The organism is Bradyrhizobium sp. HKCCYLRH3059 (assembly GCF_051168035.1).
Taxonomy (GTDB): Bacteria; Pseudomonadota; Alphaproteobacteria; order Rhizobiales; family Xanthobacteraceae; genus Bradyrhizobium.
Window position 1 is genome coordinate 110797 of the sequence record NZ_JBNPUF010000012.1, and the last position, 55225, is coordinate 166021.

Annotated in this window: 52 protein-coding genes, 2 tRNA genes and 1 pseudogene (1 of these 55 cut by a window edge); 23 read left to right on the top strand and 32 right to left on the bottom strand. The window is 65.2% G+C overall.

The window, feature by feature from the left end:
- Positions 1-86: 86 nt before the first annotated feature.
- The gene (locus ACQR13_RS29635) at positions 87-1190 is read right to left on the bottom strand and encodes an NAD(P)/FAD-dependent oxidoreductase (protein WP_434841615.1); all 1104 of its coding nucleotides are present in this window, start codon (positions 1188-1190) and stop codon (positions 87-89) included.
- Between the two features lie 211 nt (positions 1191-1401).
- Here ACQR13_RS29635 and ACQR13_RS29640 point away from each other — a divergent pair, with 211 nt between their 5' ends.
- The 5 genes from ACQR13_RS29640 (at position 1402) to ACQR13_RS29660 (ending at position 8919) form a co-directional block, all read left to right on the top strand.
- The gene (locus ACQR13_RS29640; protein WP_316202639.1) at positions 1402-4107 is read left to right on the top strand and encodes a sensor domain-containing protein; all 2706 of its coding nucleotides are present in this window, start codon (positions 1402-1404) and stop codon (positions 4105-4107) included.
- A gap of 130 nt (positions 4108-4237) precedes the next feature.
- Positions 4238-5800, top strand: a complete 1563-nt coding sequence (locus ACQR13_RS29645) for a glycerol-3-phosphate dehydrogenase (protein WP_434841616.1) — start codon at positions 4238-4240, stop codon at positions 5798-5800.
- Between the two features lie 51 nt (positions 5801-5851).
- Positions 5852-7024, top strand: a complete 1173-nt coding sequence (locus tag ACQR13_RS29650; RefSeq protein ID WP_434841617.1) for an ABC transporter ATP-binding protein — start codon at positions 5852-5854, stop codon at positions 7022-7024.
- Complete coding sequence (locus ACQR13_RS29655) at positions 7021-7935, top strand: ABC transporter permease (RefSeq protein ID WP_434863493.1); 915 nt, start codon at positions 7021-7023, stop codon at positions 7933-7935. The genes ACQR13_RS29650 and ACQR13_RS29655 overlap by 4 nt, the downstream gene beginning before the upstream one ends.
- Before the next feature lie 171 nt (positions 7936-8106).
- Complete coding sequence (locus ACQR13_RS29660) at positions 8107-8919, top strand: ABC transporter permease (protein ID WP_315753898.1); 813 nt, start codon at positions 8107-8109, stop codon at positions 8917-8919.
- 100 nt (positions 8920-9019) lie between these two features.
- Here the strand turns inward: ACQR13_RS29660 and ACQR13_RS29665 are convergent, their stop codons facing one another.
- The 5 genes from ACQR13_RS29665 to ACQR13_RS29685 form a co-directional block, all read right to left on the bottom strand.
- Entirely contained in the window at positions 9020-10006 is a 987-nt protein-coding gene (locus ACQR13_RS29665) for an alpha/beta hydrolase family protein (protein ID WP_434841619.1), read from the bottom strand.
- 7 nt (positions 10007-10013) lie between these two features.
- Complete coding sequence (locus ACQR13_RS29670) at positions 10014-10865, bottom strand: carbohydrate ABC transporter permease (RefSeq protein ID WP_315717543.1); 852 nt, start codon at positions 10863-10865, stop codon at positions 10014-10016.
- Positions 10862-11737: a carbohydrate ABC transporter permease gene (locus tag ACQR13_RS29675; RefSeq protein ID WP_315754983.1), complete on the bottom strand. Its 876-nt coding sequence runs from the start codon at positions 11735-11737 to the stop codon at positions 10862-10864. The genes ACQR13_RS29670 and ACQR13_RS29675 overlap by 4 nt, the downstream gene beginning before the upstream one ends.
- Before the next feature lie 116 nt (positions 11738-11853).
- Complete coding sequence (locus tag ACQR13_RS29680; RefSeq protein ID WP_315717541.1) at positions 11854-13236, bottom strand: ABC transporter substrate-binding protein; 1383 nt, start codon at positions 13234-13236, stop codon at positions 11854-11856.
- 142 nt (positions 13237-13378) lie between these two features.
- The gene (locus tag ACQR13_RS29685) at positions 13379-15328 is read right to left on the bottom strand and encodes an AsmA family protein (RefSeq protein WP_315755006.1); all 1950 of its coding nucleotides are present in this window, start codon (positions 15326-15328) and stop codon (positions 13379-13381) included.
- 310 nt (positions 15329-15638) lie between these two features.
- Between ACQR13_RS29685 and ACQR13_RS29690 the strand changes: the two genes are divergently transcribed.
- Both ACQR13_RS29690 and ACQR13_RS29695 read left to right on the top strand, forming a co-directional pair.
- The gene (locus ACQR13_RS29690) at positions 15639-16367 is read left to right on the top strand and encodes a CoA transferase subunit A (protein ID WP_315717540.1); all 729 of its coding nucleotides are present in this window, start codon (positions 15639-15641) and stop codon (positions 16365-16367) included.
- The gene (locus ACQR13_RS29695) at positions 16367-17017 is read left to right on the top strand and encodes a 3-oxoacid CoA-transferase subunit B (RefSeq protein WP_315717539.1); all 651 of its coding nucleotides are present in this window, start codon (positions 16367-16369) and stop codon (positions 17015-17017) included. The genes ACQR13_RS29690 and ACQR13_RS29695 overlap by 1 nt, the downstream gene beginning before the upstream one ends.
- Before the next feature lie 8 nt (positions 17018-17025).
- On the opposite strand, the gene ACQR13_RS29700 is transcribed toward ACQR13_RS29695, so the two are convergent.
- The 4 genes from ACQR13_RS29700 to ACQR13_RS29715 all read right to left on the bottom strand — a co-directional run bounded on the left by ACQR13_RS29700 (position 17026) and on the right by ACQR13_RS29715 (position 21501).
- Entirely contained in the window at positions 17026-18747 is a 1722-nt protein-coding gene (locus ACQR13_RS29700) for a hypothetical protein (RefSeq protein WP_316186050.1), read from the bottom strand.
- 178 nt (positions 18748-18925) lie between these two features.
- Positions 18926-19807 (bottom strand): formylglycine-generating enzyme family protein, encoded by an 882-nt coding sequence (locus ACQR13_RS29705; protein ID WP_315754989.1) that lies wholly within the window; start codon positions 19805-19807, stop codon positions 18926-18928.
- Positions 19808-19858: 51 nt separating this feature from the next.
- Entirely contained in the window at positions 19859-20953 is a 1095-nt protein-coding gene (nirK, locus tag ACQR13_RS29710) for a copper-containing nitrite reductase (RefSeq protein WP_315754991.1), read from the bottom strand.
- Between the two features lie 347 nt (positions 20954-21300).
- Complete coding sequence (locus tag ACQR13_RS29715; RefSeq protein WP_316193565.1) at positions 21301-21501, bottom strand: hypothetical protein; 201 nt, start codon at positions 21499-21501, stop codon at positions 21301-21303.
- A gap of 220 nt (positions 21502-21721) precedes the next feature.
- On the opposite strand from ACQR13_RS29715, the gene hemN reads away from it, so the two are divergent.
- Together hemN and ACQR13_RS29725 are read left to right on the top strand one after the other, a co-directional pair.
- Positions 21722-23074 (top strand): oxygen-independent coproporphyrinogen III oxidase, encoded by a 1353-nt coding sequence (hemN, locus tag ACQR13_RS29720; RefSeq protein WP_434863494.1) that lies wholly within the window; start codon positions 21722-21724, stop codon positions 23072-23074.
- Positions 23075-23158: 84 nt separating this feature from the next.
- The gene (locus ACQR13_RS29725; RefSeq protein WP_434863502.1) at positions 23159-23350 is read left to right on the top strand and encodes a DUF1858 domain-containing protein; all 192 of its coding nucleotides are present in this window, start codon (positions 23159-23161) and stop codon (positions 23348-23350) included.
- Here ACQR13_RS29725 and ACQR13_RS29730 read toward each other — a convergent pair whose 3' ends face one another.
- Positions 23351-24070 (bottom strand): Crp/Fnr family transcriptional regulator, encoded by a 720-nt coding sequence (locus tag ACQR13_RS29730; RefSeq protein WP_316186052.1) that lies wholly within the window; start codon positions 24068-24070, stop codon positions 23351-23353.
- Between the two features lie 170 nt (positions 24071-24240).
- Between ACQR13_RS29730 and ACQR13_RS29735 the strand changes: the two genes are divergently transcribed.
- The gene (locus ACQR13_RS29735; RefSeq protein ID WP_315826716.1) at positions 24241-25452 is read left to right on the top strand and encodes an NnrS family protein; all 1212 of its coding nucleotides are present in this window, start codon (positions 24241-24243) and stop codon (positions 25450-25452) included.
- On the opposite strand, the gene ACQR13_RS29740 is transcribed toward ACQR13_RS29735, so the two are convergent.
- Entirely contained in the window at positions 25437-28778 is a 3342-nt protein-coding gene (locus ACQR13_RS29740) for a sensor histidine kinase (protein ID WP_316226780.1), read from the bottom strand. The two genes, ACQR13_RS29735 and ACQR13_RS29740, sit on opposite strands and share 16 nt — an antisense overlap.
- A gap of 316 nt (positions 28779-29094) precedes the next feature.
- On the opposite strand from ACQR13_RS29740, the gene ACQR13_RS29745 reads away from it, so the two are divergent.
- From ACQR13_RS29745 to ACQR13_RS29765, 5 genes are all read left to right on the top strand, one after another.
- Positions 29095-29475, top strand: a complete 381-nt coding sequence (locus ACQR13_RS29745; protein WP_316226781.1) for a phasin — start codon at positions 29095-29097, stop codon at positions 29473-29475.
- A gap of 205 nt (positions 29476-29680) precedes the next feature.
- Positions 29681-30115, top strand: a complete 435-nt coding sequence (locus ACQR13_RS29750; RefSeq protein ID WP_315755004.1) for a phasin — start codon at positions 29681-29683, stop codon at positions 30113-30115.
- Between the two features lie 262 nt (positions 30116-30377).
- A tRNA-His gene (locus ACQR13_RS29755) sits at positions 30378-30454 on the top strand.
- Between the two features lie 296 nt (positions 30455-30750).
- Positions 30751-31104 carry a hypothetical protein gene (locus ACQR13_RS29760; RefSeq protein ID WP_316171507.1) on the top strand — a complete coding sequence of 118 codons (354 nt, stop codon included), beginning with the start codon at positions 30751-30753 and terminating at the stop codon, positions 31102-31104.
- Between the two features lie 261 nt (positions 31105-31365).
- On the top strand, positions 31366-32043 hold the full coding sequence (locus tag ACQR13_RS29765) for a ParA family protein (RefSeq protein WP_231327589.1): 678 nt from the start codon (positions 31366-31368) through the stop codon (positions 32041-32043).
- A gap of 111 nt (positions 32044-32154) precedes the next feature.
- On the opposite strand, the gene ACQR13_RS29770 is transcribed toward ACQR13_RS29765, so the two are convergent.
- The 4 genes from ACQR13_RS29770 to trxB form a co-directional block, all read right to left on the bottom strand.
- Entirely contained in the window at positions 32155-32325 is a 171-nt protein-coding gene (locus ACQR13_RS29770; RefSeq protein WP_315717524.1) for a hypothetical protein, read from the bottom strand.
- Positions 32326-32494: 169 nt separating this feature from the next.
- Positions 32495-33418: a 4-hydroxy-tetrahydrodipicolinate synthase gene (gene dapA / locus ACQR13_RS29775; protein WP_434863495.1), complete on the bottom strand. Its 924-nt coding sequence runs from the start codon at positions 33416-33418 to the stop codon at positions 32495-32497.
- Positions 33419-33866: 448 nt separating this feature from the next.
- Positions 33867-34790: a LysR family transcriptional regulator gene (locus ACQR13_RS29780; RefSeq protein ID WP_315717522.1), complete on the bottom strand. Its 924-nt coding sequence runs from the start codon at positions 34788-34790 to the stop codon at positions 33867-33869.
- A 7-nt stretch (positions 34791-34797) separates the two neighbouring features.
- Positions 34798-35763 carry a thioredoxin-disulfide reductase gene (trxB, locus tag ACQR13_RS29785; protein ID WP_315717521.1) on the bottom strand — a complete coding sequence of 322 codons (966 nt, stop codon included), beginning with the start codon at positions 35761-35763 and terminating at the stop codon, positions 34798-34800.
- Between the two features lie 289 nt (positions 35764-36052).
- Here trxB and ACQR13_RS29790 point away from each other — a divergent pair, with 289 nt between their 5' ends.
- The gene (locus tag ACQR13_RS29790) at positions 36053-36532 is read left to right on the top strand and encodes an Lrp/AsnC family transcriptional regulator (RefSeq protein WP_015664493.1); all 480 of its coding nucleotides are present in this window, start codon (positions 36053-36055) and stop codon (positions 36530-36532) included.
- A 61-nt stretch (positions 36533-36593) separates the two neighbouring features.
- Here the strand turns inward: ACQR13_RS29790 and ACQR13_RS29795 are convergent, their stop codons facing one another.
- The 5 genes from ACQR13_RS29795 to ACQR13_RS29815 all read right to left on the bottom strand — a co-directional run bounded on the left by ACQR13_RS29795 (position 36594) and on the right by ACQR13_RS29815 (position 42526).
- Complete coding sequence (locus ACQR13_RS29795; RefSeq protein ID WP_315717520.1) at positions 36594-36998, bottom strand: DoxX family protein; 405 nt, start codon at positions 36996-36998, stop codon at positions 36594-36596.
- A 255-nt stretch (positions 36999-37253) separates the two neighbouring features.
- Positions 37254-37730, bottom strand: coding sequence for a transcription elongation factor GreA (gene greA, locus ACQR13_RS29800; protein ID WP_315717519.1), 477 nt, complete (start codon positions 37728-37730; stop codon positions 37254-37256).
- 207 nt (positions 37731-37937) lie between these two features.
- Positions 37938-41402: a carbamoyl-phosphate synthase large subunit gene (gene carB / locus ACQR13_RS29805; RefSeq protein ID WP_315717518.1), complete on the bottom strand. Its 3465-nt coding sequence runs from the start codon at positions 41400-41402 to the stop codon at positions 37938-37940.
- A gap of 235 nt (positions 41403-41637) precedes the next feature.
- Positions 41638-41714: transfer RNA gene (locus ACQR13_RS29810), tRNA-OTHER, on the bottom strand.
- A gap of 107 nt (positions 41715-41821) precedes the next feature.
- Positions 41822-42526: a class I SAM-dependent methyltransferase gene (locus ACQR13_RS29815; RefSeq protein WP_315754623.1), complete on the bottom strand. Its 705-nt coding sequence runs from the start codon at positions 42524-42526 to the stop codon at positions 41822-41824.
- Positions 42527-42634: 108 nt separating this feature from the next.
- Between ACQR13_RS29815 and ACQR13_RS29820 the strand changes: the two genes are divergently transcribed.
- Complete coding sequence (locus ACQR13_RS29820) at positions 42635-43162, top strand: Dps family protein (protein ID WP_315717516.1); 528 nt, start codon at positions 42635-42637, stop codon at positions 43160-43162.
- A gap of 95 nt (positions 43163-43257) precedes the next feature.
- Here the strand turns inward: ACQR13_RS29820 and ACQR13_RS29825 are convergent, their stop codons facing one another.
- The 4 genes from ACQR13_RS29825 to ACQR13_RS29840 form a co-directional block, all read right to left on the bottom strand.
- Positions 43258-44052 carry a sulfite exporter TauE/SafE family protein gene (locus tag ACQR13_RS29825; RefSeq protein ID WP_315754621.1) on the bottom strand — a complete coding sequence of 265 codons (795 nt, stop codon included), beginning with the start codon at positions 44050-44052 and terminating at the stop codon, positions 43258-43260.
- Positions 44053-44156: 104 nt separating this feature from the next.
- Positions 44157-45050 (bottom strand): MBL fold metallo-hydrolase, encoded by an 894-nt coding sequence (locus ACQR13_RS29830; protein WP_315754619.1) that lies wholly within the window; start codon positions 45048-45050, stop codon positions 44157-44159.
- A gap of 11 nt (positions 45051-45061) precedes the next feature.
- Entirely contained in the window at positions 45062-45514 is a 453-nt protein-coding gene (locus ACQR13_RS29835) for a DUF6691 family protein (protein WP_315754617.1), read from the bottom strand.
- A 6-nt stretch (positions 45515-45520) separates the two neighbouring features.
- Positions 45521-46144, bottom strand: a complete 624-nt coding sequence (locus ACQR13_RS29840) for a YeeE/YedE family protein (protein ID WP_316202646.1) — start codon at positions 46142-46144, stop codon at positions 45521-45523.
- On the opposite strand from ACQR13_RS29840, the gene ACQR13_RS29845 reads away from it, so the two are divergent.
- Complete coding sequence (locus ACQR13_RS29845) at positions 46032-46358, top strand: ArsR/SmtB family transcription factor (RefSeq protein ID WP_315717511.1); 327 nt, start codon at positions 46032-46034, stop codon at positions 46356-46358. The two genes, ACQR13_RS29840 and ACQR13_RS29845, sit on opposite strands and share 113 nt — an antisense overlap.
- Here the strand turns inward: ACQR13_RS29845 and ACQR13_RS29850 are convergent, their stop codons facing one another.
- The 3 genes and pseudogenes from ACQR13_RS29850 to carA form a co-directional block, all read right to left on the bottom strand.
- A complete protein-coding gene (locus ACQR13_RS29850) occupies positions 46359-46901 on the bottom strand; it encodes a cupin domain-containing protein (protein WP_315826723.1) in 543 nt (180 codons plus the stop codon).
- Between the two features lie 66 nt (positions 46902-46967).
- Positions 46968-47458 (bottom strand): annotated as a pseudogene (locus tag ACQR13_RS29855) (PaaI family thioesterase).
- Between the two features lie 147 nt (positions 47459-47605).
- Positions 47606-48802: a glutamine-hydrolyzing carbamoyl-phosphate synthase small subunit gene (carA, locus tag ACQR13_RS29860; RefSeq protein WP_315754612.1), complete on the bottom strand. Its 1197-nt coding sequence runs from the start codon at positions 48800-48802 to the stop codon at positions 47606-47608.
- 181 nt (positions 48803-48983) lie between these two features.
- On the opposite strand from carA, the gene ACQR13_RS29865 reads away from it, so the two are divergent.
- From ACQR13_RS29865 to ACQR13_RS29880, 4 genes are all read left to right on the top strand, one after another.
- Complete coding sequence (locus ACQR13_RS29865) at positions 48984-49439, top strand: GatB/YqeY domain-containing protein (RefSeq protein WP_315717508.1); 456 nt, start codon at positions 48984-48986, stop codon at positions 49437-49439.
- A gap of 176 nt (positions 49440-49615) precedes the next feature.
- Entirely contained in the window at positions 49616-51223 is a 1608-nt protein-coding gene (locus tag ACQR13_RS29870) for an acyl-CoA synthetase (protein ID WP_315717507.1), read from the top strand.
- Between the two features lie 208 nt (positions 51224-51431).
- Complete coding sequence (locus ACQR13_RS29875; protein ID WP_315717506.1) at positions 51432-52208, top strand: DUF2189 domain-containing protein; 777 nt, start codon at positions 51432-51434, stop codon at positions 52206-52208.
- A 112-nt stretch (positions 52209-52320) separates the two neighbouring features.
- The gene (locus tag ACQR13_RS29880; RefSeq protein WP_315826724.1) at positions 52321-52743 is read left to right on the top strand and encodes a hypothetical protein; all 423 of its coding nucleotides are present in this window, start codon (positions 52321-52323) and stop codon (positions 52741-52743) included.
- A 13-nt stretch (positions 52744-52756) separates the two neighbouring features.
- Here ACQR13_RS29880 and ACQR13_RS29885 read toward each other — a convergent pair whose 3' ends face one another.
- From ACQR13_RS29885 to ACQR13_RS29895, 3 genes are read right to left on the bottom strand one after another with little or no spacing between them, the layout of a single operon-like run.
- Entirely contained in the window at positions 52757-53269 is a 513-nt protein-coding gene (locus ACQR13_RS29885) for an SRPBCC family protein (protein ID WP_315717504.1), read from the bottom strand.
- A 3-nt stretch (positions 53270-53272) separates the two neighbouring features.
- Complete coding sequence (locus ACQR13_RS29890; RefSeq protein ID WP_316171518.1) at positions 53273-53734, bottom strand: SRPBCC family protein; 462 nt, start codon at positions 53732-53734, stop codon at positions 53273-53275.
- Positions 53727-54041 carry an ArsR/SmtB family transcription factor gene (locus ACQR13_RS29895; RefSeq protein ID WP_315754598.1) on the bottom strand — a complete coding sequence of 105 codons (315 nt, stop codon included), beginning with the start codon at positions 54039-54041 and terminating at the stop codon, positions 53727-53729. The genes ACQR13_RS29890 and ACQR13_RS29895 overlap by 8 nt, the downstream gene beginning before the upstream one ends.
- A 131-nt stretch (positions 54042-54172) precedes the next feature.
- Between ACQR13_RS29895 and ACQR13_RS29900 the strand changes: the two genes are divergently transcribed.
- The gene (locus ACQR13_RS29900; protein WP_316171520.1) at positions 54173-54793 is read left to right on the top strand and encodes a LysE family translocator; all 621 of its coding nucleotides are present in this window, start codon (positions 54173-54175) and stop codon (positions 54791-54793) included.
- 45 nt (positions 54794-54838) lie between these two features.
- On the opposite strand, the gene ACQR13_RS29905 is transcribed toward ACQR13_RS29900, so the two are convergent.
- A protein-coding gene (locus ACQR13_RS29905; RefSeq protein ID WP_316171522.1) for a PhzF family phenazine biosynthesis protein crosses the window boundary here: on the bottom strand, positions 54839-55225 show its 3' portion. Its footprint extends 450 nt past the window's final position; the window shows 387 of its 837 coding nt (coding positions 451-837); its start codon lies beyond the right edge, outside the window; its stop codon occupies positions 54839-54841.

The following is a 55225-nucleotide window of genomic DNA, read 5'->3' on the forward strand; positions in this document are numbered from 1 at the left end:
GATATTCGATGAGGCGGACGCATCTGCCTGCGTCGTCTCCCGGCGTATCTATCGCGACACGCCGTTCATCGCGATATCTGGGGTCTTCAGCTCGAGGCGAGATCGCAGACGTGAGCCGCAATCGCGAGCGATGACGTCAATCCAGGCGATTCAATTCCGAACAGATTGATGAGTCCGTGCACCCCGTGATCGCGCGGCCCCTGAATGACGAAATCCTGCGACGCCACGGCCGGCGGTACGATCTTCGGCCTGATACCGGAATAGCTCGGCATCAGCGCCCCATCCGGCAGCGACGGCCAGTACTTGCGGATCGCCGGGTAGAAGCGCTCGGCGCGCGCCGGATCGACCGTATAGTCGATCCGGTCGATCCACTCGACGTCGGGGCCGAATCTGGCCTGGCCTGCCATGTCGAGCGTGAGGTGCACGCCGAGGCCGCCTGGTTCCGGCACCGGGTAGATGAGCCGGCTGAACGGTGCCCGGGCGCTGCAGCTGAAATAGTTGCCCTTGGCGAGATAGGCCGTCGGCACCAGCGACGACGGCATGCCGTCGATCAGCCGCGCCAGCTCGGGCGCGTCGAGGCCGGCGGCGTTCACCAGCAGCCGGCAGCTCAGCGTCATCGGTTGCGCGCCGCCCGCATCGACCTCGATCGATCCCCCGGTCGCCTTGGCCCGCAGCAACGGCGTGTGGAAGGCGAAGGCACCGCCGGCGTCCTCGATCTCGCCGCGCAGCGACAGCATGAAGGCATGGCTGTCGAGGATGCCGGTGGACGGCGACAGCAGCGCAGCCTGACAGGCCAGGGCCGGCTCCAGCGCCAGCGCTTCGGTTCCGGATAGCAGCCGCATACCTTCGACACCATTGGCTTCGGCGTGCGCGCGGATGCCCTGCAGCTTCTCGGTCTCGGCCGGATTGGTCGCAACGATCAGCTTCCCGCAATTGCGGTAGGGCACGCCATGGTCGTCGCAATAGCGGTAAAGTATGCGCTTGCCGGCCACGCAGAAGCGGGCCATCAGGCTCCCGGCCTTGTAGTAGATGCCGGCGTGGATCACTTCGCTGTTGCGAGACGAAGTGACGGTTCCGATGCCCTCGGCCGCCTCGAGAACGATGACCTCGCGTCCGGCCCGCGCCAATTGACGTGCGACGGCAAGTCCGACGACGCCGGCGCCAACGACGACGCAATCCACTCTATCCATGCATAGTCCTGAGACGATTGGGAGAAGTCATGCCTCGCTGCAATCCCTGGTGGGCGGAACCTCGGTCCGGAGTGCGAGGGCCCTTAGCAAACCATTCATCATAAGGCGCCATTGACCAAATTTGCTTCGTCTTTTTCGAAGTTTGCAGAACCCGTTTACCCGATCCCAATAGGTGAAGCCAGATACTGTCGCCGAATACCGCGGGTGATTGATGGCTGGCAAGAATTGGCAGGCGAGCGACCGAAACGCGTTCTCTGCGCGTGTCGTTGCGGCCTCGGTGGCCGCCATGGCAGCGTGGGCGGCTGCGCCGACCCGAGCCTGGGCCGCTTCCTCCGATTTCTCGCCCTCCGGCTACCTGGCCACCATCGAGCCGGACGTGCTCTGGAAGGTGTTGATCGCCGGCGTTGTCGTCTGCGCCTTCCTCGCGTCGGTCGTGATCTGGATCCATTCGGCCTTGCGGCGCGCCAAGCGAGCACAACTGCGGCGCAATGTTTTCATCAGCTCCGCGCTCAACAATCTGAGCCAGGGGCTGATGCTGACGGACGCCGCCAACCGCGTCGTCTTCTACAACCATCGCTTTCTCGAGATCTACGGCATGAGCCGGGCCGACATTCCGCCCGGTTGCACCGGCCGGGATCTGGTCGAGTTGCGGCGGCAGCGTGGCCTGCTCAATCTGACGGTCGAGGACTATGCTCGCCAGGCGCGGGCACCGGATGGGTGCCTGACCGAACTGCCCGACGGACGTGTGGTGCGTGCCCAGATTTTCCGTCTTCCCACCGGAGGATCGATCGGCATCCATGAAGACTGTACGGTGCAGCACCGGCTGGAGCGCGAACTCGCCTCGACCAAGCAGTTCCTGGAATCGGTGGTCGATCAGGTTCCCGTCTGCGTCGCCGCCAAGAACATCGAGGACGGTCGCTACATCTTCGCCAACCGGGCGTTCGAGCAGTTCGCGCAGGTGCCGCGGGATCAGATCATCGGACGGTGCCCGAGCGACCTGTTCGGCGAGGAGACCGCGGCCGCCATCGCGGCTGCCGATCGCGAAGCGATGCTGGCGCCCGGCACCACCTATTGCAGCGAACTCGTGGTTCAACGCGGTGACGAGAAGCGCATCCTGGACGCCCACCGGGTCGTTGCACGCAACGACAAGAACGAACCGCAATTCCTCATCGCGCTGTTCGACGATGCCACGGAGCGGCGATCGCTGAGCCGCGAGCTGGAGAACAGCAAGAAGTTCCTGGAACTGGTTGTCGACAACATTCCGGTTTCGCTCATCGTCGAGAGCGTCAGCGACGGCCGTTATCTGCTCGCCAACCGTAGCGCCGAGATCATCCTCAACCGCAAGCGCGAGGACGCCACGGGCCTGACCACCGCCGACATCTTCAATCCGCGCGAGGCCAGACTGATCACGGCGCGCGACGAAGCCGCCATCAAGAAGCGCGGCCTTCTGACCGAGGAACATCCGATCTCGACCAAGGACGGCCTGCGGCTGTTCCTGACCCGGCGGGCAACCGTGCTGGGCGAGACCGGCGAGCCGCAATATCTGATCAAGACCTATGAGGACGTCACCGACCGGCGCCAGACCGAATCGCGGATGGCGCACATGGCCTATCACGACGGCCTGACCGATCTGCCGAACCGCGCCGCGTTCCTGCAGGCCCTGAGCCAGATGATCGAGGCCTGTGCGGATACGGACGAGGAGTTCGCGGTCCTGAACGTCGATCTCAAGGGCCTGAAGGACGTCAACGACGTCTTCGGCCACGCCATCGGCGACAAGCTGTTGATCGAGGTCGCCCGCCGCGTCCACGCCGTTGCCCGCGGCGGGGTGGTTGCGCGTCTCTCCGGCGATGAGTTCGGGCTGATCATCGACGGCAAGCAGCCGGAAACGGGCAGGGCGCTGGCCGAGCAATTGGCGAAAGCGATCGCGGTGGACTTCCAGATCGACGGCAAATCGATCCGCACCGCGCTGACGACGGGCATCTCGGTGTTCCCGCACAATGGTTCGGATCCGGCGTCGCTGCTCGCCAATGCGGGTGCCGCTCTGTTCCGCGCCAAGGCCAAATCGCGCGGCAGCATCACCTTCTACGAGCCTGAAATGGATCAGCAGATTCGCGACCGCCGCGTTCTGCATCAGGAGCTGTCTGTCGCGATCAAGCATGGCGAACTGTCGCTGTACTTCCAGCCGCAGGCCGTCTCGGGCCGCACGGTCGACGCCAGCGAGATCATCGGCTTCGAGGCGCTGGCGCGCTGGCAGCACCCGGTCCGGGGTTTCGTGCCGCCGAGCGACTTCATTCCGCTCGCGGAAGAGAGCGGCCTCATCGTCGAGATGGGCGAGTGGATCCTGCGCGAGGCCTGCCGCGAGGCGGCGTCGTGGCCGAAGCCGCTGCAGGTCGCGGTCAACCTGTCCCCGGCCCAGTTCGTCCATGGCGACCTCGTTGCGCTGGTCCACTCGATCCTGATCGAGACGGGGCTCGCGCCCGGCAGGCTCGAGCTCGAGATCACCGAGGGTGTGCTGATCGAGGATTTCGATCGCGGTGTCGCGCTGCTGCGCCGGCTGAAGGCGCTCGGCGTTCGCGTCTCAATGGACGATTTCGGCAGCGGCTACTCGTCGCTGAGCTACCTGCAGGCGTTCCCGTTCGACAAGATCAAGATCGACCGCGCCTTCGTCATGAATATCGGTCGCAATCCGCAATCGGCGGCGATCATTCGTGCGGTCATCGGTCTGGGTCACGGCATGAACATGTCGATCGTGGCGGAAGGCGTCGAGACGCCCGAGCAACTCGGCTTCCTCGCCGAGCAGGGCTGCGACTCGGTTCAGGGCTATCTGCTCGGCAAGCCCCTGCCGATCAACAAATACGACGGCATTGTCGGTCGCGCTCACGACGACGACGCCGCGTCCGTTCGCAAGACGGGCTGACCAGGCACTCCGGTCAGAGGCTGTTGCGCAACAGCGCGAATTTATCCGCGCGCGCGACAGCTCGGCCGCTACGAGAATCATTTCCGCCGGTCTACGATCGTTCGCCCTGGCACGCTCGAAGACCTTGCGTATGGCAGACTACGATCTTGCGATCATCGGCGGCGGTCTGAACGGCGTCAGCCTGGCACGCGATGCGGCCGGCCGCGGCTTGCGCGTGATCCTGGTCGAGCAGGGCGATCTCGGCGGCGCCGCCTCGTCGGCCACGTCGCGGCTGGTGCATGGGGACCTCGCGGCGCTGGAGCGCCGCGGCTTTCTGCGCGTGCGCCACGCGCTCGCCGAGCGCGACGTCTGGCTCACGGTCGCGCCGCATCTGGTGCGGCCGATCCGCTTTGCGATTCCGGCTCACGCCAATGAGCGGCCGCCATGGCAGTTGCGCGCAGGGCTCTGGCTCTACGACCGCCTCGCCGCGCGCAACCGGCTGCCGGCCGCGTCGACGCTCGACGTCACGCATCATCCGATCGGCGATGCCCTGAAGCGTCCGATCGGGACGGCGTTCGACTATTCCGACTGCGTGGTCGACGATTCCCGCCTGGTGGTCCTGACCGCGATGGATGCCGCCGAGCGCGGCGCCGAGATCCGCACCGGCGCCCGCTGTGTGCGAGCCGACCGCGACCATCTATGGCGGCTCGCCATCATCGACCGCGGCCATCGCCGCATCGTCACCTCGCGCGCGCTCGCCAACGCAACCGGCGCGTGGAGCGTCTCGACGGCGGAAACCGTGCTGCGTCAGCCGCCGCCGCGGGTCACCGCGCGGCAGGTCAGCCAGATCATCGTGCCGCGGCTGTTCGATGTCGAAGCCGTCTACGTGTTTCAGAATTCGGATGGAAGGCTGATCTTTGCCCAGCCCTACGAGCAAGATTTCACCCTGATCGGCACGGTGGCCCACGGCTTCAAGGGCGACCCAGCCGTGGTGGCGGTGCCGGCGGCAGACGTGGCCTATCTCTGCAAGGCGGCGAACCGCTATTTCCGCTCGGACGTCCAGCCCGCGGATGTGGTCCGGAGCGTGTCCGGCGCCAACATGATGGTGCTGCGTGCTGCCGACAGCGGGGGATTGGAAACGATCGTGAGCCTTGATGCCGGCCGCGCCATGGAGCCCGCCAAGGCGCCGCTCCTGACCATGTGCGGCGGCGATGTCACGACAGCCCGGTACCGGGCCGAGCGGGCGGTCTCGCGGCTTGCGCGCTTCTACCCGATGTCGCCGCGCTGGACTGCGAGCGCGCCGCTTCCGGGTGGCGATTTCGCCTGGGACCGGTTCGAGGATCTCGTCGACGACGCACGGGAGCGCTGGCGCTTTCTCGGCGAAGCCGAGGCCCGGCGGCTGGTCGGCGCCTATGGCACCCGGCTGGCGGAGATCCTCGGCGGGGCGAGATGCCGGGCCGATCTCGGACAGGCGTTCGGGCCGAAGCTGACCGAGGCAGAGGTCCGCTACCTCATGACGCGCGAGTGGGCGCGGTTTCCCGACGACGTGCTGTGGCGGCGGACCAAGCTGGGCCTGACGCTTCCCGCTGCCGAACGCGATGCGCTCGCCGCGTTCATGGCGACGGTCGCCTGTGGCCGGGGCTCGCCGCAGGCCGCTGACGCGAGCGGGGATAGTCGGGCCCGTGCGGTTGAGCTGCAATCCATGGGCGGCTAGCTTGCCGACCGGCCGGGCGTTATGGCCGGCCAGGGGTGATTTGATCAGGACATGGCTGACGACATCGCAAATCCAGCGCCCGCCGAGGAGCCGGCGGCATCACCACTGCCGGAACCGCGCCCCGATCCTCAGCCGCCGATCCTGCGGATCGAGAACGTCGTCAAGACCTTCGGCAGCTTCCGCGCCGTCGACGGCGTCTCGCTCGACATCCGAGCCGGCGAGTTCTTCGCGCTGCTCGGCCCCAGCGGCTGCGGCAAGACGACCTTGCTGCGCATGCTGGCCGGCTTCGAGACGCCGGATGAAGGGCGCATCCTGCTGTCGGGCGAGGAGATCGCGCAGGTGCTGCCGCATCAGCGGCCCGTCAACATGATGTTCCAGAACTACGCGCTGTTCCCGCATCTGAACGTGCGCGACAACATCGCCTTCGGCCTGAAGCGCGCCGGCATGCCGCGCGCCGAGATCGCCACCCGCGTCGCGGAGATGGTGGCGCTGGTCCGGCTCGAAGGCCTGGAGAAGCGCAAGCCCGATCAACTGTCCGGGGGACAGAAGCAGCGCGTCGCCCTGGCACGCTCGCTGGCGCGCCGGCCGAAGGTGCTGCTGCTCGATGAGCCGATGGCGGCGCTCGACAAGAAGCTGCGCGAGAGCACGCAGTTCGAGCTGATGGAGCTGCAGCGCAAGCTCGGCATGACCTTCATCATCGTCACCCACGACCAGGAGGAGGCGATGACGGTGGCGAGCCGGATCGGGGTAATGAACGCGGGAAGGCTCGAGCAGGTCGCTGCACCGCGCCGCCTGTATGAAGAGCCCGTGTCGCGGTGGGTCGCGGAGTTCGTCGGCGACATCAACCTGTTCGAGGGCGAGGTGACCGCGCGTGAGTCGCACCGGCTCCGGATCACGACCGCCGCTGCCGGCGAGCTCGCCGCGGCGCAACCCGTCAGTCCGATCAGCGAGAGCAAGGTCGCAGTCGCGATCCGTCCCGAGAAGATCCGCCTCGCGCTTCGCCGGCCGGCGGCTGATGCCGCAGCGATCAACTGTGTCGAGGGCGCCATTTCCGATGCGAGCTATCTCGGCGGCAAGACCGTGTACAAGATCAAGCTCGACGGCGGCGCTGTCCTGCACGCGTCGCAAGCCAACACGGCCCGGCTCGACGCCGACGGCTATGGGCTGAACCAGCGCGTCGTGGCCTGGTTCACGCCCGATGATTGCGTGGTGCTGGAGCGATGAGCGCGCGCCGCATCTTCTCGCGTCCGGCGCGATTTGCGGCGATCGCGCCTTACGTCTGGATGGTGCTGTTCTTCCTGGTGCCGTTCGCCTTCGTCGCCAAGATCAGCCTGTCGCAGACTGCGATCGCGCAGCCCCCCTATACGCCGGTGTTCTCGCTGGCTGATGGTTTGTCGTCGCTCTCGGATGCGTTCGCGGCGTTGTCGCTGGACAATTTCCGCCTGCTGCTGTCGGACGATCTGTATCTCGCGTCCTATCTGCGCAGCGTCGTCGTCGCGGCGACGTCGACCGCGATCCTGCTCCTGATCGGCTACCCGATCGCCTATGGCATGGCGCGGCTGCCCAGGCGTTGGCAGGGCATCGCGATGATGCTGGTGATCGTGCCGTTCTGGACCTCGTTCCTGATTCGCATCTATGCCTGGGTCAACATCCTGCAGCATGACGGCCTGTTGAATCAGATCCTGCTCGCGCTGCATCTGGTGTCCGCGCCGGTGGTGTGGCTGTCGACGGACAGCGCGATGTATGTCGGGATCGTCTATTCCTATCTGCCCTTCATGATCCTGCCGCTGTTTGCGACGCTGACGAAGCTGGAGCCGGCCCTGGAAGAGGCCGCCGCCGATCTCGGCGCCTTGCCGCGCGAGACCTTCTGGCTGGTGACGTTTCCGCTGTCGCTGCCGGGTGTCGGCGCCGGCGCGCTGCTGTGCTTCATCCCGATCGTCGGCGAGTTCGTCATTCCCGATCTGCTCGCCGGCTCGAAATCGCTGATGATCGGCCAGACGCTGTGGCTTGAATTCTTCACCAACAAGGATTGGCCGGTGGCTTCGAGCATCGCCGTCGTGCTGCTCGCGGTGCTGCTGCTCCCGCTTCTGCTCTACGACCGGCTGCAACGCCGGCAGTTGGAGGAGAGCAGGTGATGGATGGCGTACAGCAAGGCACGTTCTCTCGCTCCCCTCCCCCTTGCGGAGAGGGGTTGGGGGTGGGGGTCCGCATCGGCGATCTTTGCTGGGTGCCCCTCTCCCTGACCCTCCCCCACAAGGGGGGAGGGAACGGAGAGGGTTTCACTGGGATTGAGGGAGGAGGAGATCGTGCCTAATCCCTCCCGCCTGTCGCGCTTCAACGTCGCCTCGCTGACGCTTGGGCTCGCCTTTCTTTACCTCCCGATCCTGATCCTGGTGATCTATTCGTTCAACGCCTCGCGGCTGGTCACGGTCTGGGGCGGCTGGTCGCTGCGCTGGTATCACGAGTTCTTCAACGACCGCGCGATGATCGATGCAGCCTGGATGAGCCTGCGCGTCGGCGCCACCTCGGCGACGGTGGCGACCTTGCTCGGCACCCTTGCCGCGGTGGCGCTGTCGCGCGGCCAGGGATTTCGCGGCCGCATGCTGTTCTCCGGCATGCTGTATGCGCCGCTGGTGATGCCCGAGGTGATCACCGGCCTGTCGCTGCTGCTGCTGTTCGTGGCGCTGGAGGCCGAGCGCGGCTTCTGGACGGTGACGCTCGCCCACACGACCCTCACGATGTGCTTCGTTGCGGTGATCGTACAGTCGCGGCTGGTCTCGCTCGACCGCAGCCTGGAGGAAGCCGCGATGGACCTCGGCTGCGATCCCTTGCGCGCGTTCGTGATGGTCACCTTGCCATTGATCGCCCCGGCGGTGGTCGCCGGCTGGATGCTCGCCTTCACGCTGTCGCTCGACGATCTCGTGATCGCGAGCTTCACCACCGGCCCGGGCTCGGCGACATTGCCGATCCGGATCTATTCGGAAGTACGGCTCGGGGTGAAGCCGGAGATCAACGCGATCTGCACGCTGGTGATCGGGCTGATTGCCGTGGTGATCGTCGTGGCGTCGTTAGCTTCAAAGCTGTCGAGTGATCGCGGCGAGAGCGCTGCGCCATTATAGAGGTCGTCATTGCGAGCGTAGCGAAGCAATCCGGGCCGCGCCAGGACTCTGGATTGCTTTGCTACGCTCAAAATGACGGAGAATGCTGCGGCAGCGTCGCTCAGGCCTCGAACAGCCGCAACGCGGCGGCCACAACCGTGCGGTGGATCGCGCCGCGGTCGACCGACGGCGGATCGACGCAGCACGCCGGGTCGGCGCTGCGTCCGAGCGCGGTGCTCTTCGGCAGGAACACATAGTGGCCGGCCTCGTCGGCAACGACATCAAAGGTGCTGCCGCTGAGCCGCTCATGCAGCCAGCGCGCGGATGGCAGCAGGGCGTCCCCACCGCCGACCATGATGCGTGCGGGTACGCTGATTGCGGCGACGCTCTCGTCGGAGAAGCCCTGCACCGATCGGCCCGGCGCCAGCAGCAGCGCAGCCTTGATGCGGGGATCGCGATAGGAGGCCGACATCCGCCCCCAGGAGTCGCGGAAGATCTGGCTCTTCTCCATCAGCCGCGGCAGATGATCGACGAGATCGGGAAACTCGCGCGGTCCGCGGCCCAGATTGGCGCCCGGCTCGAACGGCGAGCGGAGCATGATGGCGCCGAGCAAGGCGGTGGCGGTGACGCCGCCGAGCGAATAGCCGACGGCGTAGATGCGGTCGGGGTTGATACGGCCTTCGAAATCGGGATGAGCGGCGATGTGGTCGATCAGCAAGGACACGTCGCGCGGGCGTTCCCATGAGCAGAGGAAGCCCTCTGCGCGGTAAGGCTCAGCGTTGCTGTTGCCATGATGATTGACGGCGACCGCAACAAAGCCGCGGGACGCCAGCTCGCGCGCTAGCCATTCGAACTGCAGGCCGTTGCATCCGGTACCATGCGAATACATTACGAGCGGGCAAGTCCCGTTGGGACCGAGCGGCGCATCCAGCGCCGCAGGTCCCGCCTCGAACCATCCTTGCGGCCATGGGGCGACCGGAAGCGCTGCTTCGATCGCGCTATCCGTGGCCGGATACCAGGCGAACCAGTCGATGGGCCGCGGCCCGTCGCCATCCCAGTTCGGCCGCGAAGCGTCGGCGAACCGTCCCTGACGAAATCCGACCCTCATCGCTCCGTCACGACTTCACGGCGCCGGCGGTCAGGCCGCCCACCATGTAGCGCTTGAAGGCATAATAGACCGCCGCGGGCGGCAGCGCGTAGATGAAGCCGGTGGTCATCAGAAGCTCCCACGGCGAGTCATCGGCGGCCAGGAAGTTGCCGAGCGCCACGGGCAGCGTGATATCCTTGTCGTTCGACAGCAGCAGGAACGCGTAGAGGTACTCGTTCCAGGCCAGCAGCACCGCATAGGTTCCGATCGCGACCAGCGAGGGCATCATCAGCGGCACATAGACGAGCCGGAAGATCTGCAGCGGGCTGGCGCCATCCATGACGGCGGCCTCGTCCAGCTCGACCGGCAGCTTGTCGGAGGCCTGTTTCAGCACCCAGATCGCGTAGGGCGAGGCAATCGTCACCATCGCCAGGATCAGCGACCAGTCGTTGTTGAGCAGGCCGTATTTGCCCATGGTGCGATACATCGGCACCGCGAGGAACGCGGCCGGGATGAAATAGGTGAACAGCGCGAGGTTCATCACCACCCGGCTGCCGGGCACGCGCAGGCGCGAGATGGCGTAAGCCGCGCAAGTCGCGATCACCAGGGTCAGCGCGCCGACGGCGGCGGCAATGATGACGGAGTTGCCGAACTGGATCCAGAAATCGCGCAGGAAGTAATGCTGCTGGTGGAACACGATCGAGAAATTGTGCAGCGTCGGATGGTCCGGCCACAGCTTGCCCGAGAACGCGTCCTCCTTCGGCGAGATCGCGAACAGGAACATGTGGTAGATCGGGATCATCGTCCAGATGAAGACGGGGATGCCGATCAGCAGCAGCCGGGCCTCGGTGCCGACTTCGCGCAGGGTGGGGAGCTTCATCGCGACAACCGCTTCATCATGAAATAGACCAGGGGGAGCACCAGCGGCATCGCGCAGACGATCGAGGCCATCGCGAGGCTGAGCTGATCGAGCCGGAGATAGCGGATGCCGAGTGTCGCCAACACGTGGGTGAGATCGGCCGGACCGCCGCCGGTCAGGAGGTACACGCTGTTGAAGTCGCCGAGCGTCCAGATCATCGAGAGCAGCGTGCAGGTGATGTAGAGCGTCTGCATCGACGGCCAGGTGATGAAGCGGAACTTCTGCCACCAGGTGGCGCCGTCGACCTCGGCGGCCTCGAACAGGTCCTGCGAGATCGCCAGCCGCCCGGTCATCAGGATCAGGGTCCAGAACGGCAGCGATTTCCAGATGTGCATGCCGATCGCCATCGACAGCGCGACCGTCGGATCGTTCAGCCAGTTCGGGCCGTCATCGCCGGTGAACTTGAAGATCAGCTGGTTCACGACGCCCCATTCGGGATTGAGCATGAAGCGCACCGACAGGATGGTCGGGATCGAAGGCACCGCCCAGGGAAGGATGAAGATGACCGACAGCCATTTGATCCAGCCGCGCTGCTGAATGAAGAAGCCGGACAGGAACAGTGCGATCACCATCTTCAGATTGATGCCGACCACAAGGAAGATCAGCGTGTTGACGGCGGCGCGCGCGAAGATGGGGTCGTTATACAGCGCGACATAGCTGGCCGGCTCCCGGGCGAGCCACAGGCCGTAGCCGACGGGATAGACGACGAAGGCGAGGAAGACGAGCAGATAGGGGGCAAGCATGACGATGCCCCACACCTGTGACGGTGTGAGCAGCACCGGGCGCGGCGCCTCCGCGAGTGCGGAATCGGAAGCTGAGAGCGTGATCGCCATGGTCGTTTTTCCCGGGTCGTCTCTTCCCGCCTATAAGCCATCCCGGCCGCATGCGCTGCGGCCGGGTTTTGTTGTCGTTGTCAGGATCTCGAGCTAGTGCCTCGCGAGGCGAGAGACTAGCCGGCGACCTCCTTCAGCCGCGCGATCAGCTCGTCGACGGCCTTCTCGACCGGCACCTTCTCGCTGACCACGCGGTTCATCGCCTTGGCCCAGACGTTCTCATTGTTGAGGATCGTGAACTTGTAGTTCTTGGTGAAGTCGAACGGCGTCGTGCCGCCGGTGAACTGGGTGTAAACGGCCTTGCGATGGCGGTCGGCCTGCCAGAACGGGCTCTTCTGGCCTGCGGTCGTCACCGGGAACCAGCGGCCCAGCGCGCCCTCGATGTAGGGGCCGAGGTTCTCCTCCTGCATCAGGAACTTGATGAATTCCTTGGCCTGCGCCTTGTGAGGAGCATTGGCGAAGATCAGTCCGGTCTTGACGTCGGAGCGGTACTTGATCGGCGTGCCGTCCGGCTTGTTGGGGAAGGACGCGGTGATGATGTCCTCCTCATAGGCCTTCTTGCCGGCCGCGCGCTGCTCGGGCGTCAGCGCCGGGTTGGTGGAGTCCTCGAACCACTTGGCCGCGATCGAGATCGTGAAATTGTGGGTCATCACGATCGTCTTGTTGTGGAACGCGACGTTGTTGTCCGGATCCTTCCAGGTCGTGGACGAGGGCGGCGTGCAGCCCTTGATGTAGGTGTCGGTATAATCCTTCATCGCCTTGACGAGGCCGTCGCGCACCTTGGGGTCGTCGACCAGCAGCTTGCCGTCGTCGTCGACCAGCTTGACGTTGTAGGCGTCCATGAAGGTGTAGAACGACTGGAACGAGTCGGTGGATTCCACGCCCATCGGCTGACCGACGCCATACATGCGCTGGCCGGTGGCCTTGCGGACCGCCGGCTGCACCTTGTCGCACCAGAACGTCCAGTAGTCTTCCCACTTGGTGGGGATGTCGCTCTGCTTGAAGCCGGCCTTGCTCAGCAGGTCGCCCCAGATCTGGACGTGCATGCTCTGTTGCTTCAGCGGGAAGCCGTAATAGGCCTTCTTCTTGGTGACGTTGTTGTAGAGGTAGGCGGTCTCGAGCGTGTTCGGAGCGAACGCCGACTTCATCGGCTCCAGGATGTCGGTGAGATCCTCGAGCTTGCCTTCGTAGGCCCACTTGCCCTGGGCCTGAACGTCGTAGGTGTCGGCATAGGCCACGTCGGGCACGGTGCCCGAATCGAGCGCGGCGACCGTCTTCGGAATCATGTCCTGGATCGCGTATTGCGACAGCTCGACCTTGATGCCGGTCTTGGCCTCGAACTTCTTGACGACGTTGAGCAGCGCATCGTCCTCGGACTTGTAGAAGCCCTTGCTCCACCAGATCGTGATGGTGTCCTGAGCGATGGCTGGTGCTGCAGCGCAAAAAAGCCCGGCGGCTGCGACTGCGATCGAAAGCGCACCCATTCCCCTGGATTTCACGTGTCTCTCCCTGATCCGCCGATCTTGCTTGATCGGTTGCGGCCGGACACTAGCCCAGGGACCCGACGTGATCCAGAAGTAATATATCAGACATAGGTCGTGACGGCGGCCGCGTATCGGCACGCGAAGCAAGCCGCGTCGGTCAGTTCTGCTTGGTGGGAGGGTCGCCCGTCGGGGCGTCAGCCTGCGGCGCAGTGTCCGGCTGCGCCGGGCGCAATCCGCCGCCGGTGAATCGTTCCAACACCGAGCGCACCGCATCCCTCGTCTTGCGGTCCTTGACCGCATCGAGCAGAGGGGCGGCGGCCGGAGCGCGGCGGATCAGGCTTTCCGGATCGGGAAAGATCAGCGGATCTTCCCAGGGGCCCTGGACGACGAAAGGCAGTTCGAAACCGTTGCTGCCGTTGCCGGACGACAGCAGGCTCGCGACGCCCTTGAAATCGTATTCCCGTGTCGGCACCGAGGCCGTACCGGTCATCGTGATGCGCGCGGTCGGGCTCTCGACGCGGATGTCCTCCGCGGTCGCGATGCCCTCGGAGAACTTGACCGCGATCGTCAGCGAATCGTAAGGCGTCGAACCGGAGCGGAAATTGCCGCCGCGCGACAGCGGGCTGCGCTCGAGGCGCTTCAGGAGCTGCTCGACGTTGAAGCCGGAGATCGCGCCATCGCGGCCCTGCAGGTTGGCGCTGCCGTCGAGCGACTGGGCGAGCCCGAACGGGCTCGAGCCCGAAGCCGTCAGCGAGACGTTGAGATTGCCGCGTCCCGACAGCGACGACACGCCGAACATCTCGTTGGCGCAGGCCTGCAGATCGACATCGTTGAATTGCAGCTCAGCCTTCACGTCGGCCACGGTGTCGGCGCGGGCGATTCCGAACGAGCCGCGCACGACGCCGCCATACATCTGCGCCTCGCCGACCGAGAGGGCGAGCACGCCGTTGCGCAGGTTGGCGCCGAAGGCCGTACGTCCGATTTTCGAGGAGCCGACCGTGACCTTTGCGGCCGATAGCCGCATGTCGAGGTCAGTGGTGGACAAGGCCTTGAGGTCGAAGAGTTGCCGATTCCAGTCGCGGGCCCCATTGGCCAGCAGCCGGACCGTCGAGATGTAGGGGGTGAAGTCGAGCGCGTCGGCCGCCAGCGTCGCCTGCAGCGTCTGCCGGCCGTTATTGGCGTAGGTCATCACGCCTTCGGCGGTGTTGCCGTCGAGTTCGACGTTGACATTGGTGAGAGCGATCGAGGCGCCGACCACGTTGGCACGGGCGCGCAAGGCGAAGCGCCCGAAGCCGCCGCCGCCGAGCGGCGTCTGCCCCGTCCAGCGCAGCGCATCGCGGAGCGAAGGGCTATCCACCGTCAGCATGCCTTCCATCAGCGCGCTGGTGCGGTTCGCGACCGTGCCGTCGAAGGCGACTTTCAGCGGCGCGCTGGCGAGCCGCATCTTCAAGCCGGACCGGTCCCCCGACAGCGCAGCCAGGAAGTCGCTGACGCTGATGGAGCCCTCGATGCGCTGGCCGCGCCAATCGAACTGCCCGGTCGCCGCGAACGAGCGCGAGATCGACGGCCAGGCGAGCGACAGGTCGATATCGTCGAGCCGCTCGGAAGCGTGGTGGTCGGTGTCCTCGTAGACCAGGATGCCGTCCTGAATGCGGATCTCAGAGAACGACATCTGGCTGTCGGGCCCCGGACGCATCGTGCGCGCGATGGTCTCGATGAAGGGAGTCCAGTTGCTGTTGCCGTCGGCCTCGCGGGTGACGTTGATCTGCGGCCGCAGCATCATGACATCGGCGATTTCGAACCGCTGCAGCAGCAGCGGCAACAACTGCAGATTGGCGGTCAGCACGTCGACGCGCAGGGCCGGATCCTCGGTGCCGCTGCCCTTCAGGCCGACATCGTGGAACGAGACATAGCTGCCCGGAAACAAGGAGACGTCGATATGTCCCTTGACGACGAGCTCGAGGCCGGTCACCGCGCGGATCTGGCTCTCCACCGCCTGCCGCAGTGCCTCGCGATTGACCAGCCAGGAGCTCGCGAGCAGGGCCACGAACGCGATGCCCAGCAGCACCGCGATCGGTGTGCCGAGGCGCCTCATTCCTTGGGCCATGGTCACGGACATGTCCTGGGATCGTCGGATCGCTGGTTACGCGGGATGGGCAGGGTGCGCCGAAAACCCCTGCCAACATCAACAACTTGATGCGCTTTCTTGACGCTTTCAAGGCCACGCCGCCGGTGTGGCCGGATTGCGGCGGAGCCCTGATATTCCGGACTCCGGATCGCCACGGAGGCGCAGGCTGGTGCGACAGCTAAAGCAGGATGTGCGCGTTGGGAAGGCATCATTGACGCATTGCGAAGATTTCGCCTAATAATCCGGTCGATATCCGCGCGGTCGCCGCTCTCCATCAGGTCATTCCCGTATGAACAAGGTCTATCCGGACGCCAAATCCGCCCTTGCCGGCCTCCTCAAGGACGGCATGACCATCATGTCGGGTGGGTTTGGTCTTTGTGGCATCGCAGAAACCCTGTCCGACGCCATTCGCGAGTCCGGGGTGAAGGACCTCACCGTCATCTCCAACAATGCCGGGGTGGACGGCATCGGCCTGAGCCGGCTGCTGGAGACGCGGCAGATCAAGAAGATGATCTCGTCCTATGTCGGCGAGAACAAGCTGTTTGCCCAGCAATATCTGGCCGGCGAGCTGGAGCTCGAATTCTGCCCGCAGGGCACCCTGGCCGAGCGCATCCGCGCCGGCGGCGCCGGCATCCCGGCCTTCTTCACCAAGACCGGCGTCGGCACGCTGGTCGCGGAGGGCAAGGAGGTGCGGGAGTTCGACGGCGAGAAATATCTGATGGAGCGCGGTCTGTTTGCCGATCTGGCGATCGTGCACGCCTGGAAGGGCGACACCGCCGGCAACCTCGTCTACCGCAAGACCGCGCGCAACTTCAATCCGATGATGGCCACTGCGGCCAAGGTGACGGTCGCGGAGGTTGAGCATCTGCTGCCGGCCGGCCAGATCGATCCCGACCACATTCATACGCCGGGCATCTTCGTGAAGCGCATCATCCAGGTCGGAACTGCGCTCAAGCGCATCGAGCAGCGCACCGTGCGCAAACGTGAAGCCGCCGCCGCAGCCGGGGAGGAAGTCTGATGGCCTGGACGCGAGAGCAGATGGCGGCGCGCGCCGCCAAGGAGCTACGGGACGGCTACTACGTCAATCTCGGCATCGGCATTCCGACGCTGGTCTCCAACTTCATTCCGCCGGGCGTCGACGTCGCGCTGCAGAGCGAGAACGGCATGCTCGGCATGGGTCCGTTCCCCTATGAGGGCGAGGAGGATCCCGACCTCATCAATGCCGGCAAGCAGACCGTTACCGAGCTGCCGATCACCAGCTATTTCTCGTCAGCCGAATCCTTCGCCATGGTCCGCGGCGGCCACATCGACCTGTCGATCCTCGGCGCCATGCAGGTCGCCCAGAACGGCGATCTCGCCAACTGGATGATCCCCGGCAAGATGGTGAAGGGCATGGGCGGCGCGATGGATCTCGTCGCCGGCGTCAAGCGCGTGGTCGTGGTCATGGAGCACAGCGCCAAGGACGGCCCGAAGCTGCTCAAGCAGTGCACCTTGCCGCTGACCGGCGAGCGCGTGGTGGACATGGTGGTGACCGATCTGGCGGTGTTCACGATCGACAAGCACGGCAATGACGGCATGGCCCTGATCGAGCTCGCCGACGGCGTGACGCTCGACGAGGTCAAGGCCAAGACCGAAGCCGAGTTCCGGGTCGCGCTGAAGAATGCCTGAGGGCGCGGCTACCAGCGCCGGCACAGCATCTCCGCGACCTTGACGGCGAGCCGGCATGCCGCTCGCCGCGGCGGGCTCGCAGCAGTGGACTGCGCGGTCTCCGCCAGCCCCTGAATGATGAGACACGGCACACTGCGGCTGAGGCAGATCAGCCCCATCGCATAGGCCATGTTATCCGTCGCAAGCGCGCCTGGAAACGCTGCCGAGATCTCGGCATTCGTGCCGTCGCCATCGCACGTCACCGTCATTCCTTCGAAGAACACGCCGATGTCATCCAGCATGCCGTCCGCGGCCTCGTGCGCGAGGCGGCAAAGCTCGGGATCGGCCGGAATGATCATTCCGCTGTCATCGACCAAGGGCGGCTCGGCAATGCTGAGCGCGTCGCGCAGCTTGATCTGAATCCGGAATGGCGCGACCGCGGTGGCGATGACGAGATCACCGGGGCCGGCGCCGACGAATCGCGGGCCGCGGGCCGCGTGCGGGAGATTCGGGCCCAGTGCTTCGGCCCGTCCCGGCATGATCAGCCACTGCGCCCCATGCTCTTCGATCGCCACTGCGGCCGCGCTCGCCACCTCGGCCATCGATCGCCCGAGGCACACGACCGCATGGAAGCAGGAATGCCTGATGATGGCGCGCGCCGCGTTGCGCTGTTCAATCAGTGTGCCCGGGCCCATGGCCTGGACCAGGGCTTCGATATCCTCCGGCGTTTCGACCACGAAACCGATCGTGTTGGCTTTGGCATGGAGAAATCGCAGCGCGTCGAGCATCGCGTTGATGCTGGCCTTCTCCCGACCATCGAGCTGCTGCCACAGCGCTTCGAGCACGTCCAGGGAGGCCTCGATGCCGGCGCCGATCACGCCCTGGCCGAGCGGGCGGCCGGGTGTCTCGCAACGGTAGAGCTCCTCCAATGCCTGCAGGACGGTCCTGCGGTCCTTGACGGCGTAGGCTCCTTGCAGGATGCGCGCGAGAACCTGGGCGCGCTTGCCAAGTTCGAGCGGAACGGCGAGCCAGGCAAAATCAGCCAGCTCGGCCGCCTGCTCGCTTGCGGCGCGCTGGAATTCGCCGACGACCTGACCGTAGTGCCAGCTCAATTGCCACGGCGTCACCTGCCGTCCGCGATACCTGCCGCGCTCGATGCGTTCGAGCGATTGCGCCTGCAACTCGTTGCGCAGGTCGGGATCTATTCCCGATGCGCGGGAATCCAGCAGACGATAGGCGCGTGTTGCGATCGCCGGTCCGAACCATTCGTGCTCGGGGTCGCCGACCGAGAGACCGCTCGGCATGCGGATGTGGACGGTCCTGCGAAACTGGTCGAGCTCGCGTCTTGCGACCTGGGCCGCGGTCACCGAAACCTGCTGCACCTCGCACAAACCGTCGACCACACTGGCCCAGTCCCAGAAGTCGTCGCCATAGAACGGAATGCGATATTGGCGGCTCGCGACGATCCGTGCGCAAGCCTGTTCGATGGCGGGAGCCACGCGATCGAGAATATCCTTGCGCGCCAGCGCGCCGTCCGTGAGACATTGGTGCACGAGACGCGCCGCGCCCGCATTCACCACGTGCCAGTCCCTGGCGGCGAATTTAGGCGACGTCCGCAGATATTCGAGCGCGTCGATGAGGCAGCGTCCAGCCAGTGCGCGGGGCGAATCGTCGTCGAACCAGCTGGTGTTGCCAATTCCGTAACCATGCAGGTCGGACGTGAAGAAGACCGGCGGATGTCGAGAATTCACACTCGCCTCCTGGTCCGCTTATCGCGTCTCTCAACGAAAATTGTCTAACGTTTGTAGCTTGCATCTCGCAATCGAAAGTTGATTTTGCGTGACTGTCATTTGTGCCAGTGTCAGGGCACCGCCGATCCGGCACCGGCATGGGTTGCTGTCGAGCGTGCTTAACGCTGAGCACGCCGCGTCAGGCGCGAATGGCGCCGAGGAGCCGGCTGAGACGCTGCGTCATGCTGCGGCTCCATGAGGGCTGTTCGCGGACCAGCCGGAAGCCGAGATTGGCAGGTGGCGTGCCGGAGGCGCAGCCGCCGGCGCGCGCGTCGCGGATGAAGTCGGTCACGTAGGCTCGATGCGCGCCTTCGGCCAGCCGCACGCCGCAATTGCTGACGGTCTTGGTGACGCGACCTGCACTATCCTGCATCTTGCGTGTGAAGCAGGTCGAGGTCCACTCCCAGACATTACCCGCGAGGTCGGCAATGCCGTGCTCGTTGATGCCGAAGCTGCCGAAGCCGCGCGTCTCGGAGTCCTCTTGCAGCGCGGCTTCCCGCTCGTAGCGGGCAATCCAGCGTCGGGAGGGATCGGCGTCGTCGATCGAGACGCCATCGTCCTTGAAGCGGCTGCCCGCTGCATAGGCCCACTCGGTATCGGTCGGCAGACGATAGCTGTGGCCGGTCCGGTGTGAGAGCCATTCGGCGTAGGCCACCGCGTCATGCCAACTCACCTGCACGGCCGGGCGATCGCTGGCGATGGGAACGTTGCGATCGAGCGCGCGGCACGCATGCGCTTCGACGCAGGCGTGGTAGTCCGCGGCACTGACCTGGTTCGTCATGATCGTCAGCGGATGATCAAAGCGGACCGTCGTGATGGGCGCTTCGGCCTGCCGCCCGCTGCGGAGATGGTCACCGGAGTCGCGGTAGCTGATCGTACCAGGTGCGATCTCGGTGAGGGCGGGGCCGTCGAAGTCCGCAACCCGGTTTGGCAGATCGGCAAGGATCGGTGCCATTGCGGTCGGGCCAGCCAATCCGACGACGCAGGCGATGGTGAGCTTGAGCTTGAAAGCGAGCAGCATGGCAGCACACTCAGGAGAGTGGGGGCCGGATACGCCGGCCCCCAGGGCCGATCAGTTCGTCGTGCCGGTCGGAATGTCCGCCGGGGCCTTGACCTGCGTCATCAGGTCGTCATTCCACTTGCCTTCGACCTTGAAATGGGCCGTCGCGCCGAGATTGGCCGCCTCGATCAGGTTGTGGGTGACGTAGGCGTAGATGCCGGGCTGCAGGAATTTGTAGAGCGCGGCGCCTGCCGAGCCGCCCCGGATGAACCAGGTCTCGAGCCCGGTCTCCGGCGCGTTGGAAAATTTGCCGGTCTCCCAGACATAGTCGCCGTGGCCGCCGATCAGATGCGGACGACTGTCGCGGTTCGCCTGCGAGTGCACGATCAGAACGTTCTCGCCGACATTGGCCGTGAGCGCATTCTTTCCGGTGAGCGCGCCGGCCTTGCCGTTGAACACCACATGGGTCGGCGTGAGCTTGCGCATGACCTCCTCGGTGTCGCTATAGGCTTCGCCGGGCGAGTCGTAGGACTTGAAGTTTCCCTTCTCGTCGCGCGGGACGTAGAGGTCCTGCTCGCCGATGTAGTAGACGCGATCGTAGCGCAGCGCGTGTCCGCGGCCGTCATTGAGACCGTCGCGCGGCAGCACCATCACGGCGCCGTTCATGCCGGAGACGACATGCCAGGGGATCATCGGTCCGCCGGGGGCGCAGTGATAGACGAACACGCCGGTCCGCGTCGCCTTCCAGCGTAGCACGACCTGTTCGCCCGGATTGACCAGGGTCAGCGCGCCGCCGCCCAGCGCTCCGGTCGCGGAGTGGAAGTCGATGTTATGCGGCATGCTGTTGGTCGCGGGATTGACCAGGGTCACCTCGACATAGTCGCCCTCATGGACCACCATCAGCGGGCCTGGCATCGAGCCGTTGAACGTCATGGCCTGGAAGGTGGTGCCCTTCTCGTCGATCACCATCTTCTTTTCCTGGACCACGAGCTTGAACTCCATGATCTTGGGCCCCTGCTTCGTCGCCTGCTCGTGCGCATGCACGAACGGCGGAGCCACCAGATCGACCTTCTGGCGCGGCAGCTTGAGGTCCTCGGCCATCGCGGGAGCCGCAAGCATCATCGCGGCGATGGCTGCACTGAACATGGCGGTGCGGCGGGTCAACATGGATCGCTCCTTCATTGGATCTGTTGTAGTGCCGCAATCACCATGCTCCCGTTGGAACTCGGCTTGTTTGTGCTGCAACAAGCAACTTCGCAATTGCGGAATCAGGCGGCGGATTTTGAGCGAATTTGGCGCGGCTGCGCCCGCGCAGCGCGCGAATGAGTTGCATCGGCGCGCAGTTTCTTGGGAGGCCGGACAGGGTGCGGAGCAAAGCGGGTCGGACTGTCCCGCGCGACGACGCGATAAGATGGGATCTGTCCGTTTGCCCATACGGCACGAGAATCGCGGGCGCTATGATGCGCGCTTCAGAGCACGGCTCTGGACCGATCGACGATGGGCTCCTGAACTCGTCAGCTCAGCCAGCGCACCGCCAGCAACACGATGAAGGCCACTGCCGCGGCGATGCAGAACACCGTGGTCATGAACATGGCGATGTTGCCGAGCAGGCCTGTGGGCCCCGACTCGTCGCGGAACGATTCGAAGCCGTCGGACTGGGGGATATGGCCGCGGATGCCGGCGAGGAGAGCAAATGAACGGATCAGCAGTTGCATAGCTTCCATTGCGGTTTCCTCGAATCGTCGATGAATCGATGATGACGGGAAATGAGCCGGCCACTTTGAGGAAGCGCAAAGTCCGCGGTGATCACCGGCGTTCTACTGCTTCAACAGGGTATCTGCCGGCCGCGCCTTGAGAAAGCTCAAGGTCGTCCCTCTTGCCTTGTGTCAAGAACCTCCGAACCCCAGGTCGACACGCTCAGGTGACAGGCAGGACATGAGACCAGATCTTGCAGCATGCTACGGACAGGAGCGCCTCCCGCGCTACACCAGCTATCCCACGGCGCCTCATTTCTCCAACGCGGTCGGCCCGTCCACCTACGCAGAATGGCTGCGCGCGATACCAGCAAGCGCGACGGCATCGTTGTACCTGCACGTGCCCTTCTGTCGCTCGATGTGCTGGTATTGCGGCTGCAACACCATGGTCGCCAAACGCGACGAGCCGATTGCGGTCTACGAATCGGCACTACGTTGCGAGGTCGACATGGTGGCGCGCCAGATCGGCCGGCGGCTGCAGGTCGGGCACATTCATTTCGGCGGCGGCACGCCGACCATCATGGCGCCGGAGTCCTTCGTCGATCTCGTCGGATCGCTGCGCCATTCCTTTTTCGTGTTGCCATCGGCGGAGATCGCCATCGAGATTGATCCGCGCACGCTGACGGCGGAGATGATCGCGGCGCTGGGGGTGAGCGGGGTCAATCGCGCCAGCCTGGGCGTGCAGAGTTTCGATCCGCGGGTGCAGCAGGCGATCAACCGGGTGCAGAGCTTCGAGCAGACTGCGGCGGCCACGAACGGGTTGCGTCAGGCCGGCGTTGCCGGCATCAACTTCGACCTGATCTACGGACTGCCGCATCAGAACGTCGAGTCGTGTCTCGACACCGTCCGGCGCGCCATCGACCTGCGCCCCGACCGGCTCTCCGTGTTCGGCTACGCTCATGTGCCATCGTTCAAGACGCACCAGCGCAAGATTCAGGACTCGGCGTTGTCGGACAGTCTGGAACGCTACGATCAGGCCTGCGCGATCGCTGACGCGCTGAAGGACGCAGGCTACGTCCAGATCGGGCTCGATCATTTCGCCTTGCCCACGGACCCGATGACCATCGCGTTCCGCGAAGGCCGGCTGCATCGTAATTTCCAGGGCTACACGACCGATGCCAATGATCTGCTGCTCGGCTTCGGCGCCTCGGCGATCGGACAGCTGCCGCAGGGCTATGTCCAGAACGCGCCGCAGGTCCGGGCCTATGAGCAGAAGATCGCGTCCGGCAGCCTCGCGACCGTGAAAGGCTATGGCCTGACCGATGACGACCGCCTGCGGGCGGACATCATCGAGCGCATCATGTGCGACTACGGCGTGGATCTCGACGTCATCTGCACCCGCCATGGCACGGACACCGACGACATGCTGAGATCGGCGCCGCGGCTGCAATCGCTGATCTCCGACGGTGTGGTGGAGCTCAACGGCGGTGCGCTCGCGGTGACCGAGCATTCCCGGTTCCTGGTGCGCAGCGTCGCTGCGGCGTTCGATGCGCATCTCGACGCGTCGAAGCAGCTGCACAGCCGGGCGGTCTGACTGTCGAGGTGCCGCGGTGCTTGTGCCGCGACAAAGACCGCAAAGGGCATGCCCGCTACCGTTCGCGCTGGAATGGAGGCGCGCATGCCAATCTCCTTCGATGAACTGGTCGACGATGTCATGCGGCGAAGGCCGGAGACGATCGGCGTCTTTCTTGCTTTCCAGATGCGTTGCGTCGGTTGCCCGATCGCCTGTTTTCACAACGTCGCGGATGCCTGCCACGAGCATGGCGTCGATCGCGACGCGTTCCTCGCCGCCCTGTGTGCCTGCTCGTGATCAGGTGCGGGATGCGGCCGCGTCGCCGGCGCCCTGCTGCGCCAGCAGCACGATCTTGTGCGGCTCGCGCAGGACGATCTTCTGACGGCCGCTTTCGACCAGGCCGAGCTGCTCCCAGCCGGAGAGGATGCGGCTCACCGTGTGCAGCGTCGTCCCGGTCATCTGCGCAATGTCCTGCCGGCTGATCGGGAAATCGATCTGCACGCCATGATCGAGCTTGCGGCCGGCCTGGTTGGCGAGCCGGAGCAGCGCATGCGCGATGCGCTGCTCCACCTGCTGCGTCGACATTTCGATCACGCGCGCATGGCTTTCCTGCAGCCGCTGGCCGACCGTCTGCAGCGTGTTCGCCGCCAGCGACGGGAACTTCGCGACCAGCCGCGGCCATGAGGCGGACGGCCAGGCCAGCACGATGCTGTCATCGACGGCGGTCGCTGTCGCCGGATAATGTTGGAGTCCGATGGCGGGGGCGACGCCGAACGTGTCCCCTGGCACGACATAGCGCACCACGATCTGGTCGCCGGTGGGCGTCGTCTTGCTGGCGCGGACATGACCGTGGAGCAGCAGGAAGAACGAGGTCGCATCGGCGCCCTGCTCGAACACCGCGCCGTTGCGGGGCACGCGAAGGGAGCGGGCTTCCCGCAGCACGTCCGTGAGATCCTCAGCGGACAGCCCTGCAAACAGCGGCAGATGCGCGACCAGCGAACGGTCGATGGAAGCCATGATGTTCTCCGGGGCCGGATTCGGCTCAATTTTGCGGCGCTCAATAGCACGTTTTTGCGATCCGTCGGAAGTTTGTGCTGGCGCAAGCCATAGTGGGCGACGCGCAACTACATGTTAAGCACAGCGCCGCGATCGGTGCGGTTCCCGTCCTTCATCGAGCGAGCATGCACATGGCCATTCCACGCAACTATCAGGGCTGGACCGTCCTCGCCAACGGGTTCAGGCCGTTCTTCCTGCTCGGCGCGCTCCAGGCTGCGCTGGCGATCCTGATCTGGCTCCCGGCCTTTTACGGTGAGCTGAAGCTGAGCTCGGGCTTTGCCCCCCGAGACTGGCACGTGCACGAGATGCTCTACGGCTACCTGCCGGCCATCGTCACCGGCTTCCTGTTCACGGCGATCCCGAACTGGACCGGACGGCTGCCGATCCGGGGCCTGCCGCTGCTCACCCTGGTGCTCGTATGGACAGCCGGACGACTGGCCGTCACGGTGTCTGCGCTGGGTCCCTGGTGGGCCGCGCTGCTGATCGATGCGAGCTTCCTCGTGCTCGTCGTCCTGGCCGCGGCGCGCGAGATCGTCGCCGGGCGCAATTGGCGCAATCTGCCGGTGGTCGCGATCGTCACGGTGCTGTGCGTCGGCAACATCGCCTTCCACGTCGAGGCCCATCTGCGTGGCTCGGCCGATTACGCGATCCGCGTCGGCGTTGCCGTGATCGTGCTGCTGCTCGCGCTGATCGGCGGCCGCATCACGCCGAGCTTCACGCGCAACTGGCTGGTCAAGCACAATCCCGGCCGCCTGCCGGCGCCGTTTGGCCGCTTCGACATCGCGGTCGTGCTGTTCAGCGCGCTGAGCCTGCTCGGCTGGATCCTGGTTCCTGAGAGCGCGCCGACCGCGCTCGCGCTGGCTGCGGCCGGCATGTTGCATGTGGTGAGGCTCGCGCGCTGGGCCGGCGATCGCACCTTGCGCGAACGGCTGCTGGTCATCCTGCATGTCGGTTACATGTTCGTCCCGCTCGGCTTCCTGCTCACGGCGGCCGCCAGCCTCGGATGGATTCTGCCAAGCGCCGGGCTGCATGCCTGGATGGTCGGAGCCGCAGGCATCACGACGCTTGCCGTGATGACGCGGGCCACGCTCGGCCACACCGGCCAGGCGCTGACGGCCGCGCCCGCGACCCAGGCGATCTATCTGGCGATCATCGTCGCAGCGGTGACGCGGGTCTGCGCCGCAGTGGCGCCGGCGCACGGCGAGGTGCTGCTGCACGTCGCGGCGTTGGCCTGGATCGTCGCATTCGCCGGCTTCGTCCTGGCGTTCGGTCCGCTTCTGCTCGGTCTCAAGCGTCGGTCACTGGCCGTGCGGCGGGCGGGATCGGCTCAGCCGGTGCTCTGATTGCGCGCCACGGCGCGGGGAAACACCACCTCGATCAACGTGCCGGATTTCGGCGCCGCCTTGATATGAAACTGCGCCCGGTTGGCTTCGACCAGCGCCTTGGTGAGCGACAGGCTGAGACCGGCGCCATCGGGGCCTTGCTCGGAAGCCGAGGGCGCACGGAACGGTTCGAGCGCGGCGGCCACCTCCTGATCGTTCAGGCCATGACCGGTGTCGCGCACGCGCAGCGCGACCTCGCCGAAATCGGTCAGCGCGGTCGAGACGATGACCTGGCCGCCGGGATTTGCCAGCGAGATCGAGGCCGAGATCAGGTTCATCGCGATCTGGCGCAGCGCCCTTGTGTCGGCGATGACCGGCGGCAGCAGTTGCGACAGCGAGGTGCGGATGATGATGCGGGCGCGGTTGGCCTGCGGCTGCATCACTGCGACACAGCTCTCCACCAGCTCGTTGAGGTTCTGGCTGGTGAAGGTGAGCTCGAGCTTGCCGGTCTCGATGCGCGACAGCTCCAAGAGATCGTCGATCAGGGAGACGACGCGCTCGCCCGAGGCGCGGATGTCCTTCATGTATTCGGCGTAGCGCGTGTTGCCGATCGTGCCGAAACGTTCGCCGATCATGACCTCGGCAAAGCCGATGATCGCGTTCAGCGGCGCGCGCACCTCGTGGCTGATCCGGGCCAGCATGTCGGCCTTGGCGTTGGCGGCCCGATCGGCCACGCGACGAGCCTGCAGCAATTCGCTGTCGCCGCGATGCAGTTGCGACAGGTCGCGGAAAACGGCAAAGAAATTCGGACCGTCGGGCCGGGTCCGGCCAATTGCCATCGACAACGGAATGACGCCGCCCTGAGCGACCTTCCCGAGCACCTCGCGGCCCTGATCGAGCCCGCTCGACGCGCCGGCCTGCTGCACGCTGTCGAGGTCATCGAGCACGAGGCGGGCGCTTTCCGGCGCGAACAGCTCGATCAGGTTACGGCGCACCAGCGCCGCGCCATCGTAGCCGAACAGCGCCTCGGCGCTGCGGTTGCAGGCGTGGATGTTGCCGCCGGCGTCGAACATCAGGATGCCCTCGGCTGTGACGTCGAGGATCGCCGCAAGATCTTCGGCTTCGGCGTGGCCGGCGGCCGGAGGCGGGGCCACGACCAGGGGGGCCGGTGCAGCCGAGGCCGGCGCCGACATCGGTGCGGCGTCGGCCGCCGTCGGAACCGCGGCTGCGGTTCCGGGCACCGGGGCGAAGATCAGGGCATGGGCGGTATCGCCGTCCCAGGTGATCGTGAACAGGCGAGCTTCCGCCTTCACCTCCTCGCTGGAGGAGCCGTCGGCGGCCGAGATCGTGACGGGGGTGCCGGCCTCCGACTTGTTCGACGCGGACGACACGCCTGGCTCGACATAGAGCGCATCGAGCCCGCCTGCCTGCTCCAGGGCCGCAAGATCGGCGTAGCCCATCTGCCTGAAGAAGGCCGGATTGCCATAGAGCAGACGATCGAGCCGGTAGATCAGCATGCCCGTCGGCAGCAGGTCGAGCAGGATGCGGTCGCGCTGGCTGTCGCCCTGGGCCGGCGGCTCCTCGGGGCTGAGCCATTCGGTCTGCAGCTCCGCGCCATGATCGGTCGCCGTTTCCGTCGCCGACGGAATCTGCTGCTGCGGCGGGACCAACGGATCGCTCACGCGCGATCCCGGCTCGAGTGCCGCACTCGCGACGCCCGCGGCTGAGTTGCGGATCTCGCCTTCGAGCCGGGCCGACAGCTGACGCGCGAGTTCATGGAACGCACTGTTCTCCACCGGCGTGAGCACCGGATGCTTGGACTCGCCCGGAGCGCGGAACGGGACCACGTTCCCGGTCGTTTCGAGCCCGATGCCGTCGATGTGGTGTACGTCCGGCGCAATGGAAGCCTCACGCGATGACGCAGTGACGTTGTCCTGCTGCGGCGGCACATCTGCGGCCTGCACATGGTCGGATTGAGCAGGTTCGGTTTCGTCGGCGTCCGGAGCATCGATCGCGGCTGCATCGGTCGATGCGGGGCGACGCAGTGCGGCCAGCCGGTCCAGGGCGTCGAGGTCGCGACAGACGCCGAAGCCGCGATAGCCGGCATGGGTCCGTTCGTCCGTCAGGACAGGCAGTCCCGACAATTCGACCGCAAGCCGCTCGCCCTCGGCGGGCCAGCTGACGACGAGCCCGCTCCAGGTCTCTTTCGTTTCGATCGCGGCACCGACCCGCCCTTCGGGATCGAGGCCTAGCGATGCAGTGAGCTCATGCCAGGGACGGCCGAGCTTGGCGGCGCTGTGCCGCCCGATCAGGCGGGTGAATTCATCGGAGCCGATCGAGAACCGTCCCTCGGCATCCATCTGCCAGGAAAATCGGAGCGGATGGCGGCGGCCGACTGAAGGGTCCGCCGCGCCGGAATCGGCAGGATGCGCGTGATCTTCCGTTTGCGGCGCCGACGCCTTGAACAGGTCGGCCTCGGCCGGATCGTCGATCAGCAGGAACTCGGCCGGCGCTTCGTTCGACAGCGCGGGGGATTCGTCGTCGGTTTGGCGTTCAGTCATTGCATCCATCGGAAGAGGAGGCGAAGTCGCGACCGCGGGCCCAGCGGCAACGTCCACGGGGGCTGGTGATGCCGGGGCGGCATCTGCGGTTGGCTCAGGTATTGGCGCCGTGCCCGGCGCCTCGATCTCCTCGGCAGGGGCCGGCATCGGGACGGCCACCAGCCCAACCTGGTTGCCGCTGCCGATGCGGTAGAGCGCTGCGCGCTCCGTGCCGAACGTCACCTCGGCCATGCCATCGGCCAGCGCCGCCCTGCGTATCCCGACGAAATCCGGCTCGCTCAGGTCGCGCATGCCAAACAGGCGCCGTCCGGCTGAACTGATGCCGGCGAACTGACCGTCCTGGGTGAATGCGATCAGCGCATGCTCACTCGTCTCCACGAGCCGCTTCAGGCGATCCGCCAGGGGGAAGCTACGTCCACCCCCGTCGGCGCCGGTGATCAGCACCGCGCGCGTGCCATCCGGCAGATCGATCCGAGCGCAGCCGCAGGTCGCGAGCGTGCCGAGCGGCGCGCCGAAACCACGGAGGCGTTCGAGCCGCAAGGCGCCGGTCTCGGGCAGCCGCCGTCCCAATTGAGCGACCTGGCGACGATGCGCGTCGGCAGGGCCGAGCGTCTTAGCAATCAGCGCCGCTGCGCTCGCCGCGCCGAGGGCGCGCGCACCGGCCGCATTGGCCCACAGCACACGGCTGCCATCGGCCGACCATAGCCAGGCCGGCAGACTGCCGGCGGCGTGGACGGCCAGCCGGGGGTCGCTGAGGGCCTGCAATTCGAGATCGGCGTAGGTCATGGGCGACGACGGCAAACGGCTCTTGTGATGTTGATCGGCCGACGGATCGGCGGTCGGAACTGGTCGCGTTAAGAATTCGTTACTATCGCGCGTTTTGAGGGCCGAGGTCCACGGCGGGGCCGCGCTCCTGTCCTGCTAAAGCTTGGATAACCTTAATGTGTTCCTCGTGAGCCGCAGCGCGCGGAATCGCGGCGCCCCCCTGTTGGGGACCACGATGATACCTGGGCAGGTCGAGAGCTGCGCGGGCAACGGGACGGTCACCGCGAGGACGAGGCGCTAAGGGCGCAGCCAATCGTGACGTCAGAAGGAGGGAACCATGACCGACGACGGGCGACGATTCGAGATTCCGAAAGACATGCGGGCGATGGCGGAGGCAGGCTTCAACCAGGCACGTCAGACGTTCGAGAAGTTCCTGGCTGGAGCGGAGGCGACGGCCGGCTCGCTCGAACACCGCAGCACGACGGTGCGGGCCGGGGCCAAGGACATCGGCGCCAAGGTCTTGTCCTACGCTGAAAAGAACGTCGAGTCGTCGCTCGACTACGCCCAATCGCTGGTGCACGCCAAGGACCTGCCCGAGGTACTGCGGCTGCACGGCGAATTTGTTCAGGGCCAGATGCGGTCGCTCGCCGAGCAGGCAAGCGAAATGGGGCAGGCCATCGGCAAGGTTGCGATCGACGCCACAAAGCCTAAGGCCTGACCGAACGTTCTCCGCTCCCGAAAAATCTGGAAGCGGGTGCGGCAAACAGTTCCTGATAGTGGAATTTCCGTTGCGTTGCACAAAAGCGCCACGATATAGCTCTACGCGAGGTTGTTACCTCCCAGGGGCGGTTCCTCTGCGTGATCCGAAGTGACGTCCCGATTGCCGGGACGGTCCAGTCTCAATGTTTCGAAGGATGCATGCCATGACCAATGCCACCGATCCTTTCTCCGCGTCCATCATCCCGTTCGAGGTTCCCGAACAGATGCGCGCGTTCGCCGAAAAAGGCGTGTCCCAGGCCCGCGAGAACTACGCCAAGTTCAAGGACGCAGCGGAAACCCACAATTCGGCCATCGAGGCCTTCTTCGCCAACGCCAGCAAGGGCGCCGGCGCCTACTCGTCCAAGGTCATGGAATTCACGAAGGCCAATACCACGGCTTCGCTCGACTTCGCCCAGGAGCTGTTCGGCGTGAAGTCGCCGTCGGAGGCGATGGAGCTGTGGACGGGCTTCGCGCGCAAGCAGTTCGAGACCTTCACAGCCCAGGCCAAGGAGCTCGGCGAGCTCGGCCAGAAGGTTGCGGCCGAGACGGTTGAGCCGATCAAGGAAAGCGCCACCAAGCTGTTCAAGACGGCGGCCTGAGGGCCAGCCTCAAGTCTCGCCGGGTGCGCGGTACGGGCCGTGTGCCGGCATGGACGGCGGGAGACCATGACCCGGGCGCGTTCGCGGCCGGGTTTGCTTTCTGGGGCTCGCCGTTTGCACGGGGGCTCGTTCGGGCCGAAGCGGCGTCAAAAAACGCCGTCACGGCAGGGGACTTTATCCGTTCTCGGCCTTGCCAAATTCGCCCGTTGCACCTAGTTTCCGGCCCGTTCGGACGCCCCCTCGTGGGCCGTCCCATGCGGATGCAGTTGTAGCTCAGTTGGTTAGAGCGCCTGTCTGTGGAACAGGAGGTCGGTGGTTCGAGCCCACCCAACTGTACCATGGCCACGCCCATCGCTGTGCCGTTCGCAAGCTCACCTCCATCCGTGCTCCGCGCCCCATTGATACTGCGCCGTGATTTGTAGCCCCGTCGCGACCTCTCGCGCAGGGCCGGGGCGTGGGCGCAGAGCTTTGGTCGCGGAAGCCCGAGCCCGGTCTCCGTATTTCGACGGATATATCGCCGGGTCGTGCGCTCGCTTGCGGTTTTGCTGCGCCGGATCGGTAGCACGGCGTGGCGCCGTTGCTTGCGAATCCGGTCTCCTTCAATCACAGTTGGCGGCAACGAGGGGGAGGGGGCGATGAGAGGGATTGATCTCGATCCATGCATCTCTGCCGTACTGATCGCTATAGCCGCGCTGTTAGTCCCCGTAACCGCACGGGCCTATACCGCCGAGCAGGAGCAGGCGTGCACAGGCGATGCGTTCCGGCTTTGTAGTTCCGACATTCCCGATGTCGATCGTGTCACCGCCTGCATGGTCCGCCGCAAGGCCGAGCTGTCGCCGCCATGCCGCGCCCAATTCGGGCCGCCAGAGCGCCAGACAGCGTCATCGGGCCGCGCGGAGCGGCCGATGAGCATTCGTCCTGTCACCAGGAAGCCGATCACTGCGCGCGCCGGCAAATCGAAGAAGTCGACGCGACCGGACGCGACCTGAGCGATGCCGATGGCCGCATTTGGCGGCACCGGGAATGGCGGCGGTTCTCGACGCGCAGCCTCAACATGTAAATGCGATGGGGCATGACCGGATGTTGTCGAACATCGCGGCCTGATCTGCTGTTTTGCCTGCTTTGGTGTGACTCAAAAACCAATGCGTTTCGGCAATCAGGAGTTACGTCTTATCGATCGCTAAATTTATCTTCCGCGAATCAGTCCGCTGATTCATTTTCGCTGCCGGGGTCAATCTGGAGGCCAAGGTATGAACGTTATTGTTTTCGCATCGCGTAAGGGCGGTTCAGGCAAGAGCACCCTGGCCGCCCATCTCGCTGCGCAGATCAAGTCGAGCAAGTCTTGTCTGCTCATCGATGCCGACCCGCAGGGGTCGCTGACGCTTTGGCACAAGCTGCGCGGCACCAACGAGCCGCCGATCAAGACGGCCGTGAACTCGGTGAGCGCGATCGTGTCCGCCGCCCGCCGCGACGGCGTCGAATGGGTGCTGATCGATACACCGCCGACCATCTCGGCCGTCGTCGAGGATGCGATCAAGAACGCGACCATGGTGATCATCCCGGCCCGCCCCGGCGTGTTCGACGTCAACGCGGTACAGGAGACGATCCAGACCTGCCGCGCCGCGCGCAAGCCCTACGCGGTCGTTCTCAATGGCGCGCCGGCGCGCCGCGACGATGCCGAAAGCCCGATCGTCACCATCGCCCGCGAGGCGCTGGCGAAGTTCAAGGCCCCGGTGTGGGGCGGCCAGATCACCAACCGCGCCGATCTGCTGATGGCGCTGGGCCAGGGTGAAGGCGTGCGGGAATATTATGCGGAGGGCCGGGCTGCGGCCGAGATCGCACGCCTCTGGGCTGCGATCGAGCGTTCGGTGCGGGCGATTCGCGGGACTGTGTCGGCCAACGGCGCCATGCACAAGCAGGCGGCCTGATCGCGGCATCAGATGAGGCATCGACGCGCGGTCTTCCGCGCGTTTTTTGCGTCGGGTCACACGATCTGGCGTGAGTGCCGACCTCGCGCCGCGCGCGAGGGCGCGGCGAGGTCAGGCAACCATCAGGAAATAGAAGGCGATTGCCGGCGTCAGGGTCAGGATGACGGACCAGATCCCGACCGCCCAGAGAATGTCTTCGACGCTGAACCCCTGGTGCTCAGGGTATGGATGATCCTGCAAAGCCACGACGCCCTCGCGCTCTTTGATGTTTTCAACATCCATAGCGGAACATCTTTAAACACGAGGTTGCGGACTGCGCCGCTTTTGATCGCGTTTGTTAGCTCGGATTAACCAGGGAGATTCTGCTCCGGCTCCGCAGCGGCGGCGCGGCTCTGCCTGGCCGTTCCGATCGGGAAGGCAAGGCAGAGCCGGCGAATAGGTTGGGGCGTGCTCAGGCAACGCGGCTCTGCGTGGTCGTCGGCTGGCGCCGCTCGATCTGCTGATCCAACCGTGCGGCGAGGTCGTCGCCAACCTCCACCATCGGCAGCCGCACTTCGGGGCTCGCAATGACGCCGGTGCGCGCCAGCCAGTACTTGGCCGGTGCGGGGCTCGGCTCGGTGAACAGCAGCCGCGTCAGATGCTCGACCTGCGCCCAGCACGCTGCTGCCGCGTCGTGACGGCCGGCCTTCACGTGCTGCAGGATTGCGGCAAACGTCTCGGTCTCCAGATGTGCCGAGAGCAGGATGGCGCCGTCGGCACCGGCCTGCAGCGCATCGAAGCTCTGGGCGTCTTCGCCCGTCAGGATATGAAAGCCAGCGCGCCGGCGCGTGATCAGGTCGCGCGTCTGCGTGCGGTTGGCGCAGCAATCCTTGAGCCCAGCGATGGCGGGATGCTCGGCGAGCTGCAGCAACGTCTCGTTGTCGAGGCCGACCGCCGACCGATAGGGAATGTTGTAGAGCACGATCGGATGGGCGGTGCGGTCAGCCAACGCGGTGAAATGCGCCAGCAGGCCGCGCTGCGACGGACGCACGTAAGGCGGACTCGAGATCAGATAGAAGTCGATCGGCCATGACGCGGTTCGGTCGAGCGCTTCGATCACCTCGGCCGTCGCCACGCCGCCGACACCAAGACAGATCGGCAGCGACCGGCCGGTGGTGTCGAGCTCGTCCCGGACCACGCTGATCAGACGGGCGCGCTCGTCCCATGACAGCGCCAGTCCTTCGCCTGACGTGGCACCGAGCACCAGTCCATCGATCCGCTTGGCGGCGTAGTGCCGAACCAGACTGCGTAAGGATGGTTCGTCGAGCGCGCCATCGCGGAACGGCGTGATCAGGGGCAGCCAGAGGCCCTGCAATCGGGTCGTAACGTCGGTCATGGTCCATCTCCTTGGGTTGGCAGGAGCCGGAGACGGGACACGCAAAAAAAGCCCCGTCCTCGCGGCGGGGCTGGTGATGCGGCGGTGAATTCGAGAGATTCTAGCGCGCGCGTCCACATGTCCCCGGGAGGGGAGCTTTTTTCGACGACAACTTGGCGTGCGAAGACGTGGACATAAGATCTAGATGCGCGGTGCGGGCGATGCTGTCAACGCCGCATCGGGCACGACACGGAAACATTCGGCAAAAAAATAGCCGGGCCCAAATGAGCCCGGCTGGAGGTATTGGCCAAAGCGGCCGACACAATCACCTTCCAAGAGGGATTTCTGAACGCTCGCGCCACTGGAGGAGGGGGACAATGCGCAACGCCAACGCTCAGCACATCCTCAGTATGGGCTCTCGCATGGCGTCGCAGCAACCATGCAAGCCGCATGTCAGACATGCACAATCTTACGCCGGCCAGCGCTGCGCTTTGCTCACGACGAAGTCACGGAACACTTGAACGCGAGCGACCGTTTTCAATTCCTCGGGATAGACGAAGTAGGTGTCGAGCTGGATCGAATCCGACTCTCCGAACAATTGCACGAGACGGCTGTTTTCCTCGACGAGGTAGTCCGGCAGCGCGGCGATGCCGAGTCCTTGCTGGCAGGCGCGGACCAGGCCGAGAATGTTGTTGACCCTGAAATAGGCCTCGCGCGGACCGGAGCCGTTGCGGCCGGCATCGACCAGCCAGCTGCGGTTCTGGAGATGCGGCGCGACTTGGCCGTCGGCCAGCATGATGATGCGATGATCATCGAGCTCGTCGAGCGTGCGCGGCGTGCCGAAGCGCTTGACATATTCCGGTGAACAATAGGCGTGGAAGCTGATCGCGAACAGCTTGCGCTGGATCAGATCGGGCTGAGTCGGCTTGCGGGTGCGGATCGCCACGTCCGCCTCGCGCATCGACAGATCAAGCTCCTCGTCGGTGACGATCAGCGAGATCCGGATCTCCGGATAGAGGGCGGTGAATTCTCCGAGTCGCGGGATCAACCAGTTGATGCCGACGCCCGGCGTGGTCGTGATCTTCAGGTCGCCGCTCGGGCGCTCGCGGCTGTCGGTCAGCTTGGCGCGCGCCGCCTGCAGCTGCATGAAGACGTCATGCGCGGTTCGGAACAGGAGGTCGCCTTGCTCCGTCAGGATCAGCCCGCGGGCATGGCGGTGGAACAGCGAGACTGCGAGCTCCTGCTCGAGCGCGCTGACCTGGCGCGACACCGCCGATTGCGACAGCCCGAGCTGCTCCCCGGCATGCGTGAAGCTGCCTGCTTCCGCCGCTGCGTGAAACACCTTTAGCTTGTCCCAATCCATATCCGTAAATCCATCCCGTGATCGTGGCATCGTCAGTTCATTCCGCCGCGGCGCGTTCGCTCGCGGCGTGGGCGAGGAAGCGTTCGGCCTCGAGGGCGGCCATGCAGCCCATGCCGGCTGCGGTGATCGCCTGCCGATAGGTTTCATCGGCGACGTCGCCGGCCGCAAACACGCCGGGAACGGAGGTCGCGGTCGAGCCCGGCGCCACCTCGACGTAACCGGAAGGCTTCAGTTTCAGTTGCCCCGCGACCAGCTCGGTTGCCGGCGCGTGGCCGATTGCAACGAACACGCCATCGGCGGGCAGCTCGGTGAGCGCGCCGGTCTTGACGTTCTTGAGCCGGACATGCGTGACCTTGGATGGCGAGCTGGCGCCGCAGATCTCATCGAGGGCGCTGTCCCAGACGACCTTGATCTTGGGATGCTTGAACAGCCGCTCCTGCAGGATGCGCTCGGCGCGGAAATGGTCGCGCCGGTGTACGACGGTGACGGTCGATGCGAAATTGGTCAGGAACAACGCTTCCTCGACCGCGGTGTTGCCGCCGCCGACGACGACGACCTCCTTTCCGCGATAGAAGAAGCCGTCACAGGTCGCACAGGCCGAGACCCCGAAGCCCTTGAACGTCTCCTCCGACGGCAGCCCGAGCCAGCGCGCCTGGGCGCCGGTCGCCAGAATGACGGTCTCGGCGAGGTAGACGTCACCGGAGTCGCAGGTCAGGCGGAACGGACGCTGTCCCAGCTCCAGCTTGGTCACGAGGTCCGTCTTGATCTGGGCGCCGACATGCGTCGCCTGCTTTTCCATCTGCTCCATCAGCCAGGGACCCTGGATGACGTCGGCAAATCCCGGATAGTTCTCCACGTCGGTGGTGATGGTGAGCTGGCCGCCTGGCTGGATGCCCTGAATCAGCACCGGCTCCAGCATAGCTCGTGCCGCGTAGATCGCCGCCGTATAGCCAGCAGGGCCGGAACCGATGATGACGACTTTGGCATGGATCGGAGCTTGCATGTGGCCGAAGACTCGCTGGAAAAGGGAGGATTACCGACGCAGCGAGCGGAATGCGCTGAAGAAACGCTCCGAAGCCCCATCGAAAATGTCAAATCCAAGTCTAAGCCATCTGGCAAGCTATGCAAGAATTGCAACGCATCTCGGCGAATTTTCCCTTCACGAGCCGGTCAACAGGGGAAATCTAAAGCAATAAAATTGCGTGGATTGACCGGCTTGCGCTAAGAGAGTTGCCCATCGTCGCCCGGCGCCCCCTGCGCCTCCTCCTGTTCCGCCAGAGCCCACAATCCCCGTGTCCAAGAATCTTGATGAGATCGATCTCAAAATCCTGAGCGAAATTCAGGCCGACGGCAGGATCACCAATGTCGAGCTCGCCAAGCGGGTCGGCATCTCGCCGCCGCCTTGCTTGCGCCGCGTGCGGACCCTGGAGGAGGAAGGCTACATCACCGGCTACCGGGGCCTGCTCGACCCGCGCAAGCTCGGCTTCGACGTGACCGTGTTCGCCTCGGTCCACCTGTCGAGCCAGGCGGACGCCGACCTGAAGGCGTTCGAAGAGTTCGTGCGGTCCGAGCCGCTGGTGCGGGAATGCTGGATGCTGTCCGGCGAGGTGGACTTCATCCTGAAATGCGTGGCGCCGGACATGGCGACGTTTCAGGAGTTCGTGACCCACCTGACGGCGGCACCTCACGTGCGCAACGTGCGAACGTCCCTGGTGCTGCACAACTCGAAATACGAGGCGGCGGTGCCGCTCGAGGTCAAGGGACGCAGCTAGGCCCACCGCCATTCCGGGGTCGCCTCGTTCGAGGCGCCCCGGAATGACTGTGAGTGAAAGCCTACGCCTTCTTACGCAGCATCGCGTCGAGGCTGATCGGACCCCCGCCGGCCGTCGCCAGATAAAGGCATGAGAAGCAGAATGCGATTGCCGCGGTGCCGTTGTTCAGGAGCGGCAGCCACACCGGCTCACCTGTCTTGAACATGTGACCGAGGAAATAGGCGAAGGCCATCTGACCCGACAGAATGAACGCGACGGGCCGCGTGAGCAGACCCACCATCAGCAATCCGCCCAGCACGAGCTCGATCAGGCCGGCCGTATAGATGAGCGGCGGAATGTTTGCGAAATACGGAAGCACTGGAAACTTGAAGATCTTCGCCACGCCGTATTGAAACAACAACAGACCCGTGACGAAGCGAAACAGGCTGAGTACAGCCGGTTGCCATTTCGAGAACATCTGCTCCATGTCGATCATCCCCCAATCAAAGCCATCATGATGCGACGGACCGGACCCATCCTCCCGGCACGGCTCGTCGGTTCTGCACTAGCTCATTCCCGAAAGCCCGTCACCGGCGTGTGGCCTGGAGCCCGATGAATTGACCGTGTGCTGCCGAACGCCATTGTGCCGCAGTGCGGCCGGCCAAACGACGAAGGGCCGCGCCTTCGCGCAGCCCTGGTTTCGTCCGAACGGTTACAGGCACCGCTCCGGTGCCTCGGGTCCTCAGCGCCACTCGACCTTGGCGATCTCGTAGGACTTGGCGCCGCCGGGCGCCATGACCTCGACGGTAGTGCCCATCTTCTTGCCGATCAGCGCGCGCGCCAGCGGCGAGGTGATCGAGATCTTGCCCTTCTTGGCGTCCGCCTCGACCTCGCCGACGATCTGCCAGACCGTCTTCTTCTCGGTGTCCTCGTCGATCAGGGTCACCGTCGCGCCGAACTTGATCGTGTCGCCGGAGAGCTTGGTCACATCAATGATGTCGGCGCGCGCGAGCTTGTCCTCGAGCTCGGCGATGCGGCCCTCGTTGTGAGACTGCTCTTCCTTGGCGGCGTGATATTCCGCGTTCTCGGACAGGTCGCCATGCGAACGCGCTTCCGCGATATGTTCGATGATGCGCGGACGGTCCACCGATTGGCGCTGCTTGAGCTCGTTCTCCAACGCGGCGTAGCCCATCGAAGTCATGGGAACCTTTTCCACCATCTCTTCTCGTCCTTCAGTCGTGCGGGCGGGGGCGCGCACGATCAGCATCTTCAGAATAGGCCTTTGCGGCTCAAAGCAAAGCCTCAAGGCCCGGCAAGACCGTCCCGTCAAAGGCCGGTACAACATCGAACGGGGCGGCGAGTTCCTGAAAGCTTCTATTGCCGATTGTTGCCAACCGCTTAGCGGGCGTTCGCCCGCACGCTGCGATTAGTTTTCGGAAAAGTAACTCTGCAGGGTGCGGACCTCAAGGTCTCCCCCGAGATAGGCACGGATGCCTTGCGCGGCCGCCACGGCACCCGAAAGAGTGGTGTAATACGGCACTTTATGCAAGAGGGCAGCGCGCCGCAGCGAGCGGCTGTCGGCCAGCGCCTGCGGGCCTTCGGTGGTGTTGAAGACCAGCTGGATGTCGCCGTTGGTGATGGCGTCCACGATGTGCGGCCGGCCTTCCAGCACCTTGTTGATCTTCTCGGTCGGCACGCCCTGGTCGGTCAGGAAGCGCTGGGTCCCGGAAGTCGCTACCACCTTGAAGCCGAGTTCGTGCAGCATCCGCACCACCTCGGTGATGCGCGCCTTGTCGCTTTCACGCACCGACACGAACACCGTTCCTTTGCGCGGCACGCGTGTGCCGCCCCCGAGCTGGCTCTTGGCGAACGCCACGGCGAACGAGCGGTCGATGCCCATCACCTCGCCGGTGGAGCGCATCTCCGGGCCGAGCACGGTGTCGACGCCGGGGAAGCGGGCGAACGGGAAGACCGATTCCTTCACCCCGACATGCTTGAGCGCGCGCTTGGTCAGCCCGAAATCGGCGAGCTTCTCGCCCGCCATGATCCGGGCCGCGATCTTGGCGACCGGCGTGCCGACCACCTTGGCGACGAAGGGCACCGTGCGCGAGGCGCGCGGATTGACCTCGAGCACGTAGATCGTGCCGTCCTTGATCGCATATTGCACGTTCATCAGGCCGACGACGTCGAGCCCGAGCGCCAGCTCGCGGGTCTGCCGCTCAAGCTCGGCGATGGTCGCCTCGTCGAGCGAATGCGGCGGCAGCGAGCAGGCGGAATCGCCGGAATGGATGCCAGCCTCCTCGATGTGCTCCATGATGCCGACGATGAAGGTGTCCTTGCCGTCGGAAAGGCAGTCCACATCGATCTCGGTGGCGTCCGACAGGTAGCGGTCGAACAGCAGCGGGTTCTTGCCCAGCACCGTGTTGATCTGGCCGGTCTTGTCGTTGGGATAGCGCGCCTTGACGTCGGCCGGCACCAGCTCCGGCAGGGTGCCGAGCAGGTAGTCGCTGAGCTGGTTGTCCTCGCGGATGATCTGCATCGCGCGGCCGCCGAGCACATAGGATGGGCGCACCACCAGCGGCAGGCCGAGATCGGCCGCCACCAGGCGCGCCTGCTCGACCGAATAGGCGATGCCGTTCTTCGGCTGCTTCAGATGCAGCTTGTCGAGGATGCGCTTGAAGCGGTCGCGGTCCTCGGCCAGGTCGATGGCTTCCGGCGAGGTGCCGAGGATCGGTACCTCGGCGGCTTCGAGCGCGCGCGCGAGCTTCAGCGGCGTCTGGCCGCCGAACTGCACGATGACGCCATGCACGGTGCCGTTCTTGCGCTCGGTGGCGATGATCTCGAGCACGTCCTCGGCCGTCAGCGGCTCGAAATACAGCCGGTCGGCGGTGTCGTAGTCGGTCGAGACCGTCTCCGGATTGCAGTTGACCATGATGGTCTCGTAGCCGGCATCGGCCAGCGCGAAACAGGCATGGCAGCAGCAATAGTCGAACTCGATGCCCTGGCCGATCCGGTTCGGGCCGCCGCCGAGAATGATCACCTTCTTCTTGTCCGACGGCGCGCTCTCGTCGCCGAGAGCGCCGGCAAACGGCGTCTCATAGCTCGAATACATGTAGGCGGTCGGCGAAGCGAACTCCGCTGCGCAGGTGTCGATTCGCTTGAACGCCGGACGGACGCCGAGCGCCTGCCGCTTGGCGGCGACCTCGGCTTCGGTGGTGTTGGCGAGCACCGCGAGCCGCGCGTCGGAGAAGCCCATCGCCTTCAGCGTGCGCATGCCGCTGGCATTCGGCGGCAGGCCATGACGGCGAACCTTGTCCTCCATCTCGACGATGCCGCGCATCTGCGCCAGGAACCACGGATCGATCTTGCAGGAGTTGAAGATGTCCTCGTCCGACCAGCCGAGGCGCATCGCCTGCGCCACCTGGAGCAGGCGGTTCGGGGTCGGCGTGCCCAGGGCGGCGCGGATCGCATTCTTGTCATCGCCGCGGCCGAGCCCCTCGATGTCGATCTCGTCGAGGCCGGTGAGGCCCGTCTCCAGGCCGCGCAGCGCCTTTTGCAGGCTTTCCTGGAAGGTGCGGCCGATCGCCATGACTTCGCCGACCGACTTCATCGAGGTCGTCAAGGTGGTCGAGGCGCCCGGGAATTTCTCGAAGGCAAAGCGGGGGATCTTGGTGACGACGTAGTCGATCGTCGGCTCGAACGAGGCCGGGGTCGCGCCGCCGGTGATGTCGTTGGCGATCTCGTCCAGCGTGTAGCCGACCGCGAGCTTGGCCGCGACCTTGGCGATCGGGAAGCCGGTCGCCTTGGAGGCCAAGGCCGAGGAGCGCGACACGCGCGGATTCATCTCGATCACGACCATGCGGCCGTCGGCCGGGTTGACGCCGAACTGCACGTTGGAGCCGCCGGTCTCGACGCCGATCTCGCGCAGCACCGCCAGCGAGGCGTCGCGCATGATCTGATATTCCTTGTCGGTCAGCGTCAACGCCGGCGCCACCGTGATCGAGTCGCCGGTGTGCACGCCCATCGGATCGAGGTTCTCGATCGAGCAGACGATGATGCAGTTGTCGTGTTTGTCGCGGACGACCTCCATCTCGTACTCCTTCCACCCGAGCACCGATTCCTCGATCAGCACTTCGTTGGTGGGGGAGGCATCGAGACCGCGCTCGATGATGTCGAGATATTCTTCCTTGTTGTAGGCGATGCCGCCGCCGGTGCCGCCCATGGTGAAGGAGGGACGGATAATCGCGGGCAGGCCGATCTCGGACAGCGCCATCAGCGCCTGTCCCAGCGCATGCTCCTGATAGCGCTTGCGGCGCTCGTTCTCGCCGAGCGTCCATTGCCGGTCGAGCTCGTCGCGCGCGGCGCCCGACAGCGTCTCGCGCTCGGCCAAGTATTTGTCGCGATACTGCTTCTTCAGCGCCGACGCATTGGCGAGCCGCGACTTCGGCGTCTGCAGCCCGATCTTCTCCATCGCATTGCGGAACAGCTGGCGGTCCTCGGCCTTGTCGATCGCGTCAGCCGTCGCGCCGATCATTTCGACGTCGAACTTCTCCAGTGTCCCCTGCCGGCGCAGCGACAGCGCGCAGTTCAGCGCGGTCTGCCCGCCCATGGTCGGCAGCAGTGCGAAGCCGCCGGGGATGACGTGGCGTTCCTTCTCGATGATCTTGGCGACGATCTCCGGCGTGATCGGCTCGATATAGGTCGCATCGGCCAATTCCGGATCGGTCATGATCGTGGCCGGATTGGAATTGACGAGGACGACGCGATAGCCCTCCTCCTTCAGCGCCTTCACCGCCTGCGTACCGGAATAGTCGAATTCGCAGGCCTGGCCGATCACGATCGGACCGGCGCCAATGATCAGGATGGTCGAGATGTCGGTTCGTTTCGGCATTCAAGCTCACGGGCAAGAAACGGGCAGGAATTGGGCACAAAAAAAGGGCGCGCGTGCCGCGCGTCCCCGAAGGCCAAGGCGCGACCATTGCTCGCGCGCGAGCGGTCTTTAGACCAGTTTCCTCTGAGCGAAAAGGGTTTTGGGCCGAAATCAACGGCCAATTTGGCCGAAGAGGGTCTGAGGGGCGCGGCGCCGTCGCTGGCTCGCCGAGCCGAAGCTGCGCGGCAGCGACGGCTGGAGGCCCGGCCTGGACTTGAACCAGGTTCAAGAGCGTTGCACCGCTCTTCGCGTCGTAGCTTCCGCCACCGGGCCGGGGGTGATCTTACCTCTCACGGCCGCGTGAGCCAGCCCGTGTTTCAGTTAACCCTAATCCGGTTGCTCGATGTTGGGCCACCGCGTGGGCTGGTCGGGTCGGCCGGTCACACGGTTCCCATTGCCGGCTGCGCCACGAAGGTCATGCGCCAGGGATTGTGGCCGATATTCTTCGGCGCCCGGACGGCAGTGAGGCCGGCCTTCTTCAGCCGTGCCAGGATCTCGGCCTCGCTGTAGCGCTGCAGGCCGACCTTGGTCCGCAACTGCCGGTAATCGGACAGGGCAGTGGCGACCAGCCCGACCAGGGCATCCTTGAGGAAGCCGTCCCGCGCCGCGAACATCAGCAGCGCGAGCACGTCACGGCCCATGCCGACGTCCGGACGCAGGACGTCGCCGAGGACGAACTTTCCCGACGGCTTCAGCAGCCGCTTGATCACGGCCAGGGCTGCATCGAATTCCGCCTCGCTCATGTACTGGGCCACGGAGTTCATGACCACGAGGTCGATCGAGCCTTCCTGCATGTTGCGCAGCTCGTCCAGCGACCGCACGCGGATCTTGGTGTTGGGGGCGAAGCGCGCGATCAGCCGGCCGCGCACGCCCGGCGCCGGCTCGGCCAGGATGAGCGTCATGCAGGCGTCGGCGACCTTCGCGGCCGACAGGGCCTCTCCGCAGGAATAGTCGAGAACGACCGCGTCGGGCGAGGGAATATAGCCGACGATGTCGCGCGCGATCCCCTCGAAGTGCAGGTCGCGATGCAGCTTGCTCGCATAGATCGTGTGCGTGGAATCGTAATAATCGATCCAGTCGTCCATGGCGGGTTCCGGCAAACACAGTTCCTTGATCGGAACTGGAGGGGTCAGCGAGCGTTAACGGGTCCGATCATCCGTGTCCATCGCTGCTTCTAACAGGAAGGCCAAGCCGTGAGTAAAGCAAAGACCGACAAGACCGCCCCCGAGCTCGATACCCCGACCGATCTGTCCCCGGATGCCGTGAACAAGATCTCGACGGCATTGAACACGCTGCTTGCGGACGCCTTTGCGCTCTATCTGAAGACCAAGAACTTCCACTGGCACGTCAGCGGACGGCATTTCCATGACTACCACGAGATGCTCGACGAGCAGTCGGACGCGATCTTTGCCACCACGGACCAGCTCGCCGAGCGCGTGCGCAAGCTCGGTGGCACCACGCTGAAATCGATCAGCCAGATCAGCAAGCTGCAGACCATCAAGGACAACAACGAGGAGTATGTGCCGCCGCGCGAGATGTTGCGGGAGTTGATGGAGGACAACAAGCACGTCGCGGCTGCGATGCGGAAAGCGCACGGGCTGTGCGACGACAATGACGATCCCGCCACCGCGGGATTGCTGGAGACCTTCATCGACGAGACCGAGCGCCGCACTTGGTTCTTGTTCGAAGCCAGCCGCCAGGAAGGCAGCAACGCGGCATAGGCGGGCCCGCGTCGAGTTGAGGTCCCGGGCGCGCTGCGAGGACGTGGCGCGCCGGTCCGGCCTCGATGCCGGCCTCCGGCTCATACCATGCCAGGCTATGCGGAGTGGCCGAGTGCCGACCAGCTCCGATAGATCATGTAAGCTGCCACCACGAACACCACCGTGGCAAACAGCTTGTTCAAGGTGCCGCGTGTACCGGACAGGCGAGCCGCCAGCTTCGCACCGACCAGGCCACCGGCGATGCCGGCGACGAGAAAGGTCGCCGCCAGCGCCCAGTCGACCAGTCCCGACAGCGCGTAGTTTGCTGCGGTCGTCAGTCCGAACGCCGTGACGGACACGAGCGAGGAGCCGATCGCGTAGAGGATCGGCATGCCCGTCGCAAACATCAGAGCCGGAACGATCAGGAAGCCGCCGCCGATGCCGAAGAAGCCGGACAGTGTTCCCGTGCCGAAACCGAATGCCAATAGCGGCAGCAGATTGTCGCGCGAAAGCTTGACGTCCAGCTGGCTGTTCGTGCCGCGCCTGCGCAGCATCAACAGGCCGATCACGATCATGACCAGGGCGAACAGCAGCAGCAGCTTCTGACCGTCGACCATCTTGCCGAGCGTCGAGCCAGCGAAGGCGCCGACCACGCCCGTTGCAGCAAACACCAGCGCGCAAGGCCATTTGACGTTCCCGGAGCCGGCATGATTGGCGAGATTGGCCGCCGCGTTGATCGCCACGGCGACCGCGCTCGTGCCGATCGCGACGTGGGGATTGCCGACGCCGACCAGATACACCATGAGCGGCACGGCCAGCACCGATCCGCCCCCGCCGATCAGGCCGAGCGTGAATCCGACGAAAGAGCCGGACAGCGAGCCGAGCGCAAGCTGGGCAGCGGACAAGGTCATCCTGCGATGCTCCGGAGTGGCGTGCCGCGCCGGTGCCCGGCCGTTGCCAAATGGGAAAGCCGAGCCGCGACGTCTGCCGCGTGGTCGGTGGGGCGAGGGGTGCCCTAGAGTGCGTTGAGCGGGACTTTCAGGAAGCGCCGGCCGTCCTGATCGGGCGTCGGCAGCCGTCCCGCCTTCATGTTCACCTGCAGGGAGGGGATGATCAGCTTGGGCATGTCCAAGGTGCGGTCGCGCGCCTCGCGGGCGGCGACGAACTGATCCTCGGTGATGCCGTCGCGGACGTGGATGTTGTGCGCGCGCTGCTCGGCCACCGTCGTTTCCCAGCGGATGTCGCGGCCGTTTGGACCGTAGTCGTGGCACATGAACAGCCGCGTCGCGTCAGGCAGCTCCAGCACCCGGCGGATCGAGCGATACAGCGTGCGGGCATCGCCGCCAGGAAAGTCGGCGCGTGCCGAGCCGCCGTCCGGCATGAATAGCGTGTCGCCGACGAAGGCGGCGTCTCCGATCACATGAGTCATGCAGGCCGGCGTGTGCCCCGGCGTATGCATGGCGAAGGCGGTGATTGCGCCGATCCGGTAGGTGTCGCCATCATGGAACAGGCGGTCGAACTGGCTGCCGTCGCGCTGAAACTCGGTGCCTTCGTTGAAGATCTTGCCGAACGTCTCCTGCACCATCCTGATGTTGGCGCCGATGCCGATCCTGCCGCCCAGCCTTGACTGGATGTAGGGCGCCGCCGACAGATGATCGGCATGGACATGGGTCTCGATCAGCCAGTCCAGTTGCCAGCCGCGATCCTCGATCAGGCGAATGATCTCGTCGGCCGAATGCGGCGCGATGCGCCCCGATGCATAGTCGATGTCCATGACCGAATCGATCACCGCGCAGGCCCGCGAGTCTGGGTCCTTGACCACATAGCTGACGGTGTTGGTGGCGCGATCGAAGAACGGTGTGACCTCGGGTTTCACTGACAGGTCGACCGGATGTGGAATGCCGGACATTCAAGCCTCCCTCATTCTGAAGCGACTGCGGCGAGCGAGGGCCGGCGGCTCGCGAGCATGCGGGCTGCGGCCATTCCGATCATCATGGCCGTGACGAACAGGACGATGGCAGGCGAGCCGTAGCCGAGCGCCACGAAGGCCGGGCCCGGGCAGATGCCGGCGAGGCCCCAGCCGATGCCGAAGATCGCAGGGCCGGTTGCGATCCGCCAATCCAGCGTCTGCGAGGATGGCAGGTGGAATTGCTCACCGAGGACGGGACGCCGGCGCCGGAAAACCAGTCGGAAGCCGGCGAAGCTGACCCCCACCGCTCCAGCCATCACGAGGATCAGGCTCGGATCCCAGCCGCCGAAGCGGATCGCCGCGAAATCGAGGAAGTTGAGCACCTTCTCTGGATTGGACATGCCGGAGAGCAGCAGCCCGAGTCCGAAGATGAGGCCGACGGTGAACTGGACGAAAATGATCATGGTGCCTCACAGCACGTGGCGAACGAGGAAGGTGGTCACGACCGCGGTGGCCATGAACACCAGCGTGGCGACGATCGAGCGCGGCGACAGGCTGGCGATGCCGCAGACGCCATGACCCGAGGTGCAGCCGTTGCCCCAGACCGCCCCGAAGCCGACCAGCAGCCCGGCTGCAACCATATCGATCGAACCGACCTCCAGCTTCAGCGGCGGCAGGCTCCCGCTGACGATGCGGACTGCAAGGGCGGCCGCGACCAGCCCTCCTATGAAGGCGAGCCGGCCAGCGAGCGCACCGTCCCAGGGCGGCAACAGCCGCGCGGCAATGCCGCTGACGCCGGCAATACGGCCGGTCAGGCCCATCAGCATGACGGCTGCAGCGCCGATGAGGGCGCCGCCTGCGAGCGCCGTGACCGCTGTATACTCCGTGATCATATCGTCCTTGATTCCCTCGTCGGGGGCATGTTGCAATCGGCTGTCATGTGCATTATTGCATATATACGAAAATGAAGAAGTAACAATCATGACAACACAGGCCAGGCGCAAAACCCGTGAGGCCATGGTGGCGGCGCTCGACGACAAGGCGGAGGAGGCGGCGGGCCTGCTCGCTGCCATGGCGAATTCGAAGCGCCTCATGGTGCTCTGCAACCTCATCGACGGCGAGCGCGCGGTCGGCGATCTCGCCGAACAGGTCGGGTTGCGACAGGCGGCGCTGTCTCAGCATCTCGCGAAGATGCGCGCGCTCGATCTCGTCGCCACCCGGCGCGATGGCCAGACCATCTACTATCGGCTGGCGAGCCGGGAGGTCCGCGAGATCCTGCAGACGCTGTATCGGCTGTATTGCGCCTGATCAGCGCGCCTGGTGCCACAGGCGCGTGAGCGGGCCGCCCGCGCCGAGCACAGGATCGGTCGCGGGCAGCGGCACCTCCGGAATGGTTTTCGATGCGCGGGCGTGGTTCTCCGGCGTCGGCCGCGTGATCTGCATCTTCGGTCCGGGCGGATAGGCGCCGACGATGCAGAAATCGCTGCTGGCAGCGATGCATTGATGTCCAGTGCCGGCCGGCAGGATGGCGACGTCGCCCGGCCTGAGCTCCAGCTCCCGGCCCTGATCGCCGCCGAAGCGGACCCGCGCCGTTCCGCCGGCGACACCCAGCGCCTCATGCACGGTCGCGTGATAGTGCAGATAGTCGTAGACGCCGTTGCGCCACATGTCGCCCCAGCCATTGGCGGCGAACACGCGCTCGATGTCGGCCGCCGGATCGGCGCCACCCAGATCGATGACGGCCTTGTAGACCAGGAACGGCATCGGATTATTGGGCACCAGGCCGTCATCCGCGAACACGATGCTGAGCGGTTCGATCGACTTGACGCGGGGCGAGGGGGCGGCAGGCATGGCGACCTCGGAACAAAGGATGGGGCCTCGCCCTATCAATCGGCCTGCGCGGCCGCCGTTCCAGGCTCACGCCTTGGGCAGCTCGAGCACCGGGCAAGTCGTGGTGGCGTGCGCCAGCAGGCGCCCTTGCGAATCGGCGATGCGTGCCTCGGCGGTCGCGGCGCGGCGTCCGAACGACAGCGTCCTGCCCTCCGTTCTCACGATGCCGGTGGTCTCGGTCATTGCCTTGATGAAGGAGACCTTGAATTCCCGCGTGGTGTAACCGCTGCCCTGCGGGCACATCGTGGGACGGCGAGCCCCATCGCGGAATCCAGCAGGATCGCGGTGTAGCCGCCATGCACCGAGCAGATCGGATTGTAGTGCCGCAAGGCCGGCACGCTGTGCATGACGACCCGGCCGGGCTCGGCGCTGCAGTCGAACGGCGCGACGGTCTGCATGATCGGCGGCTGCGGCAAGGTCCCGGCGAAGATGCCGCGCACGAAATCGAGCCCGGGCATCGAGGCCAGTACCGCCAGGGGCACCACGCCGAATTCAGCGCGCGAATCCGTCTCGCTCATATTGTCGATCTACAATATATGATGATCATCATATGAATGCGGTGCGAAAAGATCGAGGGCAAAACAGATGCCGGCGATCACAAGATTGCGGACAGAAAAATGCCCGGGACCAGCCCGGGCATGTCGAGTGTCGTCAAGCTGCCGACCTCAGGCTGCGCTGCGCTTCTTCTCGCGCATCAGCTCGGCGAAGCGCTGAAAGAGGTAATGCGAGTCGCGCGGGCCGGGCGAAGCTTCCGGGTGGTACTGCACCGAGAACACCGGTTTGCCCTCGAGCTGGATGCCGCAATTCGAGCCGTCGAACAGCGAGATGTGGGTCTGCGTCGCGCCCGATGGCAACGTGTCCTGGTCGACCGCGAAGCCATGGTTCATCGAGGTGATCTCGACCTTGCCAGTGGTCTCGTCCTTGACCGGATGGTTGGCGCCGTGATGGCCCTGGTGCATCTTCTTGGTCTTGGCGCCGACCGCAAGCCCGAGCATCTGATGGCCGAGGCAGATGCCGAAGGTCGGTGTGCCCGACGAAATCACCTGCTGAATGACCGGCACGGCATATTTACCGGTCGCCGCGGGATCGCCGGGTCCGTTCGACAGGAACACGCCGTCCGGCTTCATCGCCAGGATGTCCTCGGCCGGCGTCGTCGCCGGCACCACCGTCACCTTGCAGCCGACGCCGGCGAGCAGGCGCAGGATGTTGCGCTTGATGCCGTAGTCGATCGCGACGACGTTGAACTCCGGATTGACCTGTCGGCCGAAGCCCTCGTTCCACACCCAGGGGGTCTCGTCCCAGGTGAAGCGCTGGGCGGAGGTCACCATCGGCACGAGGTCCATGCCCTCCAGGCCGGGCCATTCCCGCGCTTCCTTCTTCAGGGCGTCGAGGTCGAAATTGCCGTCCTTGGCATGCGCGATCACGGCGTTCGGCATGCCCTTGGAGCGGATCAGCGCGGTCAGCGCCCGGGTGTCGATGCCGGACAGCCCGATGATTCCGCGCGCACGCAGCCACTGGTCGAGATGGCGGGTGGCGCGGTAGTTCGACGGATCGGTGATCGCGGTGCGCAGGATCACCCCGCGTGCGCCCGGCGTCGCCGCCATGTTCACCGTCTCGATATCCTCGTCGTTGGTGCCGACATTGCCGATATGCGGGAAGGTGAAGGTGATGAGCTGGCCGGCATAGGACGGATCCGTCAGGATCTCCTCATAGCCGGTCATGGCGGTGTTGAAGCAGACCTCGCCCACGGCGTGGCCTTCGGCGCCGAGGCCGTAGCCTTCCAGCACCGTGCCGTCGGCGAGCACGAGGAGCGCGGTCGGTTTATGGTCCGGCCAGGCGGCGTCAGTATCGATGTGTGTCATGAGGCCCCTACATAGTGCCCCAGGCGCGCGGCGTCAAAGCGGGAAGCGGCCGATTCACATGCGATTTCGGTCAATTCGGCCGGAGTTTCGAGGCATCCGACCGGAACGGATGCGGAACCGTGTTGTTTCGGGTGGGCGAACCGCCTAGACCAGCGCCAATGGATTTTGAGAGGGCGAGAGCATGCTGCGCGACGACATCAACAATGCGGTCAAGGAGGCGATGAAGGCCAAGGACGAGCGCAAGCTGTCCACCCTTCGCATGGTGAACTCGACCTTGAAGAACGCCGACATCGCCGCGCGCGGCGAAGGCAAGCCGCCCTTGACCGACGCCGACGTGCTCGCGGTGCTGCAGAAGATGATCAAGCAGCGTCAGGAGTCGGTCGAGCTGTATGAAAAGGGCGGCCGCGCTGAGCTCGCCGCCGGCGAGCGCGAGGAGATCGCGGTCATCTCGGCCTATCTGCCGAAGCAGATGAGCGACGACGAGGTGAAGACCGCCATCTCCGCTGCAGTCGCCGAGACCGGCGCCGCCGGCATGAAGGACATGGGCAAGGTGATCGCCGTGCTGAAGGCCAAGTACACCGGGCAGATGGATTTCGCCAAGGCGAGCGCGCTGGTGAAGGCGGCGCTGTCGGGCTAGGCCGCGCGACGCGAAGCGCCCATGCATCCCCACATCGTCATGCCCGGGCTTGTCCCGGGCATCCACGTCTTTAAGACTGTCATCAAGAAGAAAGACGTGGATGGCCGGGCCTTCGCCGCGCCGAAGGGGCTTCGGCCCCGCAGGCGGGTCTTCGCCTGGCCATGACGGAGAGAACAATGCTCAAGGAAACGTCCGACTACGACCAGCTCACTCGCGACTTCCGCTGGGACATCCCGGCGCAGTTCAACATCGCGGTCGCGACCTGCGATCGCCACGCCGACGGCTCGGGGCGCCTGGCGCTGATCGTCGTCGAAGAGGACGGCGCCGCACGGCGCGTCTCATTCGATGAGCTGCGCGATTACTCCTGCCGCTTCGCCAACGTATTGAAGGCCGATGGTCTCGCGCAGGGCGACCGCGTCGCGGTGTTCCTGTCGCAGTCGCTGGAGCTGCCGATCGTCCATCTGGCGGCGTTCCGCGCCGGTCTCGTCTCGGTGCCGCTGTTCACGCTGTTCGGCGAGGACGCGCTGCAATTCCGGCTGCAGAACTCCGGCGCCAAGGTCGTCGTCACCGACGCCACGGGCCTTGCGAAGCTCGCGCGCATTCGCGACCGCCTGCCGGAACTCAAGACGATCTATGTCACTGACGGCGACGGCCTCGGCGCCCAAGCCTTCTGGCCGACGCTGGAGCGCGCCTCCGATCAATTCCCGACCGTCGCCACGTCGAGCGACGACCCTGCCATCATCATCTATACCTCGGGTACGACCGGAAATCCCAAGGGCGCGCTGCACGCCCATCGCGTACTGCTCGGCCACCTGCCCAATGTCGAGATGGTGCACGGCTTCCTGCCGAAGCCCGGCGACGTCATGTGGACGCCGGCGGATTGGGCATGGATCGGCGGCCTGTTCGATGCGCTGTTTCCTGCATGGTATCACGCGATCCCGATGATCGGTTATCGCGCCAGGAAATTCGAGCCGCAGGCCGCAATGCAACTGATGGCGGACTACGCCGTCCGCAACGTGTTCCTGCCCCCGACCGCGCTGAAGTTGATGCGCCAGGCCAATGTCAAGCACGAGGGCGTCAAGCTGCGCAGCATCCTCACCGGCGGCGAGTCGCTCGGCGCCGAGCTGCTCGACTGGGTGCGCGCGACCTTCGGCATCGATGCGCACGAGATCTACGGCCAGACCGAATGCAATCTCGTCGTCGGCAACAATGCGAGGCTGTTTCCGATCCGGCCGGGCTCGATGGGCAAGGCGACGCCGGGCTTCGAGGTGCTGATCGTCAACGACAAGGGCGAGGAGCTGCCGCGCGGAGAGAGGGGCATCATCGGCGTGCGCCAGCCCAATCCCTGCACCATGATCGAATATTGGCGCAATCCGGAGGCGACGCAGAAGAAGTTCGCGGGCGACGTGCTGCTGACAGGCGATCTCGGCACCCAGGATGACGACGGCTATTTCTGGTATGCGAGCCGCGAGGACGATGTCATCACGTCGGCCGGCTATCGCATCGGCCCGGCGGAGATCGAGGACACGCTGCTCAAGCATCCGGCAGTCGCGCTGGCGGCCGTCGTCGGCATTCCCGACCCGGTGCGCACGGAGGCCATCAAGGCGTGGATCGTGCTGCGCCCTGGCTTCGTTGCAAATGACACGCTGTCGCGAGAGATCCAGGACTTCGTCAAAGTGAAGCTTGCCGCGCACGAATACCCGCGCCACGTTGAATTCACCGACACCCTGCCGATGACGGCGACCGGCAAGGTGCTGAGGCGGGAGTTGCGGGCGCGGGGGTAGGGGGCTCCCGTTCGTGGGTGCCCAATGGTGCGCCTGGCTCCCTCGCCTCGCTGGCAGTCCCGCGCGGCACGACGGATGGCGACAGACGAGTGCAAAACTGCATCGTCATATGTGATCGCTCCGCCCCTCTGCCCACAAGTTGAAATTGAAATCCCCGCCCTCCCGCTGTTAGCATCACGGCAACAACAACATTCAGGAGGGACCGCCGATGACCGCATCCGTCTCGGGACGATCCGATCCCGTGGTGCGCCGCATCACCACGGCCGATATTGCCGAAGCCTTGACGCAAGGCCTCCGCGATTTTCAGGCTCAGCCCATGTTCGGCCTTGCTTTCGGGCTGATCTATGTACTCGGCGGCATCAGCATCGTGCTGTGCGTCACCGCCTTCGGGATGGTCTACTTGGCCTATCCGCTGGCCGCAGGGTTTGCGCTGATCGGCCCGTTCGTCGCGATCGGTCTCTACGAGGTCAGCCGCCGCCGCGAACTCGGCCAGCCGATTTCCTATGGCGGGATCTGGCGCACGATCACTTCGCGCGGCGAGATCGGCTGGATGGCGTTCGTGACGCTATTTTTCTTCATCATCTGGATGTACCAGGTGCGCCTCCTGATCGCGCTGCTGCTCGGGCTCAATGCCTCGTTCTCCAGCATCAAGGAGTTCATGACCGTGGTGCTGACGACCAACGAGGGTCTGCTCTTCCTCGCGATCGGCAATCTCGACGGCGCCGCTCTATCGCTGGTGCTGTTCTCGCTCACGGTCGTGTCGTTTCCGCTGCTGCTGGAGCGCGACGTCGATTTCGTGACGGCGATGATCACCAGCGTGCGCGCGGTCGTGACGAGTCCCGGCCCGATGATCGGCTGGGCCGCCGTCATCACCGTGCTGCTGATCATTTCGGCATTACCGTACTTCCTCGGGCTGCTGGTCACTGTGCCGGTGCTGGGCCATGCGACCTGGCATCTGTACCGCCGGATCGTAGCTCCGGCATAAGGCAAGGGCGAGCCGCGACGTAGGTTCGATGGCGCATGGACGCCGTCGAACGGGCTCGTTTCGAAACGCGGCTCGCCGGTGGTCCGGCCGGCCCCAATGTCGGAGGAGGATGATGCCGGACAACATCGCGTTGTTTGCCACGATCGTCTTGTTGCTGCCGATGTTCTATCTGCTGCTGGCCGCGCCGGCCTTTCTGCTGGTGCGGCTCGACATCGTGCCGGTCACCCGGCTCCTGCGCGGCATGTTCGACTCCTACTTCGTGGCGCTTTCGATCGCTGGCGGCATCGGCGCGCTCGCCGTGCTGGCCGACGGCCGCCCCGTTCTGGGGCTGGGCATTGGGCTGATCGCGGCGTTCGCGCTGCTCTCGCGCCGCTGGTTTCTGCGGCAGATGGACGCGCGTATCCGCGACAGGGATTCTGGCGATGCGACGGCCCTGCGTCGGCTGCGTTGGTTACATTGGGGTGGCATGCTGAGCAATGCGGTCCAGGTCGGCGCCGTCCTCGCCAGCATCCCACAGATCGCCGCGGTGTCGTAGCAGGCCTTGTCGTTTAAGGTACTGCAATCCCCATCGCCTTCAGGGCCGCCAGCATGCGCGTCGGCGGCGTCATCTTCACCGCGAGCGGCTTGCCCGTCTCGAGCACGCTCTTGAGGCTCGACAGGATGGCCGGCCAGCCCTGGCGTCCGCCAGACAGGATGTCGTCGGAGAGCGGCCGCTCATGCGCTTCAGTCATCGTGAGACGGACGGCGTCGCCGGCCGGTTCGATCTCATAGGTCACGAGCGTGCGGCCCAGTGCCTCGACGAGGCCGGGCCAGTTGACGTCCCAGGTGACGGTCAGCCGGTGCGGCGGCTCGCAGACGATCACCTGGCCGCTGATGTGTTCGGAGCCGTCCGGCGCGCGCACGATGAAGGCGCCGCCCGCCCTCAGTTCGGCTTCCACGGCGAAGCCGAAGAAATATTGCCGGCTGAACTCGGCGGAGGTCAGCGCCTGCCACACCTTCTCAGGGCTGGCGGCGATGTAGATCGTGTAGACGGTGGCGGGCTTGAACTTTGCAAGATCCATCGCTCAGACTCCCTTGCCGAGCGCTGACATCGGGATCACCAGCGCCGTTCCGGTCTCAAGCAGACTTTTTAGGCCGGACATGATCGCGGGCCAGCCGTTGGAAACCGCATCGAGCAATCTCCGTGCCCCTTCGAAGCCTTCATGCGTCAGGGTCAGCTTGACGGAGTTGCCGTGCTGTTCGATCGCGAACACGACCTTGGTCGGCTGCTCGTTGCGAAACTCGTCTTTCAGGACGTGCTGGAAGGTGTAGGAGAGCCGGCGTGGCGGATCGAACTCCAGAATCTGGCCGACATCCGTCGCCATCCCGTCGGTCACCAGCGTGAACGGCGAGCCGACGCGCCAGTCGGAATGCAGTTCGGTGCCGAACCAGTAGCGCTTTGCGAATTCGTTTGATGTCAGCGCTTCCCACAATTTCTCGGGCGTCGTCGCGATATACGTGACGTAGACGAATTCGGGCTTACTCATCGCGCTCCTCCAATTGCCGCTTCAACTCGCTGAGCGCGGCGAGCTTGCCGCGCTCGAATTTCCTGATCCAGCGCTCCCCGATGTGATGGATCGGCACCGGATTGAGATAGTGCAGCTTCTCGCGGCCATGCCGGATCGTCGCGACCAGATTGGCCGCTTCCAGAATGGCAAGGTGCTTGGTCACGGCCTGTCGCGTCATCGCGAGGCCGTCGCAGAGTTCGGTCAGGGTTTGCCCGTTCCGCGCGTGGAGCCTGTCGAGCAGGGCGCGTCGTGAGCCGTCCGCAAGCGCCTTGAAGACATCATCCATGTGAGAAAGAATAGGCAACCAAATGGTTGCGTGTCAAGAACGCTGCGCTGTGGATCGCGCGAGGACAAGCGGGCTTTCCTCTGCAGACATGTCGTGCATTAGTGAGCGCCTCATTCGCATCGAGGCGCCTCATGTCCCTGCAAGTCTATCTCGCCTTCGTCGCCGCCTGTATCGGGCTGGCGCTGCTGCCGGGTCCCGTCGTGACGCTGCTGATCGCCAACGGTCTGCGCCACGGGACCCGCGCCGCGCTCATCAATATCGCCGGCGTGCAGACCGGGCTGGCGATCGCGATCGGCATCGTCGCCGTCGGCCTGACGTCGCTGATGGCCACGATGGGCTATTGGTTCGAATGGGTGCGGCTGGTCGGTGCGGCCTATCTGGTGTGGCTCGGAATTCAGCTCATCCGCTCGCCGATCGAGGGGATCTCTGCGGGCGAGGCGCCGCCACCGCCGCCGCGCGGCGGCTTTTTCCTGCAGGGGCTGCTGGTGCTGCTCTCAAACCCGAAGGTGATGGTGTTCTTCGGCGCGTTCCTGCCGCAGTTCATGGACATGAGCCGGGATCACGTGCCGCAGGTCGGTTTGCTCGGCGTCACTTTCATGGTGATCGCGGGTCTCACCGACGCGATCTATGCGCTGCTCGCGGGCCGTGCGCGAAAACTGTTCTCGGCCAGGCGGACGCGGCTGGTGTCGCGCATCTCCGGCGGCTTCATGATCGGCGGCGGCGTGTGGCTGGCGCTGACCCGGGCACGGTGAGCACGCGTTCGGCCCCGCGGCCGCATCGCCGTCTGCTGACGCGCGCTACAGGCTGATCGTCCCCTTCACCACCGGCGCGACGTCGCCGCCGATCCAGATCGTGTCGCCGTCCTGCGCGACATGGACGCGGCCGGCGCGACCGAGCACGGTGCCCTGGGAGGCGACATATTGCTTCGGAGCAATTCCGGCTCCGATCAGCCATTGCGCCAGACTTGCATTGAGGCTGCCCGTCACCGGGTCCTCGCCGCCGCCCCACATGAAGCCGCGGACCTCGTAGTCGGCATCTGTGCCATCTTGCGCCCGATCCCATGGCGCAACAACGCCGATCGGCTGTTGCGGCAGCGACGCCGGATTGTAGCGGATGTCGAGCAGCGCGCGGCGCGAGTCGATCAGCACGCCGATCCAGCCCGGGCCGTTGTCGATCCACTGCAC

Excerpts from the sequence above, each read along its gene's own strand:
- ACQR13_RS29665 (WP_434841619.1), bottom strand. The coding sequence starts at position 10,006 with ATGAGGGTCGGATTTCGTCAGGGACGGTTCGCCGACGCTTCGCGGCCG.
- ACQR13_RS29740 (WP_316226780.1), bottom strand. The coding sequence starts at position 28,778 with ATGACCTACGCCGATCTCGAATTGCAGGCCCTCAGCGACCCCCGGCTG.
- hemN (WP_434863494.1), top strand. The coding sequence starts at position 21,722 with ATGAGACCAGATCTTGCAGCATGCTACGGACAGGAGCGCCTCCCGCGC.
- ACQR13_RS29730 (WP_316186052.1), bottom strand. The coding sequence starts at position 24,070 with ATGGCTTCCATCGACCGTTCGCTGGTCGCGCATCTGCCGCTGTTTGCA.
- ACQR13_RS29865 (WP_315717508.1), top strand. The coding sequence starts at position 48,984 with ATGCTGCGCGACGACATCAACAATGCGGTCAAGGAGGCGATGAAGGCC.
- ACQR13_RS29850 (WP_315826723.1), bottom strand. The coding sequence starts at position 46,901 with ATGCCTGCCGCCCCCTCGCCCCGCGTCAAGTCGATCGAACCGCTCAGC.
- ACQR13_RS29880 (WP_315826724.1), top strand. The coding sequence starts at position 52,321 with ATGCCGGACAACATCGCGTTGTTTGCCACGATCGTCTTGTTGCTGCCG.
- ACQR13_RS29835 (WP_315754617.1), bottom strand. The coding sequence starts at position 45,514 with ATGATCATTTTCGTCCAGTTCACCGTCGGCCTCATCTTCGGACTCGGG.
- ACQR13_RS29735 (WP_315826716.1), top strand. The coding sequence starts at position 24,241 with ATGGCCATTCCACGCAACTATCAGGGCTGGACCGTCCTCGCCAACGGG.
- ACQR13_RS29640 (WP_316202639.1), top strand. The coding sequence starts at position 1,402 with ATGGCTGGCAAGAATTGGCAGGCGAGCGACCGAAACGCGTTCTCTGCG.
- ACQR13_RS29815 (WP_315754623.1), bottom strand. The coding sequence starts at position 42,526 with ATGGACGACTGGATCGATTATTACGATTCCACGCACACGATCTATGCG.
- ACQR13_RS29825 (WP_315754621.1), bottom strand. The coding sequence starts at position 44,052 with ATGACCTTGTCCGCTGCCCAGCTTGCGCTCGGCTCGCTGTCCGGCTCT.
- ACQR13_RS29685 (WP_315755006.1), bottom strand. The coding sequence starts at position 15,328 with ATGGCCCAAGGAATGAGGCGCCTCGGCACACCGATCGCGGTGCTGCTG.
- ACQR13_RS29765 (WP_231327589.1), top strand. The coding sequence starts at position 31,366 with ATGAACGTTATTGTTTTCGCATCGCGTAAGGGCGGTTCAGGCAAGAGC.
- ACQR13_RS29895 (WP_315754598.1), bottom strand. The coding sequence starts at position 54,041 with ATGGATGATGTCTTCAAGGCGCTTGCGGACGGCTCACGACGCGCCCTG.
- ACQR13_RS29695 (WP_315717539.1), top strand. The coding sequence starts at position 16,367 with ATGGCCTGGACGCGAGAGCAGATGGCGGCGCGCGCCGCCAAGGAGCTA.
- trxB (WP_315717521.1), bottom strand. The coding sequence starts at position 35,763 with ATGCAAGCTCCGATCCATGCCAAAGTCGTCATCATCGGTTCCGGCCCT.
- ACQR13_RS29845 (WP_315717511.1), top strand. The coding sequence starts at position 46,032 with ATGACAACACAGGCCAGGCGCAAAACCCGTGAGGCCATGGTGGCGGCG.
- ACQR13_RS29645 (WP_434841616.1), top strand. The coding sequence starts at position 4,238 with ATGGCAGACTACGATCTTGCGATCATCGGCGGCGGTCTGAACGGCGTC.
- ACQR13_RS29635 (WP_434841615.1), bottom strand. The coding sequence starts at position 1,190 with ATGGATAGAGTGGATTGCGTCGTCGTTGGCGCCGGCGTCGTCGGACTT.
- ACQR13_RS29705 (WP_315754989.1), bottom strand. The coding sequence starts at position 19,807 with ATGCTGCTCGCTTTCAAGCTCAAGCTCACCATCGCCTGCGTCGTCGGA.
- ACQR13_RS29725 (WP_434863502.1), top strand. The coding sequence starts at position 23,159 with ATGCCAATCTCCTTCGATGAACTGGTCGACGATGTCATGCGGCGAAGG.
- nirK (WP_315754991.1), bottom strand. The coding sequence starts at position 20,953 with ATGTTGACCCGCCGCACCGCCATGTTCAGTGCAGCCATCGCCGCGATG.
- ACQR13_RS29670 (WP_315717543.1), bottom strand. The coding sequence starts at position 10,865 with ATGAAGCTCCCCACCCTGCGCGAAGTCGGCACCGAGGCCCGGCTGCTG.
- ACQR13_RS29770 (WP_315717524.1), bottom strand. The coding sequence starts at position 32,325 with ATGGATGTTGAAAACATCAAAGAGCGCGAGGGCGTCGTGGCTTTGCAG.
- carA (WP_315754612.1), bottom strand. The coding sequence starts at position 48,802 with ATGACACACATCGATACTGACGCCGCCTGGCCGGACCATAAACCGACC.
- dapA (WP_434863495.1), bottom strand. The coding sequence starts at position 33,418 with ATGACCGACGTTACGACCCGATTGCAGGGCCTCTGGCTGCCCCTGATC.
- ACQR13_RS29890 (WP_316171518.1), bottom strand. The coding sequence starts at position 53,734 with ATGAGTAAGCCCGAATTCGTCTACGTCACGTATATCGCGACGACGCCC.
- ACQR13_RS29795 (WP_315717520.1), bottom strand. The coding sequence starts at position 36,998 with ATGGAGCAGATGTTCTCGAAATGGCAACCGGCTGTACTCAGCCTGTTT.
- ACQR13_RS29675 (WP_315754983.1), bottom strand. The coding sequence starts at position 11,737 with ATGGCGATCACGCTCTCAGCTTCCGATTCCGCACTCGCGGAGGCGCCG.
- greA (WP_315717519.1), bottom strand. The coding sequence starts at position 37,730 with ATGGTGGAAAAGGTTCCCATGACTTCGATGGGCTACGCCGCGTTGGAG.
- ACQR13_RS29870 (WP_315717507.1), top strand. The coding sequence starts at position 49,616 with ATGCTCAAGGAAACGTCCGACTACGACCAGCTCACTCGCGACTTCCGC.
- ACQR13_RS29830 (WP_315754619.1), bottom strand. The coding sequence starts at position 45,050 with ATGTCCGGCATTCCACATCCGGTCGACCTGTCAGTGAAACCCGAGGTC.
- ACQR13_RS29875 (WP_315717506.1), top strand. The coding sequence starts at position 51,432 with ATGACCGCATCCGTCTCGGGACGATCCGATCCCGTGGTGCGCCGCATC.
- ACQR13_RS29690 (WP_315717540.1), top strand. The coding sequence starts at position 15,639 with ATGAACAAGGTCTATCCGGACGCCAAATCCGCCCTTGCCGGCCTCCTC.
- ACQR13_RS29780 (WP_315717522.1), bottom strand. The coding sequence starts at position 34,790 with ATGCCACGATCACGGGATGGATTTACGGATATGGATTGGGACAAGCTA.
- carB (WP_315717518.1), bottom strand. The coding sequence starts at position 41,402 with ATGCCGAAACGAACCGACATCTCGACCATCCTGATCATTGGCGCCGGT.
- ACQR13_RS29885 (WP_315717504.1), bottom strand. The coding sequence starts at position 53,269 with ATGGATCTTGCAAAGTTCAAGCCCGCCACCGTCTACACGATCTACATC.
- ACQR13_RS29655 (WP_434863493.1), top strand. The coding sequence starts at position 7,021 with ATGAGCGCGCGCCGCATCTTCTCGCGTCCGGCGCGATTTGCGGCGATC.
- ACQR13_RS29715 (WP_316193565.1), bottom strand. The coding sequence starts at position 21,501 with ATGCAACTGCTGATCCGTTCATTTGCTCTCCTCGCCGGCATCCGCGGC.
- ACQR13_RS29760 (WP_316171507.1), top strand. The coding sequence starts at position 30,751 with ATGAGAGGGATTGATCTCGATCCATGCATCTCTGCCGTACTGATCGCT.
- ACQR13_RS29900 (WP_316171520.1), top strand. The coding sequence starts at position 54,173 with ATGTCCCTGCAAGTCTATCTCGCCTTCGTCGCCGCCTGTATCGGGCTG.
- ACQR13_RS29650 (WP_434841617.1), top strand. The coding sequence starts at position 5,852 with ATGGCTGACGACATCGCAAATCCAGCGCCCGCCGAGGAGCCGGCGGCA.
- ACQR13_RS29745 (WP_316226781.1), top strand. The coding sequence starts at position 29,095 with ATGACCGACGACGGGCGACGATTCGAGATTCCGAAAGACATGCGGGCG.
- ACQR13_RS29750 (WP_315755004.1), top strand. The coding sequence starts at position 29,681 with ATGACCAATGCCACCGATCCTTTCTCCGCGTCCATCATCCCGTTCGAG.
- ACQR13_RS29840 (WP_316202646.1), bottom strand. The coding sequence starts at position 46,144 with ATGAGGCGCTTCGAATTCGCCATGGCAGCGAGCAGGCCCGCCGCCTCC.